This is a genomic window from Streptomyces sp. NPDC019937 (assembly GCF_040631655.1).
Taxonomy (GTDB): domain Bacteria; phylum Actinomycetota; class Actinomycetes; order Streptomycetales; family Streptomycetaceae; genus Streptomyces.
On record NZ_JBEYAL010000010.1, the window covers coordinates 167,018 to 224,145 of the forward strand.

Sequence of the window (57,128 nt, forward strand, 5' to 3'; positions counted from 1 at the left end):
GGGCGGCTCGTGCTCCGCGGTGATCCGTACGAGGTCGGCGGCGACGGAGGCGACGGACGGCCCCGAGGTGACGTTGGCCAGCGCGATCCCGGCCAGCCGGTCGTCCTCGCTGACCCACAGGGCGGCGAGGAAGCCGGGCATGGAGCCGACGTGGCCGTACAGGAACCGGCCCTCGCGGTGTGCCAGCTGCACCCCGAGCCCGTAGCCGCCGTCCCGGTCCCGGCCCTCGGGCGGGGCGGCGGGCATGCGCATCTCGGCGAGCGTCGCGGCGCCGAGCACCCGCTCGTCCCCGTCCAGCAGGAAGGCGGCGAAGCGGGCCAGGTCGGCGGCGGTCGACCACAGCTGCCCGGCGGGCGCCATCCGCCCGGTGTCCTCGGCGGGCTCCGGCAGCAGCACATCGGCCCAGGGATGGACGGCCCAGCCCCCGGCGTGCGGGGCGCGCGGCTCCGGGGACGTCCGCGTCATCCCCAGCGGCTCCAGCACCTCGCGGGCGAGGACATCGCCCCAGGCCGCGCCGCGCAGCCGCTCGACGAGCGCGCCGAGCAGGGCGAAGCCGGTGTTGGAGTAGTGGTGGCGGCGTCCGGCGGGGTGGACGAGGGGGCGCTCGCCGAAGAGATCCGCCGTGGTGGGGCGCAGCGCGCCCGGTGTGCGCTCCCACCACGGGCCGGGCGCCTCGGCGGCCAGTCCCGAGGTGTGGGCGAGGAGCTGGGCGACGGTCGCGCCCTCCGCCTCGGGCGCCTCCAGATGCTTGGTCAGCGGATCCCCGAGGTCCAGCAGCCCCTCGTCGCGCAGCCGCATCACCAGCACCGCGGTGAACGTCTTGGTCAGCGAACCGATCCGGTACTGGGTGCCGGCGTCGGGCTCCCGCCCGTCCGTACCGCCCCGCGCCCCCGTCCACACCAGCCGCCCCTCCCGCACCACGGCCCCCACCAGGGAGGGCGTCCGGCCCTCGGACTGGCCGACGGCGACGCGGTGGAGCAGGGCGCGGCGGGTGGCGGGCAGCAGCTCCGCGCAATCCTCGGATGGGGTCATGCCCGCACCCTACGGGCCGGATTCCGCGCCGTCAGGGGCGACGGCAAAGGCCTGGCCTTGACGTCGGCGGCAAGGTCTACCGTCGAGCCATGCGGATCGGAGAGCTGGCCGAGCGGGCGGGTACCACCACCCGCACCCTGCGCTATTACGAGTCGATCGGACTGCTGCCCGCGCGGCGCTCCGGCAACGGGTACCGGGCGTACGACGAGGACGACCTCCGGCTGGTCCGCCAGATCCGCACCCTGCAGGACTTCGGCTTCGGCCTGGAGGAGACCCGGCCGTTCGTGGAGTGCCTGCGCTCCGGCCACCCGGCCGGTGACTCCTGCCCGGCGTCGCTGGAGGTCTACCGGCGCAAGCTGGCCGAGCTGGACGACTGCATCGCGCGGCTGAGCGCCGTACGGCGTCAGGTCGGGGCCCAGCTCGTCCAGGCGGAGCGGGCCCGCGCGGCGCTGGAGGCGGCGGCGACGGCGCCCGGCGGGGCGCCGGATCCACGCTGCGAGCTGACTCCGTACGACCCGCCCGTGAGCGGCGGGAACCCAAGACGATGAGGGGAATGAGCGAGATGACACGGACTCGCGCCGCGGAAGTGCCCGCGGTCACGGACGCCACCTTCGCCGAGGAGGTGCTGACGGCCGGACTGCCGGTGCTCGTGGACTTCACCGCCTCCTGGTGCCCGCCGTGCCACATGATCGCGCCGGTGCTGGCGGAGATCGCCCGGGAGGAGGGGCACCGGCTGAAGGTGGTGCAGCTGGACGTGGACACCAACCCGGAGACGACGGCGGCGTACGGAGTGCTGTCGATGCCGACCCTGATGCTGTTCCGGGCGGGCGAACCGGTGCGGTCGATGGTCGGCGCCCGGCCGAAGCGGCGGCTGGTGCAGGAGCTGGAGGACCTGCTCTGAGCCTCACCGGGCGGGGCCCGGTCCTACCTCCGCGCGGCTTCCGGCTTACGGGCCAGGAGGAAGGCCTGCGGAACCACCTCCCTGCCCTCGGGCTCGCGCACCTGCCGGGCCCGCACGGTGAACCCGGCCCCGCCGAGCAACCCGGCGATCCCGTCGGGCGGCAGCCTGCGGACATCGAGCGACACGGGATGGCCGAACGGTTCGGCCACGCGCAGCTGTTCGTCGCCGACCTGGAAGGCGACCAGCAGATGGCCACCCGGGGCCAGCAACCGGTGGAATTCGGCCAGCACCGCGGGCAGCCGCTCGGCGGGGGTGTGGATGAGCGAGTAGTAGGCGACGATGCCGCCGAGGGCGCCGTCCGACAGGCCCAGCTCGGTCATCGACCCCTCGTCGAACCGCAGCTCCGGATGCTCCCGCCGGGCCACCGCCAGCATCTTCGAGGACAGGTCGACACCGAAGACGTCCAGGCCGAGGCCGTGCAGATATGCCGTCACCCGGCCAGGACCGCAGCCGAGATCGGCGACCGGCCCAGCCTTCTCGCCCTGCCGCACGAGGTCCGCGAACGCGCCGAGCATGGCCCGGTCCAGCGGCTTGTCGTCCAGCGGGGACTTGAACCGCTCCGCGTAGTCTTCGGCGATGGTGTCGTAGAAGGTCCGGATGGTCAGCAGGTCGCTTGGCTCGGTCATGCACGGGGAGGCTAGCGCCCGCGCGGGACGGCCACTGCCGGATGGCCGGAAGCGGAGCGCCGTAGGCGGCTTACCGACGGCGCCGCGCTCGCAGGACGGTGTCGTGGACGTGGTGGGTGCCGGGCGGGGCGGGGGCGGTGCGCGGGCGGGTCTCGTTGATCTCGACGGTCCAGTCGCCGCCGAGGAGCCCGGTGATGTCGCCCGGCTGGTAGTAGGCGTCGGGGTCGAAGTCCAGTTCCTCGCGCGGGGGCAGGTCGGCGAGGTCGTGACCGACGAAGAGCAGGGTGCCGCCGGGGGCGACGGCACCCAGCAGGCCGCGCAGCGCGGTGTGCTCCGGCTGGCGCGGGAGCGGGAAGTACTGGGCGGAGACCAGGTCGAACGCCGCGGCCGGGGGCGGCGTTACGGTCAGGTCGGTCCGGGTCCACGCCACCCGGTCGGAGAGGTCCCCGGCCGTGGCGGCGGCGCGGTCCAGGGCGGTCCGGGAGATGTCGAGCGCGGTGACCCGCCAGCCGCGCCGGGCCAGCCAGAGGGCGTCGGCGCCTTCCCCGCAGCCGACGTCGAGCGCCTGCCCCGGCGGCAGATCGGTGACCTCGGTGACGAGCACCCCATTGGGGTTGCCGCTGTGGAGCTGGTCGGCGCTGCCATACATGTCGTCCCAGAACTGCGCGTCCATCGGCTCTGCCTTCGGTAGGGGCCCGTGGCGCCGGTCGCCCACGGCCTGTGCGCACACCGTGGCCGCCCCCGCGCCCCCACGCCAAGATTCCTTGCCGGAACGGCAAAGGACGGGGGCGCGCCTCCTCAGTCCTGGTCCGCGTCGTCCGGGGAGTGGGGCAGGAGGGGGAAGAGCCGGGTGATGAGGGCCACCGGCCGAGCGCCCTCGGGCCGGGCCAGGGGGCGCTGCTCGCGGTCCTGGTAGGGCGCGAGCGCCCGCCGGATGGCGTCCGCGACCCGGCTCATCTCCTCGGGCGTCAGATAGGCGACGGCGCTGAAGGCTTCGTCGTGGCGCCATGCCGGCGGCGCCTCGTCCCGCTGGGTCAGCCATCGCCGCCAGCTCTCGTCCTCCAGCCCCCGGGCCAGTTCGCCGAATTGCTCCGCCGCGGTCCCGCGGGCCGCCGCTTCGGGGGTGCGCCGCCTCAGACGCCAGGGGCGTGCCCGGCCCCCGCTGTGGGGTGCCTCTTCGATGTATCCGTGGCGTGCGAGCTGCCGCAGGTGGAACGAGCAGAGCCCGGAGCTGTATCCCAGCCGGGAGGCGGCTTCGGTCGCCGTGACGGCGCCGAATTCGGCGAGCAGGTCGAGCAGGTCGGTGCGGACGTGATGCGCGGGCAGTTCTTCGCCCGCGCCGGCTCTCCGGCGTTGCGCGGCGTGGACGTCGTCTTCAGTCACTTTGCAAAGCCTGCTACTTTGCAAAGTACTTGGCAAGCGGGAGCCCTTGGGGGGACACCATGTCTGTGCGTCATGAGCGGCCCGGCCCCGTCGACCGGCGGGTCCGTGTGCAGGGCCTCCCCGTCGACACCTTCCCGGCTCTGCCGCCGGAGGCGGAGCGGGGCGCGGTCCGCAGGATCACGGTGGTGGGCGAGGAGGTCCTGAGCCGTCCGTGCCGGGAGGTCACCACGTTCGGGACCCCCGAGCTCTCGGCGTTGATCGACGACATGTTCCTGACCATGTACGTGGCCGACGGCGCCGGGCTGGCCGCCAATCAGGTGGGCGTCTCCTTGAGCCTGTTCGTGTACGACTGCCCGGACGAGGGCGGCATCCGGCATGTCGGCCACATCGTGAACCCGGTGCTGGAGCTGCCCGATCCGGGCGACCGCCGCCTCGTCGAGGATGCCGAGGGCTGTCTGTCCGTGCCGGGTGCCGCCATGGAGGTCCCGCGCACCGATCGGGCGGTCGTCCGCGGGTTCGACAAGGACGGCGGCCCGCTCGTCATCGAGGGAACGGGGTATTTCGCCCGGTGTCTGCAGCATGAGGCCGACCACCTCCTCGGCCACACGTACCTCGACCGGCTCTCCAAGCGGGACCGCAAGGACGCCCTGCGGCAGATGGAAGAGCGCCACGAGGACGTCTTCGCGCGCCGCGCGCTCAAGGCCGCCCAGCTGAATCCGTAGGTCCCGGTCGGCCGTCCCCCTGTGAAGGCGGGGCGCGCGGATCAGGTCTGGGCCATGTCCACGAAGCGGGAGTAGTGGCCCTGGAAGGCGACGGTGATGGTGGCCGTCGGACCGTTACGGTGCTTGGCCACGATCAGGTCGGCCTCGCCCGCGCGCGGGGACTCCTTCTCGTACGCGTCCTCGCGGTGCAGCAGGATGACCATGTCGGCGTCCTGCTCGATGGAGCCACTTTCGCGCAGGTCCGAGACCATCGGCTTCTTGTCGGTGCGCTGCTCGGGGCCACGGTTCAGCTGGGACAGCGCGATCACCGGCACCTCCAGCTCCTTGGCCAGCAGCTTCAGGTTTCGCGACATGTCCGAGACCTCCTGCTGACGGCTCTCGGGACGCCGGGCACCGCCGGACTGCATCAGCTGGAGGTAGTCGATGACGACCAGCTGCAGATCGTTGCGCTGCTTGAGCCGACGGCACTTGGCGCGGATCTCCATCATCGACAGGTTCGGCGAGTCGTCGATGTACAGCGGAGCCTGGGACACGTCCGGCATCCGCCGGGCGAGCCGGGTCCAGTCCTCGTCGGTCATGCTGCCGGAGCGCATATGGTGCAGCGCCACCCGGGCCTCGGCGGACAGCAGACGCATCGCGATCTCGTTGCGCCCCATCTCCAGGGAGAAGATGACGCTCGGCATGTTGTTCTTGATCGAGCAGGCGCGGGCGAAGTCGAGGGCGAGGGTGGACTTACCCATGGCGGGCCGGGCCGCGATGACGATCATCTGGCCGGGGTGGAGGCCGTTGGTCAGCGAGTCCAGGTCGGTGAAGCCGGTGGGCACCCCGGACATCTGGCCGCTGCGCGAACCGATCGCCTCGATCTCGTCGAGCGCGCCCTCCATGATGTCGCCGAGCGGCAGATAGTCCTCACTGGTCCGCTGCTCGGTGACGGCGTAGATCTCCGCCTGGGCGTTGTTGACGATCTCATCGACGTCCCCGTCCGCCGCGTATCCCATCTGGGTGATGCGGGTGCCCGCCTCGACCAGGCGGCGCAGCACGGCGCGCTCGTGGACGATCTCGGCGTAGTACTCGGCGTTGGCCGCGGTGGGGACCGACTGGACCAGGGTGTGCAGATACGAGGCGCCGCCGACCCGGGCGATCTCGCCGCGCTTGGTCAGCTCGGCCGCGACCGTGATCGGGTCGGCCGGCTCGCCCTTCGCGTACAGGTCCAGGATGGCCTGGTAGACGGTCTCGTGGGCGGGCCGGTAGAAGTCGTTGCCCTGGAGGACCTCCACCACATCGGCGATGGCGTCCTTGGAGAGCAGCATGCCGCCGAGCACGGACTGCTCGGCGTCGAGGTCCTGCGGGGGGACGCGCTCGAAGCCGGACCCTTCCCACGAGCCGCCGTCACGGCCGCGGTCATGCTGGTCGTCTCGGCCCCGGCCGCCCTCACCGCGGCCGCCGCCCTCGCCGCGGCGGAAGCGGGGGGCAGGGAAATCGGCCGGACCGGAGTCCGCCCATGGGTCGTCCATGGGCTCGGGCACGCTCACCCCGCCACCTCCTCCCGTCCGCGGTACGGATCTCGCCGCGACGCCTCAAGTCTTACGACACGGCTATGACAAACAGGGCGCCCGGCTTCCGCTCACGACGCGTCGAGTTCTGGTGGGTTCGAGGCCGGAACAGATGGCGGGCGCCGGATAACGGTAGGCCCGTCAGGGCCACCGGCCAACTCGGTTATCCACAGGCCATGTGGATGATGCGATCCATCCTGTGGAGAAGTCGCGCGAACCTGTGCACGGGCCGGGGGACAGTGCTGTGGACAAACACACAATCACTCCAGGACTACCGCGCTGACCTGCTGTTTCTCTATCCAGGGGCTGTGCAGAAGAAAAACTTCCACACCCGATGCAAGATCACGACAAACGGCGCAGAGGAGAGCGTCGCGAGCGCCGCCATGTAAGAACTGCATAGGGCTTGTGCCTCTTACCTGTGGAAGATTAGATTGCCTCCATGACTCAGGCCCCCGCGAGCGCGCGGAGCACCGTCCGCCGGCACGACCGCGAGATCATCGCCCTCGCCGTACCCGCCTTCGGCGCACTCGTGGCGGAGCCCCTCTTCGTCATGGTCGACAGCGCCATCGTCGGCCATCTCGGCACCCCGCAGCTCGCCGGTCTGGGCGTCGCCGCCGCCCTGCTGACCACCGCGGTGAACATCTTCGTCTTCCTCGCCTACGCCACCACCGCCGCCGTGGCCCGCCGGGTCGGCGCCGGCGACGTCCCCGGCGCGATCCGGCAGGGCATGGACGGCATCTGGCTGGCCCTGCTGCTCGGCGCCGCCGTCATCACCGCCGCCCTGCCCACCGCACCCGGTCTGGTCGACCTCTTCGGCGCCTCCGGCACCGCCGCCCCGTACGCCATCACCTATCTGCGCGTCAGCACCCTCGGCATCCCCGCGATGCTCGTGGTGCTCGCCGCCACCGGTGTACTCCGAGGCCTCCAGGACACCCGGACCCCGCTCTACGTGGCCATCGGCGGCTTCACGGCCAACGCCGCGCTGAACGCGGGCCTCGTCTACGGCGCCGGGCTCGGCATCGCGGGCTCCGCCTGGGGCACGGTGATCGCCCAGTGGGCCATGGCCGCCGTCTACCTCGCGGTGGTCGTCCGGGGAGCCCGGCGCCACGGCGCCTCGCTGCGTCCCGACATCGCCGGGATCCGGGCCTGTGCCCACGCCGGGGCACCGCTGCTGGTCCGTACGCTCTCGCTGCGCGCCGTGATGCTCATCGCGACGGCGGTGGCGGCCCGACTCGGGGACACCGAGGTCGCGGCCCACCAGATCGTGCTGACCCTGTGGACGCTGCTGGCGTTCGCGCTGGACGCCATCGCCATCGCGGGTCAGGCCATCATCGGGCGCTGCCTGGGAGCGGAGGACGCCGAGGGGGCTCGCGCCGCCTGCCGCCGCATGGTGCAGTGGGGCATCGTCGCGGGCATCGTGCTCGGCCTGCTGGTGATCGCCTCCCGGCCGCTGTTCATCCCCCTGTTCACCACGGACCCCGGCGTGAAGGACGCCCTGCTGCCGGTGCTGCTGGTGACGGCCGTCATCCAGCCGGTCTCGGGTGTGGTCTTCGTCCTCGACGGGGTGCTGATGGGCGCGGGCGACGGTCCGTATCTCGCCGGAGCCATGATCGTCACTCTCGCGGTCTTCGCCCCGGTCGCGCTGCTCGTCCCCACCTGGGGCGGGGGACTGACCGCCCTGTGGTGGACCATGGCGCTGATGATGTCGCTCCGGCTGGCGACCCTCTGGCTGCGCGCCCGCTCCGGGCGATGGATCGTCACCGGCGCGACCCGGGCCTGAGCACCGCACGGCGGAACCACGGCGAGGTGACCGCCACCCGGCGAGGACCCGACGCGAAGGGCCGCACCCCACGCGGGGGTGCGGCCCTCTCACATGCCCGGCTCAGCCGGGCGCTGCGTTACGCGGCGACGACCTCGACGCCGACCTTCGCGGCAACCTCGGAGTGCAGCCGCACCGACACCTGGTGCGCGCCCAGGGTCTTGATCGGCTGCTGCACCTCGATACGGCGCTTGTCGACGTCCGGGCCACCCGCATCCTTGATCGCCGAGGCGATGTCGGCAGGGGTGACGGAGCCGAACAGCCGGCCGGCCTCGCCGGCGCGGGTCTTCAGCTGCACCTTGACGCCCTCGAGCCGGGCCTTGACCTCGTTGGCCTGCTCGATCGTGGCGATCTCGCGGATGCGACGACCGCGGCGGATCTGCTCGACGTCCTTCTCGCCACCCTTGGTCCAGCGGATCGCGAGACCACGCGGAACCAGGTAGTTACGGGCGTAGCCGTCCCGGACGTCCACGACGTCACCAGCGGCGCCGAGGCCGGAGACCTCGTGGGTGAGGATGATCTTCATGACTCGGTCACCCTTCCCTTATCGCGCGGTGGACGTGTAGGGCAGCAGCGCCATCTCACGGCTGTTCTTCACGGCCGTGGCGACATCGCGCTGGTGCTGAGTGCAGTTGCCGGTGACCCGGCGGGCACGGATCTTGCCGCGGTCGGAAATGAACTTCCGCAGCAGGTTCGTGTCCTTGTAGTCGACGTAGGAGATCTTCTCCTTGCAGAACACGCAAACCTTCTTCTTAGGCTTGCGAGCAGGCGGCTTCGCCATTGTCTCTCTCCAGTGTGATCAAGAAGTTTGTGCTGGTCGCCCGGACCAGGCCGCGCGCTGTTTCACGTGAAACCGCGTGAAACAGCGCATCCGGACCTAGAAGGGCGGCTCGTCCGAGTAGCCGCCGCCGCTGCCGGAGCCACCGCCCCAGCCGCCGCCACCGCCGCCCTGGCCGCCACCGGCCGGTGCGCCGGTCGCCCAGGGGTCGTCGGCCGGAGCGCCGCCGCCCTGCTGCTGACCGCCGCCGGGGCCACCGCCCCAGCCGCCGCCACCGCCGCCGCCCTGGCCGCCGCCGCCGTAGCCACCCTGGCCACCGCGTCCGGTGGTCTTGGTGACCTTGGCCGTGGCGTTGCGCAGGCTGGCACCGACCTCGTCGACATCCAGCTCGTAGACCGTGCGCTTGATCCCCTCACGGTCCTCATACGACCGCTGCTTCAGCCGGCCCTGCACGATGACGCGCATACCGCGCTGAAGCGACTCGGCCACGTTCTCCGCGGCCTGCCGCCATACCGAGCACGTGAGGAAGAGGCTCTCGCCGTCCTTCCACTCGTTGGTCTGGCGGTCGAACGTACGAGGAGTGGACGCGACACGGAACTTCGCGACCGCCGCACCGGAGGGGGTGAAGCGCAGCTCGGGGTCGTCGACGAGATTGCCGACGACCGTGATGACGGTCTCGCCTGCCATTGGGGAACCTCTCGGCGGGTACTGCTGGGCTGCTTGCTACTCGTTGCGATACGGCCCGGTGACCGCTGAACGCTTACGCGGTCAGTGGGTCTCGGGACGGAGGACCTTGGTCCGGAGGACCGACTCGTTCAGGTTCAGCTGGCGGTCGAGCTCCTTGACGACCCCCGGCTCGGCCTGCAGGTCGATGACCGAGTAGATGCCCTCGGGCTTCTTGTTGATCTCGTACGAGAGACGACGACGCCCCCAGGTGTCGACCTTCTCGACCTTGCCGTTGCCCTCGCGGATAACGGAAAGGAAGTTCTCGATCAGCGGGGAGACAGCACGCTCCTCGAGATCGGGGTCGAGGATGACCATCACCTCGTAGTGACGCATGTGGAACCCACCTCCTTTGGACTCAGCGGCCACGGTCGTTCCGTGGCAGGAGGGTCGTGATGCGTTGTGCCGCGGCGTCTGTACAGACGCCACCGCAGACCGTACACAGTACCCGCCTCGTGCCTCCCGCTTGAAATCCGGGCGCCTTGGCCCGCAATCTGTACACATCGGGTGTGAGCGGCGTTACAGTTCGCCGCCCTGCCTTTATGTGCCTACCTGGAGGTGCCCCATGGCACAGGCAGCACGACCGCAGCACGGACTGCTCTCCTTCCTGGACACCGATGGCAAGTCTCATCCCGTCGAGAACACCATCGCCGTGGCGACGCTGATGATCGGCTTGATCTCCTTCGTCACGGCTCATTTCCCCGGCCTCCACCTGGTCAGCTCGTGGACCGGACTGATCGGCATGCTCGGCGGGGCATGGGGTCAGCTGATCTCCGCGACCACCGGAGAGCGGTTCCTGCTGATCATCGGACTCGGTGCGTCGGGCGTCGGCTTCTACCTCGGCATGGCGCACGGCGGGCTCTTCGGCGGGCTGCTGGGCTGACTCCCCGAGGGCGGGTTGGCACCAGGCCCAAACGGGGCGGGCCCCGGTCGCAGTAGGCTTCGGCGCGAGAGCCGGAGCCCCGACCCTGGGGACAAACCTGCCGAGGAGCGCCCCGCAATGAGCCTGACCCTGAGGACGATCAGCCGAGAGCAGCATCTGGCGTACATCCAGAGCCTGCCCGCGGCAAGCCACATGCAGGTCCCGGCATGGGCTGACGTCAAGTCGGAGTGGCGCTCGGAGAACCTCGGCTGGTTCGACGCCACCGGCCAGCTGGTCGGCGTCGGCCTCGTCCTCTACCGCCAACTGCCCAAGATCAAGCGGTATCTGGCCTACCTCCCCGAGGGCCCGGTCATCAACTGGTACGCGCCCAACCTGGAGGAGTGGCTGCGCCCGATGCTCGCGCATCTCAAGCAGCAGGGCGCCTTCTCCGTGAAGATGGGCCCGCCGGTCATCATCCGCCGCTGGGACGCCTCCGCGATCAAGTCCGGTATCCAGAACCCGGATGTGAAGCGGCTGCGCGACATCGAGGCCACCCACATCGAGCCGCGGGCCTTCGAGGTCTCCGACCGGCTGCGGCGGATGGGCTGGCAGCAGGGCGAGGACGGCGGCGCGGGCTTCGGTGACGTCCAGCCGCGCTACGTCTTCCAGGTGCCCCTGGAGAACCGCTCCCTGGAGGACGTGCACAAGAGCTTCAACCAGCTGTGGCGCCGCAACATCAAGAAGGCCGACAAGGCCGGCGTCGAGGTCGTCCAGGGTGGCTACGAGCACCTGGGCGAGTGGCAGCGGCTCTACGAGATCACCGCGGAGCGCGACCACTTCCGGCCCCGCCCGCTCAGCTACTTCCAGCGCATGTGGACGGCCCTCAACACCGAGGACCCCAACCGGATGCGGCTGTACTTCGCCATGCACGAGGGCGAGGCGGTGGCCGCCGCCACGATGCTGGTCGTCGGCGGCCACGTCTGGTACTCCTACGGCGCCTCCGCCAACCACAAGCGCGAGGTCCGGCCCTCGAACGCGATGCAGTGGCGGATGCTCCGCGACGCGTACGCGCTCGGCGCGACCGTCTACGACCTGCGCGGCATCTCCGACTCGCTCGACGAGACCGACCATCTCTTCGGCCTGATCCAGTTCAAGGTCGGCACCGGCGGGCAGGCTGCCGAGTACCTCGGCGAGTGGGACTTCCCCCTCAACAAGCTGCTCCACAAGGCACTCGACATCTACATGTCCCGCCGCTGACCCTGATTTCCTGCTCCCCCGAAAACGCTGCATATCTCGAATACACCGCGGCAACGAGAAAGGTTCCGGGACCGGCCAATGGCGCTCACCCTCTACGTCGACACCGCGCGCTGGCGGGCGCACCAGCAGATGGTGATCCAGCAGTTCCCGGGGATAGTCCCGGTCTGCAAAGGCAACGGATACGGCTTCGGCCATGAACGGCTGGCCGAGGAAGCCGCCCGTATCGGCTCCGACGTCCTCGCCGTGGGGACCACGTACGAGGCCGCCCGGATGAAGGACTTCTTCAGCGGCGACCTGCTCGTCCTCACCCCGTTCCGCCGCGGCGAGGAGCCGGTGCCGCTGCCGGACCGGGTGATCCGCTCGGTCTCGTCCGTCGACGGCGTCTACGGCCTGGTGAACGCGCGCGTCGTGATCGAGGTCATGAGCAGCATGAAGCGGCACGGGGTCACCGAGGAGGACCTGCCCAAGCTGCACGCCGCCATAGAGAACGTCCGGCTGGAGGGGTTCGCCATCCACCTCCCGCTCGACCGGACCGACGGCATCGACGCGGTCGAGGAGGTCATCGGGTGGATGGACCGGCTGCGCGCGGCGCGGCTGCCGCTGCACACCATGTTCGTCAGCCACCTCAAGGCGGACGAACTGGCGCGGCTGCAGCAGCAGTTCCCGCAGACCCGGTTCCGCGCCCGCATCGGCACCCGGCTGTGGCTGGGCGACCACGAGTCGACGGAGTACCGGGGCTCGGTGCTCGACGTCACCCGGGTCGCCAAGGGCGAACGCTTCGGCTACCGCCAGCAGAAGGCCGCCTCCGACGGCTTTCTGGTGGTCGTCGCGGGCGGCACGTCCCACGGCGTCGGCCTGGAGGCCCCCAAGGCGCTGCACGGGGTGATGCCCCGGGCCAAGGGGGTCGCCCGCGCCGGTCTCGCCACCGTCAACCGCAACCTCTCGCCCTTCGTCTGGGCGGGCAAGCAGCGGTGGTTCGCCGAACCGCCGCACATGCAGGTGTCCATCCTGTTCGTGCCGGGCGATGTCACGGCGCCGCAGGTGGGGGACGAGCTGGTGGCGCATCTGCGCCACACCACGACGCAGTTCGACCGCCTGCTCGACCGCTGAGCCCCGTCGCCGGGGTGGGCGCCCGCAGGGCGGCTCACCCCCGGCCGGTGCCCCAGTCCGCCAGCGCCGCGCCCTCGTACTGCGCCGTGCGCCGCGCCCCTCCCAGCACGAACGCGTCCGGCGCCCGGTCGAGCACGCCGCCGGACGGGTCGTCCGAGCCGTCCCGGCGCACCGGATCCCGGTCCGGCACCAGTGCGTCCCGCACGACCATCGCGCACAGGAAGAGCGTCCCCGCGAAGTGCAGCGCGGTCGCGAGCTGGTAGCCCTCGGGCGGCAGGCCCCGGTGCTGATCGCCGCTGTTGGTGTACGCGAGGTACATCCAGATCCCGAGGAAATACATCACCTCGCACGCCTGCCACACCAGGAAGTCCCGCCACCGCGGCCGCGCCAGCGCCGCGAGCGGGATCAGCCACAGCACGTACTGCGGTGAGTAGACCTTGTTGGTGAGCACGAAGGCCGCGATGACCAGGAAGGCGAGCTGGGCGAAACGCGGCCGGCGCGGGGCGCGCAGGGCGAGGGCCGCCACTCCGGCGCAGGCCAGCGCCATGAGGATCATGGCGTAGGTGTTGACGTCGTCCATGGGGTCGCCGGTGCGCTGCGAGATGATCAGCCAGAGCGATCCGAAGTCGACCGGGCGTTCCTGGCTGAACGTGTAGAACTGCTTCCAGCCCTCGCGGATGTGCAGCCCGCCCTGCGTAGTGATCATCACGGGGACGTTCACCACCAGCCAGGCGGCCGCCGTGCCGCCCGTCGCCGCCCAGAAGGCACGCCACCGGCCCGCGCGCAGGCACAGCACCAGCAGCGGCCCGAGCAGCAGCACCGGGTAGAGCTTCGCGGCCGTCGCCAGGCCGAGCAGCACACCGGCGGCCAGCGGGCGGCTGCGGGACCACATGAGCATGGCGGCGGCGGTGAGGGCGACCGCGAGCAGGTCCCAGTTGATCGTGGCGGTGAGCGCGAAGGCGGGGGCCAGGGCGAGGAGCAGCGCGTCCCAGGGGCGGCGGCGGTGCGTACGGGACACGCAGACCGCGATGACCGCGGTGCACGCCATGAGCATGGCCGCGTTGGCCAGCCAGTAGACCTGTTCGCGGGTCTGCAGGTCGCCGCCGTGCGGGGTGAGCCAGGAGGCGACCTCCATCAGGAGGCCGGTGAGGACCGGGTACTCCAGGTACTGCATCCCGCCGGAGACGCTGTCCGGTATGCGGTCGAAGTACGGGACGAGGTCGTCGGCGAAGCCGCGGCCGTTGTAGAGGTGCGGTATGTCGGAGTAGCAGGCGTGGGTGTACTGGGTGGTGGCGCCGTAGAACCAGCCGCCGTCGTAGCAGGGCAGCTTCTGCACCATGCCCAGGGCGAACATCCCGATGGCGACGAGCGCGATGATCCGCACCGGGGTCCACCAGCTCGTGCCCAGCAGCGCCCGGTGCCCGACCGGGCCGCCGATCAGCTCGCTGCCCGCCGCGGCCACCGCGTCCTCCGTGGTCGGCCGTACGGGCTGGGCCTGTGGGTCCTCGCGCACGCTCATGGGGCCCATCCTGCCGTACGAGCCGGACGCGAGGGGTGAGGACCGCCTCAGCGGCCCGCTGAGCGCCTCGTGACGTCCTGGCCGCCCCCGGGGCGCTCGCGGGCCCGGGAGGCGCCCAGAGAGCCGCAGAGGCCCCTGAACGGCGGCGGCCGCGCCGGAGCGGGATGCTCCGGCGCGGCCGCCGATCGTGGTGCGGGGGTTCGGTCCTATTGATCCTTGCGGGAGCCGGACGGGCCCCCGAAGAGCCCGCCGCCCGGTGGCTCCGTGGTCGGCGAGGGCGAGGGTCCGCCCGGGTCACCGCTGGGGCCGGCGTTCTCGTTGCCCTGGTTGTCGCCGCCGGCGTTCTGGTTGCACTTGAAGTCCAGCGGATCACACGACTCCGTGGGGCTCGGACTGCCGGAGGACGTCTCCGACGGCGTCGGCGACGGCTTCTCCGACGCCGTCTCGGACGGCGTCGGCGTCGGCTTCTGGGTCGTCGGCGTCGGGCTCGCGCTCTCGCCGTAGACCTTGTCACCGATCGGCGTGGCCGCCGGGAAGTCCTTCGCCGGCTGGCCCGCCATGGCCTGGCGCATGTAGTCGGCCCAGATCTCGGCGGGGTACGACGCACCGTGGATGGTCTTCTGACCGCCCACACCGCGCATGGAACGGAAGACCTGCCGCTTGGCCTGATCGTCGACCCGCCACATTCCGATCGACGTGGACAGCTGCGGGGTGTAACCGGCGAACCAGGCCGACTTGTTCTGGTCGGTGGTTCCCGTCTTGCCCGCCGCCGGGCGGCCGATCTTCGCGGAGGTGCCGGTGCCGCGCTCGACGACGTTCTTCAGCACGTCCGTGACGTTGTTCGCCACGTTCGCGTCGAAGGCCCGCTTGAGCTTGGCGTCCTCCTTGTGGTTGTAGACCTCGCCGTCCTTGTCCTCGACCCGCTCGACCGAGTACGGATCGGCCTGCTGGCCGCTGGCCGCGAAGGTCGCGTACGCCCCGGCGAGCCGGATCGCGCTGGGCGCGGAGGTGCCGAGGGAGAACGTCGGGGTGATCGAGGCCAGCTGCTCCTTGCTGAGGCCCGCGTCCAGGGCCGCGTCCCGCACCTTGTCGGTGCCGACGTCCATGCCCAACTGGATGAAGGGCGTGTTCACCGAGTACTGCATCGCGGTGCGCAGGCTGATCTTGCCCTTGTCCTCCTCACCGTCGTTGCTCTGGTGCCACTCCTTGTTGTTCTTGTCCTTCCAGACCGAACCGTCGTAGTCGCGCAGGGTCAGCTTGTTGTCACCGTTGTAGACACTCGACGGAGAGACCTTGGTGCGCTCGGAATCCGGTTGGTCACGCGGCCCGTTGCGGTCCCGGACACCGTCCCTCATCGCCGCAGCCAGTACGAAGGGCTTGAAGGTCGAGCCCACCTGGACACCGGTGTAGTCCGCGTTGTTGCGATAGTGCTGCAGCGCGTCGCTGCCGCCGTAGATGGCCTTGATCTTGCCCGTCTTGGGCTCCACCGAGGCACCGCCGAACTGCACATACTTATCCTGTTCGCGCAGTTTCGGTTTGATGTTCTCCTTGGTCACCTTCTCGACCGCGTTCTTCAGTTCACTGATCTTCTTGCGGTCGAAGGTGGTGTGGATCTGATAGCCGCCCTTGTCCAGCTGCGCCTTGGAGATATTGGTGTTGGCGACGACGTAGTTGTCGGCGAGGTCGGTCAGGTAACCGATCTGGCCCTGCTTGTTCGTCGCCACCTTCGGGCTCTTCGTCCGCGGGAAACCCTTGGCGAGATAGTGCTGGGCAGCCGACTTGGACAGCCGGCCCACCTGGACCTCCCGCTTGAGGATCCACGACCAGCGCGCCGTGGCCCGCTTGGTGTTCGCCTCCGCGCTCGCGGTCGGTCCGTAGCCGCCGTTCGGGTCGTACAGGTTGGGCCCGTTGAGCGTCGCGGCGAGGAAGGCGCTCTGGCTCGGGTCGAGTTTCTCGCAGTCCTTGTCGAAGTACGCGCGGGCCGCCGCCTGACAGCCGTAGGCGCCACGGCCGTAATACGCCGTGTTGAGGTACCCCGCGAGGATGTAGTCCTTGCTCTCGACCGTGCCGACCTTGACGGAGATGAACAGCTCCTTGAGCTTTCGCGTCACCGTCTGCGACTGGTCGAGGTACGTGTTCTTCACGAACTGCTGGGTGATCGTCGACCCACTCTGGGTCGCGCCGCCCCGCGCCATGTTGACGACGGCGCGCGCGATACCCATCGGGTCGACGCCCGAGTCCTGGTAGAAGCTGGCGTTCTCGGCCGAGATCACCGCGTTCTGCATGGACTCGGGGATCTTGTTGAGCGGCACGATCTGCCGGTTGAGATCACCGCCGCCCGAGACCACCATCTGCTTGCCGTCGCCCCAGTAGTAGACGTTCTTCTGGGCCTGCGAAGCGGCCTGCGCGGTGGGAACGTCGACGATCATCCACCCGATGCCCACGGCACTGATGAGCGCCGCGAAGAAGAAGAGGAAGGTTCCGGTGACGAGCCTCCAGGACGGCACCCAGCGGCGGAAGCCCGACTTGCCCGCGCGCGGGTAGTCGATGAACCGCTTCTTGGCGGGCGGACCGTCGCCGCCCGCGCCCCGTCCGCGGCCACCACCGGTGGCCCGCCGGCCGCCGCCGCGCCCTCCGCGGCCCGCGCCACCGGCGGCCGGATCGGGTCCTCGTCTCCGGCCGCCGCGTTGCGCGGCGCGGCGGGCCTCGGCCCTGCCGCCGTGGGAGCTCTCCTCCCCGTACGAGGCCGAGCCCGACTCGGCGGCGGCGTTGTGCGATGGTGCTGCGCGACGGCCGGACGACTGCTGTCCGGCACGCCGGGCCGCTGCTCGGCCGCCGCCTTGGGGCTGCGGCGGCTTGCGACGGTGCTCGCTCATGGAACGACTACTCCTCGGGCAGGCGCTATCGCCTGAAAGCGGCAGGTGGCTTCCGGTCCCCCCGATGTGCGATCCGGCCACACCTGGCAACCGGACGCACTGCCTCCAGGACGAGGACGCAGGACAGCGTCACACGGTTCCCTTTGGTCTGCATGGCGAACAGAGTACGCACGGCCAAATCTTGTCCCCTCGGCGCCTTCACTCCATAACGGTCCGGTTGAGTCCCACGAACCGGTGATGTGACGCCGTTCACCGTGGCCGCTCTTGTCCCACCGGGATCACGGTTCTATCGTCTGGATGTATCGAGTCGATACATCAGGTCGGCATAGTGGGTCCAGGAGAGGGGAGAGGCGGGCGATGAGCAGACGCTCCGGCATCCTCGAGTTCGCCGTCCTCGGCCTGCTCCGCGAGTCCCCGATGCACGGATATGAGCTGCGAAAGCGTCTCAATACCTCGCTCGGGGTCTTTCGTGCTTTCAGCTACGGCAGCCTCTACCCCTGCCTCAAGACGCTGGTCGCCCAAGGCTGGTTGATCGAGGAGCCCGGGAACGCCTCCGAGGAAGCCGTCGCGGCAACCCTCGCCGGCCGCCGGGCGAAGATCGTCTACCGGCTGACGGCGGAGGGAAAGGAGCGCTTCGAGGAGCTGCTCTCCCACACCGGCCCGGACGCCTGGGAGGACGAGCACTTCGGCGTCCGCTTCGCCTTCTTCGGACAGACGTCACGAGACGTACGGATGCGCGTGCTCGAAGGGCGGCGCAGCCGCCTGGAGGAGCGCCTGGCGAAGATGCGGGCCTCCCTGGCCCGCACCCGCGAGCGGCTGGACGACTACACCCTCGAACTCCAGCGGCACGGCATGGAGTCGGTGGAACGCGAGGTCCGCTGGCTGAACGAGCTGATCGAGAGCGAGCGGGCCGGGCGCGACCAGCGCGACGAGCCCGCCGGGCAGGACCGGACGCCTGAGCAGGGGCCGGGCCGGTCGCCGGAGCAGGACCGGTCAGGAGAGGCGGACGGCCTGCCCCGGCACCGGGGTGGTTCCCGGCCGGACCCGTCCGATGACACCGCCAAGTGAGGCCCCGCACCCCGCGGGGCTTCGTCGAGTACACACAGGGAGCAACCGGAATGGGTTCGGTTCGTGTAGCCATCGTCGGTGTGGGCAACTGCGCCGCGTCGCTGGTGCAGGGCGTCGAGTATTACAAGGACGCCGACCCGGACACCCGCGTGCCGGGTCTGATGCATGTGCAGTTCGGCGACTACCACGTCCGTGACGTGGAGTTCGTCGCCGCCTTCGACGTGGACGCGAAGAAAGTCGGGCTCGACCTCTCGGACGCCATCGGCGCCAGCGAGAACAACACCATCAAGATCTGCGACGTGCCGTCGACCGGTGTCACGGTCCAGCGCGGCCACACGCACGACGGTCTCGGCAAGTACTACCGGCAGACCATCGACGAGTCCGACGAGACCCCGGTCGACGTGGTCCAGGTCCTCAAGGACAAGCAGGTCGACGTTCTGGTCTGCTACCTGCCCGTGGGCTCGGAGGACGCCGCCAAGTTCTACGCCCAGTGCGCCCTCGACGCCAAGGTCGCCTTCGTCAACGCGCTCCCGGTCTTCATCGCCGGCACCAAGGAGTGGGCGGACAAGTTCACCGAGGCGGGCGTGCCGATCGTCGGTGACGACATCAAGTCTCAGGTCGGCGCCACGATCACGCACCGGGTGCTGGCGAAGCTGTTCGAGGACCGGGGCGTCATCCTGGACCGCACCATGCAGCTGAACGTCGGCGGCAACATGGACTTCAAGAACATGCTCGAGCGTGAGCGCCTGGAGTCCAAGAAGATCTCCAAGACGCAGGCCGTCACCTCGCAGATCCCGGACCGCGACCTGGGCGCCGACAACGTCCACATCGGCCCGTCGGACTACGTGGCCTGGCTGGACGACCGCAAGTGGGCATACGTCCGCCTCGAGGGCCGGGCGTTCGGCGACGTCCCGCTGAACCTGGAGTACAAGCTCGAGGTGTGGGACTCCCCGAACTCCGCGGGCGTCATCATCGACGCGCTGCGCGCCGCGAAGATCGCCAAGGACCGCGGCATCGGCGGCCCGATCCTCTCCGCCTCCTCGTACTTCATGAAGTCGCCGCCGGTGCAGTACTTCGACAACGAGGCCCGGGAGAACGTCGAGAAGTTCATCAGGGGTGAGGTCGAGCGCTGAGCCATCACGATGCGCCGTGAGGCGCTGATCTCCGCCGCTTGATCACGGGCCTCCGGGAATCCCCCCGGAGGCCCGTGCGGTGTGTGAAGGTGGCGTCATGCCCGTTGTGCGTGATCTCCGCGTGCTGCTGCAACTGCGCGACTTCCGCCATCTTCTGGCCGTCCGGCTGCTGTCCCAGTCGGCCGACGGTGTCTACCAGGTCGCGCTGGCCACCTACGTGGTCTTCTCACCGGAGAAGGAGACGTCCGCCACGGCCATCGCCTCCGCCATGGCCGTCCTGCTGCTCCCCTACTCCCTCCTCGGCCCCTTCGCCGGTGTACTGCTGGACCGCTGGCGCCGCCGCCAGGTCCTGCTCCACGGCAATCTGCTGCGCTCCGGGCTGGCTGCCGGAACCGCCGTACTGGTCCTGGCCCAGGTGCCGGAGTGGCTCTTCTACCTCTCCGCCCTGTCGGTGACGGCGGTCAACCGCTTCGTCCTGGCAGGCCTGTCGGCCTCGCTGCCGCGGGTGGTGGACAGCCAGGAGCGTCTGATCATGGCCAACTCCCTCTCACCGACCGCGGGTACCCTCGCCGCGACCGCGGGCGGGGGTGTGGCGTTCGTGGTCCGGCTCTCCGGCCCGGGCGGCTCCTCCTCGGACGCGTTGGTCGTGCTGCTGGGGGCCGTGCTCTACCTCCTCGCCGGGCTCTCGGCGCTCCGCATGCCCTCCGGCCTCCTGGGGCCCGATCCGGCGGCCCTGCAACCGCACCTGGGAGCGGCCCTGTCGAGCACCGTCCGCGGACTGGTGGCCGGGTTACGTCATCTCCTGCACCGCAGGGATCCCACCCTGGCCCTGGCCGCGATGACGCTGATGCGCTTCTGCTACGGCGCCCTCACCGTCACGGTGCTGATGCTCTGCCGGTACGCGTGGGCCGACACCGAGTCGGGCGGGCTGGCGCTCCTCGGTATCGCGGTCGGCGTCTCGGGCGCGGGCTTCTTCGCCGCGGCGCTGATCACCCCATGGGCGGTGGGCCGGCTTTCCTCGCTCGACGCATCCCGGCCGGACGGCCAGCTCCACTGGGTGATGGTGTGCGCGGCGATCGCCGCCGTTCTGGAACCGGGCCTGGGACTCCCCTTCGAGCCCGCCCCGATGCTGATTGCCGCCTTCGTGCTCGGCGTCATCACCCAGGGCGCGAAGATCGCCACCGACACGGTCATCCAGTCCGCGATCGAGGACGACTTCCGCGGGCGGATCTTCTCCCTCTATGACGTGCTCTTCAACGTCGCCTTCGTGGGAGCCGCGGGGGTGGCCGCCCTGATGCTGCCGCCGGACGGGGCATCGGCCCTTCTGGTGAGCGGGGTGGCACTGCTCTACGCGGCGACCGCTGCCCTGCTGATGTTTCACGTGAAACACCGCCCCGGGAAACCCACAGGGGTCGATGTTTCACGTGAAACGTGATGCGTCGCGGGCGCGGCCTCAGCTCTGGGACTGGGCCGCCCACCACTCCTTGAGCGCCTCGACGGCGGCGTCCCGGCCCATGGGGCCGTGCTCGAGCCTCAGCTCCAGCAGATGCTTGTACGCCTTGCCGACCTCGGGCCCCGGAGCGATGCCGAGCACCTTCATGATCTCGTTGCCGTCGAGGTCCGGGCGGATCGCGTCCAGCTGTTCCTGCTCCTGGAGCCTGGCGATCCGCTCCTCCAGCCCGTCGTACGCCCGCGAAAGCGCCATGGCCTTCCGCTTGTTGCGCGTCGTGCAGTCCGAGCGGGTGAGCTTGTGCAGCCGGTCCAGCAGCGGCCCCGCGTCGCGCACATAGCGCCGCACGGCCGAATCGGTCCATTCGCCGGTGCCGTAGCCGTGGAAGCGCAGATGCAGCTCGACCAGCCGGGAGACCTCCTTGACCAGCTCATTGGAGTACTTGAGCTTCGTCATCCGGGACTTGGTCATCTTGGCGCCGACCACCTCGTGGTGGTGGAAGGAGACGCGGCCGTCCTTCTCGAAGCGGCGCGTCTTCGGCTTCCCGATGTCATGCAGCAGCGCGGCCAGCCGCAGCACCAGATCGGGCCCGTTCTCCTCCAGGTCGATGGCCTGATCCAGCACGGTCAGCGAGTGCTCGTACACGTCCTTGTGCCGGTGATGCTCATCACGCTCCAGCCGCAGCGCGGGGATCTCCGGCAGTACGCAGTCGGCGAGCCCGCTCTCGACCAGCAGCCGCAGCCCCTTCCGGGGGTGGGCGCCCAGGACCAGCTTGTTCAGCTCGTCACGCACCCGCTCCGCCGAGACGATGTCGATCCGTCCGGCCATCGCCTTCATCGCGGCTACCACCTCGGGCGCCACCTCGAAGTCCAGCTGAGAGGCGAACCGCGCCGCGCGCATCATCCGCAGGGGATCGTCGGAGAAGGACTCCTGCGGAGTGCCCGGGGTCCGCAGCACCCGCGCGGCGAGATCTTCGAGCCCGTTGTGCGGGTCGATGAACTCCTTCTGCGGGAGCGCCACCGCCATCGCGTTGACCGTGAAGTCCCGGCGGACCAGATCTTCCTCGATGGATTCGCCGTAGGACACCTCAGGCTTCCGGGATGTCCGGTCATAGGCTTCCGAGCGATATGTGGTGATTTCGATCTGGAAGTTCTGATGCGACCCGTTGTCGCCCGGCCCTTCCTTCTGGCAGCCGACCGTGCCGAAGGCGATGCCCACTTCCCACACGGCGTCCGCCCAAGGCCGGACGATCTTCAGCACCTCGTCGGGGCGGGCATCCGTCGTGAAGTCCAAATCGTTACCGAGGCGGCCGAGCAGCGCGTCCCGTACCGAGCCGCCGACCAGGGCCAGGCTGAACCCGGCCCGCTGAAAGCGTCGGGCAAGATCGTCGGCGACGGGAGAGACCCGCAGGAGTTCGGCCACGGCGCGGCGCTGCACCTGGTTGAGCTCATTGGTGGACTGCGGGGATCGGCTGTCATTGTTGGCGTTCGGCACAACAGAACAGGGTACGTGGCCGCGCGCCCCGGGGCCTCCACGTTGATCGTCGGTTCCATCACGGTGACGATCTTGTGGAGCCGTCCACAGCACTTCGTCACAGCGGGCATCGTTACCATTTCGTGGACGCACATTGCGACGACCACTGACGATCACTGACGACAAGGGACGGGCGAGCGCGTGGCCGATGCGGCAGACCTCCGGGAGACGACGTCCTCTCGCGCCCGTCGATGGCTACGGCGGACCGGGGCGCTGCTCGCAGCGGCACCGGTGCTCGCGGGCGTGCTGCAGGCCCCGGGGGCTCCCGCCGCCCATGCGGCGGGCAAACCCACCGGCTCGCGCTCCGTGGACGTCGACATCACCTCGTTGACGCCCACCGCACCGGCCAAGAGCGACACGCTCACCGTCAGCGGCACCGTCACCAACGACAGCGGTTCGGCGGTCTCAGGCGCCCATGTCGGCCTCCGGGTCGGCCCCACCATGGAGGGCCGCAACGCGATCGACAGCGCCTCCCGGCGGACCGGCTACCAGCAGGGCGCCGACGGCACCGAGATCGGCGGCAAGTACGCCGAGAAGATCGGCAAGCTGGGCGCGGGGGCCAGCCGGGACTTCACGCTCTCCATACCGGTGAACGAGCTGCACCTCGGGGAGAACGGCGTCTATCAGCTCGGCGTCTCCCTCAGTGGTCAGACCCGGAGCCGCCCCTGGCAGCAGGTGCTGGGAATCAAGCGCACCTTCCTGCCCTGGCAGTCGAGTGCGCCGGCGAAGAAGTCCCAGCTCACCTATCTGTGGCCGCTGATCTCCACGCCCCATATGACCTCGCGCACCGACGCGGACGAGGACCGGACACCGATCTTCCGGGACGACCGTCTCAAGGCGGAGCTGGCCCCCGGCGGCCGGCTCCAGCAGATGGTCAGCCTGGGGAAGAACCTCCCCATCACCTGGGTGATCGACCCCGATCTGCTCGCCACGGTCGACGCGATGACGCGGGAGTACGAGGTCCAGAACCGGCACGGCGACGGGACGACCGCGGGTAGCGGCCAGGCCGTCGCCAAGCGGTGGCTCAACGACCTGCAGAAGGCCGTGCAGGGCCATCAGGTGGTCGCCCTGCCGTTCTCCGACCCCGACCTCGCGTCGCTCGCCCACCACGGCAAGAACGTCCCCGGCGCCCTCAGCCACCTCCGGGACGCCACCGAGCTGGCTTCGACGACCGTGGAGACGGTCCTCGGAGTGAAGCCGCGCACCGACTTCGCCTGGCCCGCCGACGGCGCGGTCGACTCCTCGATCGTCGATGTCGCCACCTCCGCGGGCGCCCACAACGTCATCGCCCGCAGCGACAGCCTCCGGGAGACCGGCAACCTCTCGTACACCCCCACCGCGGCCCGGCAGATCGGCGGCGGCAACACGGCGGTGGTCGCGGACGCCCGGCTGTCCACGGCCTTCACCGGCGACATGTCCAAGGCGGACAACTCCACGCTCGCCATCCAGCGGTTCCTCGCCCAGAGCCAGATGATCAACCTGCAGTCGCCGGACCGGCAGCGCAGCATCGTCGTGGCTCCGCAGCGCATCCCCACCACCAGCCAGGCGCAGGCCATGGCGGCGGCCCTGGACGGCCTGTCCGGGCAGTGGACCCAGCCGATGACCCTGGGGCAGGCGGCGAAGGCCAAGCCCGACCCGAACGCCACCCAGCGCGTGCCCGGCACTCACGCGTATCCCGCCTCGCTCCGCCGCCAGGAGCTGCCGACCCAGGCGTTCGTGGACGTCCGGAAGACCCAGGGCACGCTCGACCGGTTCGTGACCATCCTCACCGCCAAGTACCACGTGGTCTCTCCCTTCGGAAACGCGATCCGGCGGGAGATGTCCACCTCATGGCGGGGCGATGCCCGGGGCGCCACCCACTTCCGCGAGGGCGTGCAGGGGTATCTGGAGGGGCTGACCAAGAAGGTGCGCCTGATCCCGAAGACGGACATGACCCTGTCCGGGCGGAGCGCGACCATCCCGGTGACCGTGCAGAACAACCTGGTGCAGGGCGTTCAGCTGCGGCTGGTCCTCCGCTCCCAGCAGGGCAACCGCCTGGCGGTCAGCGAACCTCAGGTCGTCAACGTCGAGGGCGGGCACAGCCAGTCCGTGAAGTTCGGGACGACGGCCAATGCGAACGGACCGGTATGGGTGTCGGCCCGGTTGGTCACGCCGGACGGGCAGCCGTACAGCGGCGAGATGGCGTTCGAGGTGAATGTCACCGAAATCACATCGACCGTCATCCTCGTCATCGCGGGCGGTGTACTGCTGCTGGTCCTCGCCGGAATCCGCATCTACCTCCAGCGCAAGCGGACCGCCACCGCGAACGGCGGCGATCAGGACGCGCAGGAGAACGAGGTGAAGGACGCGGAGACCGACGGAGACGACCCCGCCTCCGCCCTCGTGCCCGAGCAGCCGAGTGACCCGGCGCCGGACACCGGTTCGCAAAGCGCCGGGGCATCCGGCGCGGGTGAGAAAGTGGACCATTGAGCAATTCCGGGGCCGGTCGGCCGCAGCGGACGATGAGGTGGGGTAGCGATGAACGCGCCGTATGACGGTGAGAGGCGGATGCCACCGCCTTCTCCCCACGCGCCCCAGGAACCGTATGGGCAGGAGCCGCACCAGAACGATCCGTACCTGGGCGACGGCCACCAGGCACCCGCGGGCGATCCGCGCCAGGACTACGGGCAGTACTACGTGCAGGACCCGTACGCGGACGACCCGTACGCCACCGGCAGCTTCACGCCCTACCCCTATCCGGCCCAGGACGCGTACGGCCATGACCCGCTGACAGATCCGCTGTACGACCGGTCCGCCCCCCAGCAGGGCGGCTACCAGCAGCAGACGCCGCACCAGCAGCAGTCCGCCGCACCGCAGGGCGCCGATCCGCGGGCCTGGCCGGTGGCACCCGGCTCCCAGGAGCCGGCGCGGCAGAATTACGCGGCCGAGCCCACCACCACGGACTACGGCGACCAGGGCGGCTACGGGGCGGGGGAGCAGCCGCAGCAGGACGCCTTCGCGCACCTCTACCGCGACCAGCAGCAGCCCTACGACCCGCGGCGCGCCCAGGGGCAACCGCAGGGCGCCGCCCAGGGCTACCCGCCCGTGCCCCCACCGGGCCAGCCGCCGGTGCCCGGCCCCGCGGGCCACGAGTCCGCGCCCCCGTCGGCCGCCGCTCCCACGGTGACCGCTCCGGTGGTGAGCCCCCCCGAGACCGACGAGCAGGCCGAGGCCGCCCCGAAGCGCTCCGGCGGCCGTGCGGCCAGCCTGCTCCAGTCCAGCGCCCTCATGGCCGCCGGCACCCTGGTTTCCCGGCTGACCGGCTTCGTCCGCCAGATGGTGCTCGTCGCGGCCCTCGGCGCGACCTCCCTGGGCCAGGCGTACGCGGTCGCCTACCAGCTGCCCGCGATGATCTACTTCCTCACCGTCGGCGGCGGTCTGAACTCCGTCTTCGTCCCGCAGCTCGTGCGCGCGATGAAGGAGGACAAGGACGGCGGTATCGCCTACGCCAACCGTCTGCTCACCCTCGCGATGGTCACCCTCGGCGGCCTGGTCGCCCTGTCCATGTTCGCGGCCCCGGCACTGATCCGGATGCTCTCGGCGGACATCGCGGGCGACCCGGCGGCCAACGAGGTCGCGGTCGCCTTCGCCCGCTACTGCCTGCCCACCATCTTCTTCATGGGTGTGCACGTCGTGGTCGGCCAGATCCTCAACGCCCGCGGCAGGTTCGGCGCGATGATGTGGACCCCGGTCCTCAACAACATCGTCGTCATCGCCACCTTCGGCCTGTTCATCTGGGTGTTCGGCACCTCCAGCACCTCCCACATGGGCGTCACCACCATCACGGACGAGGGCGTCCGGCTGCTCGGCATCGGCACCCTGCTCGGCCTCACCGTCCAGGCCCTGGCGATGTTCCCCTACCTCCGGGCCGCCGGCTTCCGCTTCCGTCCCCGCTTCGACTGGCGGGGCCACGGCCTCGGCAAGGCCGCCAAGCTCGCCAAGTGGACCGTGCTGTTCGTGCTCGCCAACCAGGCCGGCAACATCGTGGTGACCCAGCTCGGCACCGCGGCCGGTTCCGACGCCGAGAACATGAACGCTCCCGGGGCCAGCTACGTCGGCTACACCAGCGCGCAGCTCATCTGGAACATGCCGCAGGCCATCATCACCGTCTCGGTGATGGCGGCCCTGCTGCCCCGGCTCTCCCGGTCGGCCCACGACGGCGACCCCGGAGCGGTCCGCGACGACATCTCCCAGGGCCTGCGCACCTCCGCCGTCGCCATCGTCCCGCTCGCCTTCGGCTTCGTGGCGCTCGGCATCCCCCTGTGCACCCTGCTCTTCGGCACCTCCGGCACCGCGACGGCCCAGAACATGGGCTACATCCTGATGGCCTTCGGCCTCGGACTCATCCCGTTCTCGGTGCAGTACGTCGTCCTGCGCGGCTTCTACGCCTACGAGGACACCCGAACCCCCTTCTACAACACGGTCATCGTCGCCGCCGTCAACGCGGCCGCCTCCGCCCTTTGCTACTTCGTTCTTCCGACCCGGTGGATCGTGGCCGGTATGGCCGCCTCCTACGGCCTGGCGTACGCCGCCGGCGTGGGCGTGGCCTGGAAGCGACTGCGCAACCGACTGGGCGGCGACCTCGACGGCCGCCGTGTCGTGCGCACCTACACCCGCCTGGTGGGCGCCAGCGTCCCCGCCGCTCTGCTGAGCGGCGCTGCGGCTTATGCCATCACTCAGGCGCTGGGTTCCGGCATGTCCGGGTCCGTAGCCTCCTTGGCGGGCGGAGGTCTCGTTCTTATCGCGGTCTTCTACATTGCTGCGAAACGGATGCGCATTGAAGAGCTGACGGCCATGGTCGGTATGGTGCGCGGACGACTCGGACGCTGATCGTTGAGCACAACCATCGTCCGTCATCGTGTGTCGTGCATAGCGGCGGACTGTGGGCACAATTGTCTTGGCTCGGAGTAGGCGCAACGGATGGGGAGGCAGGAACGACGGTGGCGGAACGGAGCACGGCTGCCGTCGACGTGGCCGACAGCGACGGCGAGGAGTCGCTGACCGCCGAGGCGGGAAAGGCCACGGCCGACGGGGCGGGGACGCAACAGAAGGCCGGTACGGAAACAGAGGCCGCGGGCAACCAGGACAGGGGTGCCGCGGCCGACGTAAATCCCCCCGAGCTGCACAGCGGCCACAAGCTGGCCAGACGCTACCGTTTGGAGGAGTGCGTCACCCGACTGGACGGATTCAGCAGTTGGCGTGCGGTGGACGAGAAACTGCGCCGGGCCGTCGGGGTACACGTCCTGCCCGCCGACCATCCGCGGGCCCGCCCGGTGCTGGCCGCCGCCCGCTCGGCGGCGCTGCTGGGTGACCCCCGCTTCGTCCAGGTACTCGACGCCGTCGAGGAGAACGACCTCGTCTACGTCGTCCATGAATGGCTTCCCGACGCCACCGAGCTCACCGCCGTGCTCGCCTCAGGGCCGCTCGAGCCGCATGACGCCTATCAACTGGTCAGCCAGGTCTCCCAGGCCATGGCCGCCGCCCACCGCGAGGGCCTGGCCCACCTGCGGCTGAACCCCGGCTCCGTCCTACGCACGGAATCGGGCCAGTACCGCATCCGCGGCCTCGCCGTCATGGCCGCGCTGCGCGGCATCAGCTCCGAACACCCCCAGCGCACCGACACCGAGTCGATCGGCGCACTGCTCTACGCCGCGCTCACCCAGCGCTGGCCCTACGACAAGGACGCCCACGGCCTCTCCGGGCTGCCCAAGGGCGTCGGCCTGATCGCCCCCGACCAGGTCCGCGCGGGAGTCCACCGGGGACTGTCCGAGCTGGCGATGCGCGCGCTGGTCAACGACGGCGCCACCGCCTCCCGTCAGGACCAGCCCTGCACCACCCCGGAGGAGCTGTCCAAGGCGGTCGCGGCCATGCCGCGCATCCGGCCGCCCGAGCCCGTCTTCACGCCCTCCCCGGCGTACCAGCACACGACCTACCAGCAGGGCTACGGCCAGCCGCCCGCCCACGGCGGCCCGTCGCGCACGGCCCGCCCGGTCGCGGCCCCCCTGCCTCCGCCGCCCCCGCTGCAGAGCCGTACCGGCAAGGCCCTCAAGTGGACCGTCTCGGCCCTGCTGATCGCGGCCCTGGGCCTCGGCAGCTGGCAACTCGCGGACACCCTTCTGAAGGAGGAAAACAAGCCGGACCCCGGTAAGTCCACCAGTCAGAAGGACGACGACAAGCCCGGTCAGGTTGCCAGCAAGCCGATCCAGATCCAGGACGCCGCCGAGTTCGCCCCGGACGGCAAACCGCAGAACGCCGACCAGGCGAAGCTCACCCATGACGGAGACACCTCCACCCTCTGGCGCACCTACGGCTACAACGACGGTCCGCAGCTCGCCCCGTACAAGAAGGGCGTCGGGATCGTCTATGACCTCGGTTCCGAGCAGAGTCTGAAGGGCGCCTCCATCGGGCTGCACTACGGCGGCTCCTACACCGAGGTCTCGCTGTACGCCACGGACTCCCTGACCCCGTCGGGCTCGGGCTCCGATCCCGTCGGCTCGTTCAAGAAGCTGGCGACGAAGAAGACGTCGAGCAAGAGCGCCGACCTGAAGGTCAAGAGCGAGGCCAAGGCCCGTTACGTCCTCGTCTGGCTCACCGCTCTGCCGTACTCTCCCCCGGAGCAGTACTTCACGCGCCCCTACAAGCAGGCCATCACTGAAGTGAAGTTCACCGGCTGACCCAGGGCAGCCGGCCGACCGGGGAGGGGGCTCAACGTTGGACGACGCCACCATCGGCGGAGCAAGCGACGGCGAGCTCCTTGCTCAGCACGTGGCCGGTGATCCGCATGCGTTCGGTGAGATCGTGCGACGCCACCGCGACAGACTGTGGGCGGTGGCGCTGCGCACCCTCGGCGACCGGGAGGAGGCCGCCGACGCGGTCCAGGACGCGCTCGTCTCCGCCTACCGCGCCGCGCACACCTTCCGGGGCCAGTCCGCCGTGACGACCTGGCTCCACCGCATCACGGTCAACGCGTGTCTGGACCGGGCCCGCAAGGCCGCCTCCCGTCGCACCTCCCCCGTCGATGACACCGAGCGGCTCGAGCAGCTTCTGGAGCCCCATGAGTCGGCCGCCGCGCCCGCCGAGCGCGGCGATCTCCATCGCGAGCTGCTGGGAGCGCTGCGCACCCTCCCGCCCGAGCAGCGCGCGGCCCTGGTGCTGGTCGACATGCAGGGCTACCCCGTGGCGGAGGCCGCCAAGGTCCTGGACGTCCCCACCGGCACCGTGAAGAGCCGCTGCGCGCGGGGACGCGCCCGGCTGCTGCCGCTCCTCTCGCATCTCCATCCCAACGGGAGGGGTAGCGTCCCGTCCGGCGGGGGAAGGAACCGGTCGCAGGGGACATCCGTCCCACCAGCGGCAGGACCGACTGACACAGATGCCGTGAAGGGCGGAGGTGGGCGAGCGTGACATCCTCGACGGACACGGACGAGCACCCGGAAGTCGCGGAGATCTCCGCACTCACCGAAGGTCTGCTCTCTCCGTCCCGCACCGTCGATGTGCGCACGCACCTCGCCACCTGCGGGCTGTGTGCCGATGTGCAGACCTCCCTGGACGACATCCGCTCCACGCTGGGCACCCTTCCCGGGCCGGTGCGCATGCCCGACGACATCGCGGGCCGGATCGACGCCGCGCTCGCCGCCGAAGCCCTTCTCGACGCCACAGCCCCCGGTGATGACGCCTCGGTTTCACGTGAAACCGAGACCGCTGACTCCGCAGGGCATGTTTCACGTGAAACCGAGCCCACGACCGACCTCTCAGCTCCCGCGGGCCCCTCAGGCCCCGCGGCTGACGGAAAGCCCTCCCCGGCCCTGGACCGGCCCGCAGGGCGACCGCGCGCCGCCACCGGGCCGGGACGCAAGGCCGCCCCTCGCACCGGCGCCGGAGTCCGTGGAGGGCGTGCTCGGCGCTGGCCCAAGGTGGCGCTCGGCACCGCGTGCGCCGCGGCCGTGATCGGTATCGGCAGCCTCTTCTTCCCGAGCGGCTCCGAACACGACAAGGGCGGCCCCGGCACCACGGCCCACGCGGACCCCAGCTCGACGGCGAAGGCCACTCTCTCCACCGGGACCCTCGAGAACCGGGTGCGGGAGATGCTCGCCGACCAGAAGGCCACCCCGTCGCACGGAGTCACCACCCAGAACACTCCGGATATGCCGCTGCGTGCGGAAGACCCGGTGGTTCCATCCTGTGTCCAGCGTGGGACCAGCCGCTCCGAGCCGGTCCTCGCCGCGCAGCAGGACACCTACGGCGGCAAGACGGCCTACATCGTCGTGCTGCCGCATCCCTCCGACAGCTCGCTCGTCGACGCCTTCGTGATCGACGCGTCCTGCGTCTCCGCCTCTCACTCCAGCCCCGGGAAGCTTCTGGTGACCCGTACGTATCCGCGAAGCTGAGGCACACCCCACACCCGCGGCCCGCCTGGCCGCACGCGGGAATGCGGGACCCGTAGGATCCGTTGGGTGGGATGGCAGCGGTTCCCCGGAAACCCGGGGGGTGCGCCGTTCAGTCAGCAGTCGGCAGTCGGCAGAGACAAGGAAGACATCCGTGAGCGACGTCCGCAACGTGATCATCATCGGTTCCGGGCCCGCGGGCTATACGGCCGCGCTCTACACCGCCCGCGCTTCCTTGAAGCCGCTGGTCTTCGAAGGATCCGTGACCGCCGGTGGTGCCCTGATGAACACCACCGAGGTGGAGAACTTCCCCGGCTTCCGCGAGGGCATCATGGGCCCCGACCTGATGGACAACATGCGGGGGCAGGCCGAGCGCTTCGGCGCCGAGCTGATCCCGGACGATGTGGTCGCGGTCGACCTCAGCGAGGACATCAAGACCGTCACCGACTCCGCCGGTACGGTGCACCGCGCGAAGACCATCATCGTCAGCACCGGCTCCCAGCACCGCAAGCTGGGGCTGGCCCGCGAGGACGAGCTTTCGGGCCGTGGCGTCTCCTGGTGTGCCACCTGTGACGGGTTCTTCTTCAAGGACCAGGACATCGCCGTCATCGGCGGCGGTGACACCGCGATGGAGGAAGCGACCTTCCTGTCGCGGTTCGCCAAGTCGGTCACCGTGGTCCACCGTCGGGACACGCTGCGGGCCAGCAAGGCGATGCAGGAGCGCGCCTTCGCCGACCCGAAGATCTCGTTCGTCTGGGACAGCGAGGTCACGGAGATCCACGGCGACGGCAAGCTGTCCGGCCTGACCCTGCGCGACGTCAAGAAGGACGAGACCTCCGAGCTGCCGGTCACCGGTCTGTTCATCGCGATCGGCCATGACCCGCGGACCGAGCTGTTCAAGGGTCAGCTGCACCTGGACGACGAGGGCTACCTGAAGGTCGAGTCGCCCTCCACCCGCACGAACGTGCCGGGAGTCTTCGCCGCGGGTGATGTCGTGGACCACACCTACCGTCAGGCGATCACCGCCGCCGGCACCGGCTGTGCGGCCGCCCTGGACGCCGAGCGCTTCCTGGCCTCCCAGGGCGACAGCGAAGACGCCACCGTCTGACTCCGCTTCCATCCCTGCACCAACGATTAAGGAGAGTAGCCATGGCCGGTGCCACGGTCACCGTGACGGACGCCGACTTCGAGGAGACCGTCCTCAAGAGCGACAAGCCGGTACTCGTCGACTTCTGGGCCGCGTGGTGCGGTCCGTGCCGGCAGATCGCCCCCTCCCTGGAGGCCATCGCCGCCGAGCACGCCGACAAGATCGTCATCGCCAAGCTCAACATTGACGAGAACCCGGCCACGGCCGCCAAGTACGGCGTGATGTCCATTCCCACGCTCAATGTCTACCAGGGCGGCGAGGTCGCCAAGACCATCGTCGGCGCCAAGCCGAAGGCCGCGATCGAGCGCGATCTGGCCGACTTCATCGGCTGAGCCATCACCCGCACACACGAAGGGGCTGCCCGAGAGGGCAGCCCCTTCGTGTTTCACGTGGAACGCTCAGAGCGGACGGAGAGCGGGCTCCTTCTGGACCGCCCCGAGCAGGCGGTCCAGCGCCAGCTCGACGTCCTCTTTCCAGGAGATCGTCGTCCTCAGCTCAAGCCTCAGCCGGGGATACCGCGGATGCGGCCGCACGGTTTTGAAGCCCACCGCGAGAAGGTGGTCGGCGGGCAGCACACACGCCGGTTCCTTCCAGGTGGCGTCTCCGAACGCCTCGATCGCCTTGAAGCCCCGGCGGATCAGATCCTTCGCGACGGTCTGCACCATCACCCGGCCCAGCCCCTGCCCCTGGTAGCCCGGCATGAGCCAGGCGGTCATCAGCTGCACGGCATCCGCCGCGACCGGGCTCGTCGGAAAGGCCGTGGACCGCGGCACGTACGCGGGCGGCGCGTAGAGCACGAAGCCCACCGGCACATCATCGACGTAGACCACTCGGCCGCAGGATCCCCACTCCAGCAGAACGGCCGAGATCCAGGCTTCCTTCTCCAGCTCCGGACGTCCGGCCCTTACCGCAGCCTCGCCGCTGACCGGGTCGAGCTCCCAGAAGACACACGCGCGACAGCGCTTGGGGATGTCCGGGAGGTTGTCCAGCGTGAGCGGTACAAGCCGACGCCCCATGAAGCCAGTCCCTCACTTCCGTGACCAGCCGCGGCACGCGCGGCTGACAGCGCACTACGCTCCCTGATCAGACTACCGACAAAACCGCCGACAGCGCCCAGGCCCAAGCCTGTGGCCACCAGTCCGGTGCGGCTCACCGATCGCATGGCCCTGCCCTCCACATGAGGTGTCTCCCCACGGAACCGCCCTGTCTGATCGCATCGTATCCGTGCGGACATTGCACCGATACCGCCCTTGGGAAAAGAGCGGGTCGTGTCCCGATGTCATCGGAACACGACCCGCCCCACGCGCCTTCCCACGGCCGAGCCGCATGGTCAGCGCCTCATTCGTCCTCGTCCGCCGCCTCGTCCTCGGCGGACAGCGGCTGCTCCAGCACCGGGCCCTCGCCCGGGGCCAGGGTGCCGAGAATCCGCTCCAGATCGTCTATCGAGGCGAACTCGACGACGATCTTCCCCTTCTTCTGACCGAGGTCGACCTTCACCCGGGTCTCGAACCGGTCCGACAGCCGGGACGCCAGATCCGTCAGCGCGGGGGACACCCGGGTACCGGCCCGCGGCCCCTTCGCCTTCGGAGCACCACCCGACCGCGAACCCATCAGGGTGACGATCTCCTCGATCGCACGCACCGACAGCCCTTCGGCAACGATGCGATGCGCCAGCCGGTCCTGTTCGTCCGCGTCCTCCACGGAGAGCAGGGCCCGGGCATGGCCCGCGGAGAGCACACCCGCCGCGACCCTGCGCTGGACGGAGGGGGAGAGCTTCAACAGCCGCAGCGTATTGGAGACCTGCGGACGCGAACGCCCGATCCGGTCCGCCAGCTCGTCATGCGTGCAGTTGAAGTCCTTCAGCAACTGGTCGTACGCGGCGGCCTCTTCGAGCGGATTGAGCTGAGCCCGGTGCAGGTTCTCCAGCAGCGCGTCGAGCAGAAGCTTCTCGTCGTCGGTGGCCCGGACGATCGCGGGGATCTTCTCCAGCCCCGCCTCACGGCAGGCCCGCCAGCGCCGCTCGCCCATGATGAGCTCATAGCGCTCCGGTGCCAACTGCCGCACCACGACCGGCTGGAGGAGGCCGACCTCCTGGATCGAGGTGACCAGCTCGGCCAGGGCGTCCTCGTCGAACACCTCGCGCGGCTGACGGGGGTTGGGCGTGATGAAGTCGAGCGGCAGCTCGGCGAAGTGCGCCCCGGCCACCTCGTCCACCGGGGGCGCCGACGCGGCCTCGGGTTCCTTTTCCGGCGGGGCGGGCGGCTCGGTTTCACGTGGAACGCTCTGCGAGGACAGACCCGCCACCTTGGCCGCCGCCACCCCGCGCTCCTGGGTGAGCACCGGGACCGAGGTCGGCGAGGTCGTAGCCCCTGAGGTGGTCGTCGTTCCCCCGCGCGTCGCGGGTCCGGCGTTATCGGCCCCCTTCGGCGCGGGAGGGATCAAAGCACCGAGCCCACGGCCCAGTCCTCTGCGTCGCTCACTCACTGAATCCCCTCCTGCATGCTGTGCTGGTCGTGCTGGCTGATCTCGGGCATGGGCAAGGCATGAGCGTGCTGAGCGTCGTACCGCACGCTGACCCCGCGAAGCGCGATCTCCCGGGCCGCCTCGAGATAGGAGAGCGCTCCACTCGATCCCGGGTCGTAGGTGAGAACCGTCTGCCCATAGCTGGGGGCCTCGGAGATGCGCACCGATCTCGGGATGCTCGTCCGGAGCACCTCGCCGCCGAAGTGGCTGCGGACTTCGTCCGCCACCTGGGAGGCCAGCCGGGTCCGGCCGTCGTACATCGTAAGCAGGATCGTCGAGACATGGAGCTTGGGGTTGAGATGTCCCCGCACCAGATCGACATTGCGCAGGAGCTGCCCGAGCCCCTCCAGCGCGTAGTACTCGCACTGGATCGGGATCAGCACTTCCGCCCCGGCGACCAGCGCATTGACCGTCAACAGCCCGAGCGAGGGCGGACAGTCGATGAGGATGTAGTCCAGTGGCTGCTCGTAGGCCTGGATCGCCCGGTCCAGCCGGCTCTCCCTCGCCACCAGGGAGACCAGCTCGATCTCGGCTCCGGCGAGGTCGATCGTGGCCGGAGCACAGAACAGCCCCTCCACGTCCGGCACCGGCTGCACCACATCGGACAGCGGCCTGCTGTCGACCAGCACGTCGTAGATCGAGGGGACTTCGGCGTGGTGATCGATGCCCAGCGCCGTCGAGGCATTGCCCTGCGGGTCGAGGTCGATCACAAGGACCCGTGCGCCGTGCAGGGCGAGAGACGCCGCCAGATTGACCGTGGTCGTGGTCTTCCCGACCCCGCCCTTCTGGTTGGCGACCACCATCACCCGGGTCTGCTCCGGCCTGGGCAGTCCCTCACCAGCCCGGCCAAGCGCTTCCACCGCCAGTTGAGCGGCACGGCCAATAGGGGTGTCGTCCATCGGGGGCGGAGTTTCACGTGAAACGTCCTCCCCCGCCGATTCGGTACGGGGGCCGGGGACCGGGTCGGTCATCGGCCCCGCGATGTTGGCGTCGGACCGCAAGGATTCACTCTCCTCGACATCAGGCTCGCGATGCACAGAGCCTGCCATGCTTTGGGGGTTGTGAACCAGCGAGGCCCATTCTCCTGTGGATGAATCCACGTCTTTACGGGGGCGGCGGTCGCGGGGCAGAGCCGCCGCACGACCGCGACTGATGATTCCATGCAGCAGGGAGCGACGTTTCACGTGAAACACGATGCACGGGCAGGCCCGTTGATCCGTCGCGACACTCCGGTATGCGTAGTTTAGGCAGCTTGTATGGAGCACCCCGTCAAGCCGCCCGGCCTACGTCAGAGCGCTCAGGGCCGGCGCCGTGGCGCCTTGCGCGCCGCCTTGGCGCGCTTCGCGGCGAAGCGCACACCCCCGGGGCTCTCCCCGACCTCGACCCGCACCACGGTGGACAGCGGATCGACGACGCCCTCGCCGACATGCAGCACCGACGTCCCCACCACGCCGAGCTTACTCAGCGCCGCCCGGGCCTGCTTCAGCTCCTCCTCGGCCGTGTCACCCTTCAGCAGCAGCATCTCCCCGTACGGCCGCAGCAGCGGAACCCCCCAGCCGGCCAGCCGGTCCAGCGGGGCCACCGCCCGGGCCGTGACCACGTGCATCGGGGGCAGCTTCCCGAGGACCTCCTCGGCCCGGCCACGCACGACCGTGACATGGTCCAGGCCCAGCAGCTCCACCACCTCCCGCAGGAAGTTCGTACGGCGCAGCAGCGGTTCCAGCAGAGTGATCTGCAGATCCGGGCGGGTCAGGGCGAGCGGAATACCGGGGAGACCGGCGCCGGAGCCCACATCGCAGACGGTGACCTCCTCGGGCACCACCTCGGAGAGCACGGCACAGTTCAGCAGATGCCGCTCCCACAGCCGCGGCACCTCGCGCGGGCCGATCAGCCCGCGGGTCACGCCCACATCGGCCAACAGCTCGCCGTACCGGACGGCCTCCGGGAAGCGGTCACCGAATACATCCCGAGCCTCCTCGGGCGCCGGGGGGAGCTCCGCTGCTTCCGTCACGGGGACCGTCCTTCCGTACCGAGCACTGTGGTGAACGCTGATGTAAGGCTGACAAGATTCGGCCCCGCCTGCGCGCAGACGGGGCCGGGTAGACCATGGGACCGGGCCTGGTCAGGCCGGGAGTACGACCACGCAGCGCTGGGGCTCCTCGCCCTCGGACTCGCTGTGCAGTCCGGCGGCGGCCACCGCGTCGTGCACCACCTTGCGCTCGAAGGGCGTCATCGCCTTGAGCTTCACCGGCTCGCCGGTGCCCTTCGCCTCTTCCGCGGCCTTGGCGCCCAGCTCGGTCAGCTCGGCACGCTTACGGGCCCGGTATCCGGCGATGTCGAGCATCAGCCGGCTCCGGTCGCCGGTCTCCCGGTGCACCGCGAGCCGGGTCAGCTCCTGAAGGGCCTCCAGCACCTCGCCGTCCCGGCCGACCAGCTTCTGCAGGTCGCGGCTGGTCGAGTCGCTGATGATCGACACCGCTGCGCGGTCGGCCTCGACGTCCATGTCGATGTCACCGTCGAGGTCCGCGATGTCCAGCAGACCTTCGAGGTAGTCGGCCGCGATCTCCCCTTCCTGTTCGAGGCGGGTCAGGGTGTCGACACCCTCGGCGGCGGGGGTGGTGCCTTCCGTCACGGATGGACTCCTTCGTTACTTCTTGGACGGGTGCTTGGGACGCTGCTGGCCCTTGCGCTGCCCGGACTTCGTGTTCCGGGAGCCGGAGGCCGAGCCGCCGGCAGGCTTGCCGCCCTGCGAGCCCTTCTTCTCCGCCGCGCTCTGCTGCGTCGGCTCCTGGTCGGACTTGTCCAGCTTCGCCGCGGACGCCGACTGTGCGGTCGCCCTGCTGTGGCCGTGGCCGCCGGCGGTGGTGCGCTGCGACTTGGTCTGCCGCTTGGGCTGCTGGCGGTTGGCGCGGGCGGTCTCGACGGCCTTCTTGGCGGCGACCTCGGCCGGCTCTTCCTTCAGCTTGCCCTTGGCCCGCAGCCGCTCCTGGCGCGCCTTGAAGGCGACGCTGCCCGGGGTCGGGTTGCGGCGGATGACGAACATCTGCTGCCCGAGGGTCCAGACGTTGGTGGTCAGCCAGTAGACGAGGACACCGACGGGGAAGTTGATGCCGAAGACGGCGAACATGATCGGGAAGACGTACATCAGCATCTTCTGCTGCTGCATGAACGGCGTCTTCACCGTGAGGTCGACGTTCTTGGTCATCAGCTGGCGCTGGGTGAAGAACTGCGACGCCGACATCAGCACGATCATGGTGATCGTCACGATGCGGACGTCGGTCAGCGAGGCTCCGAGGGACTCGACCTTCGAGGCGGAGTCCATGAACTTCACGGACAGGGGAGCGCCGAAGATGTGCGCGTTACGGGCGCTGTCCAACAGCGACTGGTCGATGACGCCGACCGTCCTGTTGTTCGCGATGTGGTTGAGGACCTGGTACAGCGAGATGAAGAACGGCGACTGCGCGAGGATGGGCAAGCAGCTGGAGAGCGGGTTGGTGCCCGTCTCCTTGTACAGCTTCATCATCTCTTCGGACTGACGCTGCTTATCGCTCTTGTAGCGCTCCTGGATCGCCTTCATCTTCGGCTGGAGCGCCTGCATGTTCCGCGTCGACTTGATCTGCTTCACGAAGAGCGGGATCAGGCAGATACGGATCAGCACCACCAGCGAAACGATGGACAGACCCCACGCCCAGCCACTGTTCCGGTCGAAAATGAGGCTGTAGAACGAGTGGAACTGGACGATGATCCAGGAAACTACGTCATAAAGAGGACCGAGGATCGTGTCCACGAATCAGGCTCCTTGGGCGTTGGGCTGGGTCTCGGGCTGTGCGGCAGGTTCCACAGCGGAGTGCCCGCCGAAGCGGTTCCGCAGCCGCTGGTGCCACACCGGATGCTTCCGGGGCGGCACGTGGTCGACGCCACCGAGCGACCACGGGTTGCAGCGCAGGATGCGCCACGCCGTCAGCGCCGTTCCTTTCACCGCGCCGTGCCGGTCGATGGCCGTATAGCCATAGTGCGAGCACGACGGGTAGTACTTGCAGACCGGTCCCAACATCGGGCTGATGGTCCACTGGTACAGCTTGATCAACCACAGCAGCGGGTACTTCATCGCGGCACCCCTCCCAGTAGCCGCTGCACTGCGGTGTCGAGGTCGCGGGCCAGCTGGTCGTGACCCGCCTCACCCGCACCGGGCAGCGCCCGTACGACCACAAGGCTACCTGCGGGAAAATGATCGAGTCGGTCCCGCATGAGGTGGCGCAGTCTGCGCTTCACCAGATTGCGGACGACGGCACCGCCGACCGCCTTGCTGACGACGAAACCCGCACGCGCCGGGGGAGCACTCTCCCCAGGTGCGTGCGGGTCCGTGTTTTTGCTGGTGAGGCCGCTGCGAAAGTGCACGACAAGAAGCGGGCGACCAGCCCTGCGTCCTCGGCGTACCGCGGCCGCGAAGTCCTCGCGCCGCCTCAGCCGATGCTCGGTAGGCAGCACGTCATGGACCTTGGGTCAGGCTGCTCAGGCCGACAGGCGGGCGCGACCCTTGCTACGGCGGGACGCGAGGATCGCGCGGCCGGCACGGGTGCGCATACGCAGCCGGAAGCCGTGGGTCTTCGCGCGGCGGCGGTTGTTCGGCTGGAAGGTGCGCTTGCTCACTCGGGGGCTCCAGAAATGAATCGGGTAGTGGCGGTACATCGCCTGGCTGTCACCGTGCGCCCACGAGTAGCTCGCAATACGCCCGAGTGCACCGCTTCACGATCACGGATCATGAAGTCCGTGACCCTTGCCCATCGGAGGCAGGCGGCAGCAGCCATCGACAACTCGACCTGGTTACGGTACGCGCGGTTACGCCATCCGGTCAAACCGACAGGCAGCCCGGAGGACGCCCCGCCCGGCCCGCCCGCGGGGGCAAGGGAACGACCGGCGACATCACATGGCACATTTGTACACACCCTGTGGACAACGACTTGAACCCTGAACCCCGGCCTGACTACCGTGGCCGGGCTCCGATTCCTTCCCACCCGTCCCGAGAACCACCTTTCGTGGGACATGTCGGCGTCCCCCACCCAGCGAGTGAGAGAGCGTGCCCTGTGGCTGACGTACCTGCCGATCTTGCCGCAGTGTGGCCACGCGTGCTCGAGAGGCTTCTGGGAGAAGGCACGGGTCAGGGAGGGCAGGGCGTCGAGGCCAAGGACGAGCACTGGATCAAACGGTGCCAGCCCCTCGCGCTCGTCGCCGACACCGCGCTGCTCGCCGTCCCCAATGAATTCGCCAAGGGCGTGCTGGAGGGCAGGCTGGCCCCGATCGTCAGCGAGACGCTGAGCCGGGAGTGCGGCCGCCCGATCCGCATCGCGATCACCGTCGACGAGTCGGCGGGCGAGCCGATCGTCCCGCAGCAGCCGCAGCGCGACAGCCGGGACGGCTATGAGAACCGCCGCGATGGCTACGACAGCCGCGACGGTCGCGACGGCTATGAGGGACGCGACGGCTACGAGGGATACGAGAGCCGCGACGGCTACGGCCGCCAGACGCCCGACGAGCTGCCGACCGCCCGCCCCGCGTACCCCGGCTACCAGCGGCAGCGCCCCGAGCCCGCCGCCTGGCAGCGGCCCCATGACGACTACGGCTGGCAGCAGCCCCGGCTCGGCGGTTTCCCCGAGGCCGATCCGTACGCGTCACAGCGCTCCTCGTCCGGCTACGAGCAGCAGCCGTACGACCAGCAGCAGCGCGGCGACTACCGGGGCCCCGGCACGGAGCGCCCCGGCACGGGCGGACCCGGGGGAGGCCCGGGGGCCGGCGGACCAGGCGGACCAGGAGGTCCAGGAGGCCCGGGGAACCACGGCGGCCCCGGTGGCCACGGCGGCGTACCCGAGCGGCCGCCGTACGAGCAGCAGCGCCACGATCTCCCCGACCCGCTGGAGCGCGCCCGCGGCGGACCGCCCGTCCTGCCCTCGCAGACCGGCGCCCCCGGCCCGCTCGCCGCGCAGCCCGCGCCCGCGTCCGGCCCCGGTGAGCCGACCGCCCGGCTGAATCCCAAGTACCTCTTCGACACCTTCGTCATCGGCGCCTCCAACCGCTTCGCGCACGCCGCGGCGGTCGCGGTCGCCGAGGCGCCGGCCAAGGCGTACAACCCGCTCTTCATCTACGGGGAGTCCGGGCTCGGCAAAACGCATCTGCTGCACGCCATCGGGCACTACGCCCGCAGCCTCTATCCCGGCACCCGGGTGCGCTACGTGAGCTCCGAGGAGTTCACCAACGAGTTCATCAACTCCATCCGCGACGGCAAGGCGGACGCGTTCCGCAAGCGCTACCGCGACATGGACATCCTGCTGGTCGACGACATCCAGTTCCTGGCGAGCAAGGAGTCGACGCAGGAGGAGTTCTTCCACACCTTCAATACGCTCCACAACGCCAACAAGCAGATCGTGCTCTCCTCCGACCGGCCGCCCAAGCAGCTGGTGACCCTGGAGGACCGGCTCCGCAACCGCTTCGAGTGGGGTCTGATCACCGATGTGCAGCCGCCGGAGCTGGAGACGCGTATCGCGATCCTCCGCAAGAAGGCGGTGCAGGAGCAGCTGAACGCGCCGCCGGAGGTCCTGGAGTTCATCGCCTCCCGGATCTCCCGCAACATCCGGGAGCTGGAGGGCGCGCTGATCCGGGTCACGGCCTTCGCGAGCCTGAACCGGCAGCCGGTGGATCTCGGCCTCACCGAGATCGTCCTCAAGGACCTGATCCCCGGCGGCGAGGACGCGGCCCCGGAGATCACCGCCACCGCGATCATGGCCGCGACCGCCGACTACTTCGGGCACACGGTGGACGACCTGTGCGGCGCCTCCCGCAGCCGGGTCCTGGTCACGGCGCGGCAGATCGCGATGTACCTGTGCCGTGAGCTGACCGACCTCTCCCTGCCCAAGATCGGCGCGCAGTTCGGCGGCCGGGACCATACGACGGTGATGCACGCGGACCGCAAGATCCGGGCGCTGATGGCCGAGCGACGCTCCATCTACAACCAGGTCACCGAGCTGACCAACCGCATCAAGAACGGCTGAGCGGGCCGGACAGCCGCCGCACGACGGCACCAGAGGCACGCCGCGGTGCTCCGTACGACAGCCGCTGAGGCACCGCGGAGGGTCACAGAGGCACCACAGAGACGGACAAGGGCGCCCCGGGACGGACAACTCCCGGGGCGCCCTTCGTCGTTCGTCCTCCCCGGCTGTTCGATTCCCTGCCCTGACAGGCCGGTTCTCCACAGATCCACAGCGAATGTGCCGTCCACACCTTGGGGACTTCTCCGTTGTCCAGAATCCGTCCACAGGCTTGGGGTGCAGGATGGGATCTGTCGAGGTCAGCCGGATGTGGAATTGTGGCAAACCGTGGTCCACAGACTGTGGACGACGGGATGGCCCACAGGCCGTGCTTCGAGTTGTCCACCGGCCGCCCACAGCCACAGGCCGGTTGCCCACAGCTTCTCCACACGCCTGTCCACTGTTCGGCAACGAAATGGTCTCCCTCACCGGACCGAGTGAAAGGCGTCACACCAAGGAGCCGGGTTGGGCTGTGGGGAAGGTGGGTAAAACTGGGGACGCCGCTGGGGAGAACCGGGTGTCTCCTGTGCATCGCGTGTGCAGAACTTTCCGGCGTCCACAGAGCGCGTGAGTTGTCCACGGGTGCCGCCCACAGGGCCGGTGGACAAAAAAGCGGCCCTGACCTGCGCAAAGTCAGTTATCCACGGTTTCCACAAGCCCTACTACTACGACCACAGAGTTAGAGCAGGGAAATCGCTTCGAAGTGGGGCCTGTGCACAACTTCGGGCCGGGCCGCCCGACACGTCGCGCACCGACTTGACCCCGAGCCGCGCCGACTGTCAGCGGCGTGCGTCAGACTGGTCTCCGGCACATCAGCCGACGACGAAGGCCAGCAGGGCGAGCCAGCAACAGCAGGAGGCGGTTTCCGGTGAAGATCCGGGTGGAGCGCGATGTACTCGCGGAGGCAGTGGCCTGGACGGCCCGCAGCCTTCCGGCCCGTCCGCCGGTGCCCGTCCTCGCGGGCATCCTGCTGAAGGCGGAGGAAGGCGCTCTCAGCCTCTCCGGCTTCGACTACGAGGTCTCGGCCCGCGTCTCCGTCGAGGCCGACGTGGAGGACGACGGCACGGTCCTGGTCTCCGGCCGCCTCCTCGCCGACATCTGCCGCGCTCTCCCCAATCGCCCTGTGGAGATCTCCAGCGACGGTGTGCGCGTGACCGTCGTCTGCGGCTCGTCGCGCTTCACCCTTCACACACTGCCTGTGGAGGAGTACCCGGCGCTGCCTCAGATGCCGACCGCCACCGGCACCGTCCCCGGTGAGGTCTTCGCCGCCGCCGCCGCCCAGGTCGCCATCGCGGCCGGCCGGGACGACACCCTGCCGGTGCTCACCGGTGTGCGCATCGAGATCGAGGGCGACACCGTCACGCTGGCCTCCACCGACCGCTACCGCTTCGCGGTCCGCGAGTTCCTGTGGAAGCCGGAGACGCCGGACGTCTCGGCCGTCGCGCTGGTCCCCGCCAAGACGCTGCTCGACACCGCCAAGTCCCTGACCAGCGGCGACACGGTCGCCCTGGCGCTGTCCGGCTCGGGTGCGGGCGAGGGGCTGATCGGCTTCGAGGGCGCCGGGCGCCGTACGACCACCCGGCTGCTCGAAGGTGACCTGCCGAAGTACCGCACGCTCTTCCCGACCGAGTTCAACTCCGTCGCCGTGATCGAGACCGCCCCCTTCGTGGAGGCCGTCAAGCGTGTGGCGCTGGTCGCCGAGCGGAACACCCCGGTGCGGCTCAGCTTCGAGCAGGGCGTGCTGATCCTGGAGGCCGGTTCCAGCGACGACGCACAGGCTGTGGAGCGCGTCGACGCGCAGCTCGACGGGGACGACATCTCCATCGCCTTCAACCCGACGTTCCTGCTCGACGGGCTCAGCGCGATCGACTCCCCGGTCGCCCAGCTGTCGTTCACCACGTCGACGAAGCCCGCTCTGCTCAGCGGCAAGCCCGCGATGGACGCCGAGGCGGACGACGCGTACAAGTACCTGATCATGCCGGTCCGGCTGAGCGGCTGAGCGGCCGAAGACCGAGCGGATGAGCAGGTGTAGCCAACATCTGTGCGGACACTCGCGGGCGTAGGCTCGGTCCCAGGTACGAAAACCGCACTGACTACGGCATAAGGATCACTGATGGAGCTCGGTCTCGTCGGCCTCGGCAAGATGGGCGGCAATATGCGCGAGCGCATTCGCCGCGCAGGCCACACCGTCATCGGATACGACCGCAACCCGGACGTCGCCGATGTTCACAGCCTCGGCGAACTGGTGAGCAAGCTCAAGGGTCCGCGAGTGGTATGGATCATGGTTCCGGCCGGTGCCGCCACCCAGACCACCATCGACGAGCTGGCCGAACTCCTGTCGCCCGGCGATGTCGTCGTGGACGGCGGCAACTCCCGCTGGACGGACGACGAGAAGCACGCCGAGGAGCTGAAGGCCAAGGGCATCGGCTTCGTCGACTGCGGTGTCTCCGGCGGCGTCTGGGGCCTGGAGAACGGCTACGCGCTGATGTACGGCGGCACCGCCGAGCACGTCGCCCAGGTCCAGCCGATCTTCGACGCGCTCAAGCCCGAGGGGACCGCCGGCGCCGTCCACGCGGGCAAGGTCGGCGCGGGCCACTTCGCCAAGATGGTCCACAACGGCATCGAGTACGCGATGATGCAGGCGTACGCCGAGGGCTGGGAGCTGCTGCAGGCCGTGGACTCGGTGACCGACGTCCGCGAGGTGTTCCGCTCCTGGCAGGAGGGCACCGTCATCCGCTCCTGGCTGCTGGACCTGGCGGTCCGCGCCCTGGACGACGACGAGCAGCTGTCCCGCTTGCGCGGATACGCCGAGGACTCGGGCGAGGGCCGCTGGACCGTGGAGGCCGCGATCGACAACGCGGTGCCGCTGCCCGCCATCACGGCGTCCCTGTTCGCCCGCTTCGCCTCGCGTCAGGACGACTCCCCGCAGATGAAGATGATCGCCGCGCTGCGTAATCAGTTCGGCGGTCACGCGGTCGAGAACACCAAGTAAGCGGCCCCACAGGGGTGTAGTACTGCCGGGGGAGGTCGGCGCAGCCCACCATGCACGTCACGCATCTGTCGCTCGCCGACTTCCGCTCGTACGCCCGGGCCGAGGTCGCCCTGGGCCCGGGCGTCACCGCCTTCGTCGGGCCCAACGGCCAGGGCAAGACCAATCTGGTCGAGGCCGTCGGCTATCTCGCCACCCTCGGCAGTCACCGCGTCTCCTCGGACGCCCCGATGGTGCGCATGGGGGCCGAGCGGGCGGTCGTCCGGGCCGCGGTGGTCCAGGGGGACCGGCAGCAGCTGGTCGAGCTGGAGCTCAACCCCGGCAAGGCCAACCGCGCCCGGATCAACCGGTCCTCGCAGGTCAGACCGCGCGATGTGCTCGGCATCCTGCGCACGGTGCTGTTCGCGCCCGAGGATCTGGCCCTGGTCAAGGGCGACCCGGGTGAGCGCCGCCGCTTCCTCGACGAGCTGATCACCGCCCGCGCGCCGCGCATGGCCGGGGTCCGCTCGGACTACGACCGGGTGCTCAAGCAGCGCAACAGCCTGCTGAAGACGGCCGCGTTGGCCCGGCGGCACGGCTCGCGCGGCGGAAGCGGCGGCGACGCGGCGCTGTCCACCCTCGACGTCTGGGACCAGCACCTGGCCCGGACCGGCGCCGAACTGCTCGCCCAGCGCTTCGACCTGATCTCCGTGCTGCAGCCGCTCGCCGACAAGGCGTACGAGCAGCTGGCCCCGGGCGGCGGCCCGGTCCTGCTGGAGTACCGCGGTTCGGCCGGTGAGGACCTGACCGCGGCCGGCAGCCGCGACGAGCTGTACGAGCGGCTGATGGCCGCCCTGGCCGACGCGCGCAAGCAGGAGATCGAGCGCGGCGTCACGCTGGTGGGGCCGCATCGGGACGATCTCGTCCTCAAGCTCGGGCGGCTTCCGGCCAAGGGCTACGCGAGCCATGGCGAGTCCTGGTCGTACGCCCTCGCGCTGCGTCTCGCCTCGTACGACCTGCTGCGCGCGGAGGGCGCCGAACCGGTGCTGGTGCTGGACGACGTCTTCGCCGAGCTGGACGCCCGGCGCCGGGAGCGGCTGGCCGAGCTGGTCGTCCCCGGTGAGCAGGTGCTGGTCACGGCGGCCGTGGAGGAGGACGTCCCGGAGGTGCTGGCGGGCGTGCGCTACGCGGTGGCCGAGGGCGAGGTGCGGCGGGTATGACGGACCCCAAGGCCCCCGAGCCCTCGGGCGTCGATCTGGCGCGCGTCGCGCTGCGCGCCGCCAAGGAGCAGGCGCGGGCCCGCGGAGCGGCCGCCCAGCAGAAGAAGCAGGCGCGTCGAGGGGGCTTGCGCTCCGGCGCGCGCGCCGATGGGCGCGATCCGCTTCCGCTGGGGACGGCGATCAACCGGCTGATCACCGAGCGGGGCTGGGAGGCACCGGCGGCGGTCGGCGGGGTGATGGGCCGCTGGCCCCAGATGGTCGGCCCGGAAGTCGCCCAGCACTGTGAGCCGCAGCGGTACGACGAGGACGCCCGGGTGCTGACCGTGCGCTGCGACTCCACGGCGTGGGCGACCCAGCTTCGGCTGCTCGCACCGCAGCTGGTGGCCCGGCTCAACGCCGACCTGGGGCAGGGCACGGTGCGGTTGATCAAGGTGCTGGGCCCGGGCGGACCGCCCCGGCGCTACGGTCCGCTGCGCTCCCCCGGCAGCACGGGACCGGGCGACACCTACGGCTGACCGGGCGCCCCGGGAGCCCGTGAGGAGCCGCCCCGGGGCCCGTATGGACGCCTGAGCACAGGGTGACGGCTGAGACCCCGGTCACGGTCGCCGGTGGTTGACAGCCCGAAGCGCTGAGTGGCGGTGTGAGCCTCCTGGAGCCCGTCCCCGCATATGGGGAGTCGCTGGCGACCGGTTCAGGGCGGCACATGCGGACTCAGGCGCCAGCAAGCCCCCATTCTTGTCGGCGCTACCGGTAGACTGGGCGAGTACACCGTCGCCGCTGGCGCACCGAGCGCTTGCGGACACATGTTGAACGACGCAGCCGCTCCTGCCTGCCCGGAGACGGCATGTGCTGTGCCAGAAAGGGCGCTTCGTGGCCGATTCCGGCAACCCCATCGAAAACATCACGTCCACCCCCGACGGCGAGGCTCTGGCTCCGCCGTCGTACGACGCCAGTGCGATCACCGTCCTGGAGGGGCTGGACGCGGTCCGCAAGCGACCCGGTATGTACATCGGTTCCACCGGTGAGCGCGGCCTGCACCACCTGGTCCAGGAAGTCGTCGACAACTCCGTCGACGAGGCCATGGCCGGTCACGCGGACACCATCGACGTGACGATCCTTCCCGACGGCGGCGTCCGCGTCGTCGACAACGGCCGCGGGATCCCGGTGGGCATCGTCCCCTCGGAGGGGAAGCCGGCCGTGGAGGTCGTGCTGACCGTCCTGCACGCGGGCGGCAAGTTCGGCGGCGGCGGCTATGCCGTCTCCGGTGGTCTGCACGGCGTCGGCGTCTCCGTCGTCAACGCTCTGTCGTCGAAGGTCTCGGTCGAGGTCAAGACGGACGGATACCGCTGGACCCAGGACTACAAGACCGGGGTGCCCACCGCGCCGCTGGCCCGGAACGAGGCCACGGACGAGACCGGCACGACGGTCACCTTCTGGGCCGACGGGGACATCTTCGAGACCACCGAGTACTCGTTCGAGACGCTGTCCCGGCGCTTCCAGGAGATGGCGTTCCTGAACAAGGGACTGTCGATCTCGCTGAAGGACGAGCGCGAGGCCCATGTGGACGAGGAGGGCAACCCGCTCTCCGTGAAGTACCACTACGAGGGCGGCATCGTCGACTTCGTCACGTACCTCAACTCCCGCAAGGGCGAGCTGGTCCACCCCACGGTGATCGGCTTCGAGGCCGAGGACAAGGAGCGGCTGCTCTCCCTCGAGATCGCGATGCAGTGGAACACCCAGTACTCCGAGGGTGTCTACAGCTTCGCGAACACCATCCACACCCATGAGGGCGGTACGCACGAGGAGGGCTTCCGGGCCGCGCTGACGTACCTGATCAACAAGTACGCGCGCGACAGGAAGCTGCTCCGCGAGAAGGACGACAACCTCACCGGTGAGGACATCCGCGAGGGCCTGACCGCGATCATCTCGGTCAAGCTGGGCGAGCCGCAGTTCGAGGGCCAGACGAAGACGAAGCTGGGCAACACCGAGGCGAAGACCTTCGTCCAGAAGATCGTCAACGAGTATCTGGCCGACTGGCTGGACCGGAACCCCAACGAGGCCGCGGACATCATCCGCAAGGGGATCCAGGCGGCGACGGCCCGGGTGGCGGCCCGCAAGGCGCGCGACCTGACCCGCCGCAAGGGGCTGCTGGAGACCGCGTCGCTGCCGGGCAAGCTGAGCGACTGCCAGTCCAACGACCCGGCGAAGTGCGAGATCTTCATCGTCGAGGGTGACTCCGCCGGTGGTTCGGCCAAGTCCGGCCGTGACCCGCAGTACCAGGCGATCCTTCCGATCCGGGGCAAGATCCTCAACGTCGAGAAGGCCCGGGTCGACAAGATCCTCCAGAACAACGAGGTCCAGGCGCTGATCTCGGCCTTCGGCACCGGTGTGCACGAGGACTTCGACATCGCCAAGCTCCGCTATCACAAGATCATCCTGATGGCGGACGCCGATGTCGACGGCCAGCACATCAACACCCTGCTGCTGACGTTCCTCTTCCGCTTCATGCGTCCGCTGGTCGAGGCCGGGCACGTCTTCCTCTCCCGCCCCCCGCTCTACAAGATCAAGTGGGGCCGGGACGACTTCGAGTACGCGTACTCGGACCGGGAGCGGGACGCCCTGATCCAGGTGGGCCGCGAGCAGGGCAAGCGCATCAAGGACGACTCGGTGCAGCGCTTCAAGGGTCTGGGCGAGATGAACGCCGAGGAGCTGCGCGTGACCACCATGGATCTCGACTCCCGGGTCCTCGGCCAGGTCACGCTGGACGACGCGGCGCAGGCCGACGACCTGTTCTCGGTCCTGATGGGCGAGGACGTCGAGGCACGGCGCTCGTTCATCCAGCGCAACGCCAAGGATGTCCGCTTCCTCGACATCTGAGTCGGCCACCCGCAGCCGCAGACGACAGAAGGACTTGACCAGCAATGGCCGACGAGAACAACCCGACCACGCCCGACGAACTCGCCTCGGGCGCCGCCATGCGCATCGAGGCGGTCGGCCTCGAGACCGAGATGCAGCGCTCGTACCTCGACTACGCGATGAGCGTCATCGTGAGCCGTGCGCTGCCCGACGTCCGGGACGGCCTCAAGCCGGTGCACCGGCGCGTGCTGTACGCGATGTACGACGGCGGATACCGCCCCGAGAAGGGCTTCTACAAGTGCGCCCGCGTCGTCGGCGACGTGATGGGGACGTACCACCCGCACGGTGACTCGTCCATCTACGACGCCCTCGTGCGGCTGGCCCAGTCGTGGTCCATGCGCATGCCGCTGGTCGACTCCAACGGCAACTTCGGCTCCCCGGGCAACGACCCCGCGGCGGCCATGCGGTACACCGAGTGCAAGATGGCCCCGCTGGCCATGGAGATGCTCCGGGACATCGACGAGGAGACCGTCGATTTCCAGGACAACTACGACGGCCGTAACCAGGAGCCGACGGTCCTCCCGGCCCGGTTCCCGAACCTGCTGGTCAACGGCTCGGCGGGGATCGCGGTGGGTATGGCCACCAACATCCCGCCGCACAATCTGCGCGAGGTCGCCGAGGGCGCCCAGTGGTTCCTGGCGAACCCGGAGGCGACCCCGGAGGAGCTGCTCGACGCCCTGATCGACCGGATCAAGGGCCCGGACTTCCCGACCGGCGCGCTGGTCGTGGGCCGCAAGGGCATCGAGGAGGCGTACCGCACCGGCCGTGGCTCGATCACGATGCGCGCGGTCGTCGAGGTCGAGGAGATCCAGGGCCGGCAGTGCCTGGTGGTCACGGAGCTGCCGTACCAGGTCAACCCGGACAACCTGGCGCAGAAGATCGCCGACCTGGTGAAGGACGGCAGGATCGGCGGCATCGCGGACGTCCGCGACGAGACCTCGTCGCGCACCGGCCAGCGCCTGGTCATCGTCCTCAAGCGGGACGCGGTCGCCAAGGTCGTCCTCAACAACCTCTACAAGCACACCGATCTGCAGACGAACTTCGGCGCCAACATGCTGGCGCTGGTCGACGGCGTGCCGCGGACCCTGTCGCTGGACGCGTTCATCCGGCACTGGGTCACCCACCAGATCGAGGTCATCGTCCGCCGGACCCGCTTCCGGCTGCGCAAGGCCGAGGAGCGGGCGCACATCCTGCGCGGCCTGCTCAAGGCGCTGGACGCGATCGACGAGGTCATCGCGCTGATCCGGCGCAGCGACACGGTCGACACCGCGCGCGGCGGCCTGATGGACCTGCTGGAGATCGACGAGATCCAGGCGAACGCGATCCTGGAGATGCAGCTGCGGCGGCTGGCCGCCCTGGAGCGTCAGAAGATCATCCAGGAGCACGACGAGCTGCAGGCGAAGATCGACCAGTACAACGCGATCCTCGCCTCGCCCGAGCGGCAGCGGCAGATCATCAGCGAGGAACTGACCGCGCTCGTCGAGAAGTTCGGCGACGACCGGCGCTCCAAGCTGGTCCCCTTCGACGGCGACATGTCCATCGAGGACCTGATCGCCGAGGAGGACATCGTCGTCACGATCACCCGTGGCGGCTATCTGAAGCGCACCAAGACCGAGGACTACCGCTCGCAGAAGCGCGGCGGCAAGGGCGTGCGCGGGACGAAGCTGAAGCAGGACGACATCGTCGACCACTTCTTCGTCTCGACCACCCACCACTGGCTGCTGTTCTTCACCAACAAGGGCCGGGTCTACCGGGCGAAGGCGTACGAACTCCCGGACGCGGGCCGGGAGGCGCGCGGCCAGCACGTCGCGAACCTGCTGGCGTTCCAGCCCGACGAGCAGATCGCCCGGATCCTGGCGATCCGGGACTACGAGGCGGTGCCGTATCTGGTGCTGGCCACCAAGTCGGGTCTGGTGAAGAAGACGCCGCTGAAGGATTACGATTCGCCGCGCTCCGGCGGTGTGATCGCCATCAATCTCCGTGAGATGGCAGACGGCCGCGAGGACGAGCTGATCGGCGCCGAGCTGGTCTCCGCCGAGGACGATCTGCTGCTGATCAGCAAGAAGGCGCAGTCGATCCGGTTCACGGCGACCGACGAGTCGCTGCGGCCGATGGGGCGCGCGACCTCGGGCGTGAAGGGCATGAGCTTCCGCGAGGACGACGAGCTGCTCTCGATGAATGTCGTCCGGCCCGGTACGTTCGTGTTCACCGCCACCGACGGTGGGTACGCGAAGCGTTCGAACGTCGACGAGTACCGCGTCCAGGGTCGCGGCGGCCTCGGAATCAAGGCCGCCAAGATCGTGGAGGACCGGGGTTCGCTGGTCGGGGCGCTGGTGGTCGAGGAGAGCGACGAGATCCTCGCCATCACGCTCGGCGGCGGTGTGATCCGTACACGGGTCAGCGAGGTCAGGGAGACGGGCCGTGACACCATGGGCGTCCAACTGATCAACCTGGGCAAGCGCGATGCCGTCGTCGGCATCGCCCGGAACGCCGAGGCCGGTCGTGAGGCTGAAGAGGTCGAGGACGTCATCGAGACCGCGATCGAGGCAGCCGAGGAGGCCGCGTCCGAGGCGGCCGGGGGCAGGACGTCCCCGGCCGATGAGACGACCGAGGAGTAAGTCGTGAGTGGAGCCACGGGCGGAGCGGGTGGCGGCACGGGAGCCGAAGGGCGTCCGGGATCGAAGACCCCGCCCTCCGCGGGCGGTGCGTCCGCCGCGCAAGACGCCCGTGGCCCCGCCGCCGACTCCCGGGACGGAGCGGACTCCGGGAGCACGGTGACGGACACCCGGAAGCTGCGTCCCGTGCCCGCGTCGGATCCCCAGCCCGAGCGGCACACGTCGAGCCCGCTGCCCAGTGAGCGGGCCGCCCAGCCGCAGCCCGAGCGGCCGTACCACCCGCCGCAGGCCTACGCCCCGCCGCCCGGCGGCGGCGCGGCCACGGCCGGGCGCGGCACCTCCGCGCAGCCCGCCGTGCCCGGGCAGCAGCCCCACGGGGCGGCGGCGCGCCGTCCGGGCACGGGCGCCGGCGGCGCGCCCGCCGCGCGTCCGGCGCCGCGTACGCGCAAGGCGCGGCTGCGGGTCGCGAAGGTCGACCCGTGGTCGGTCATGAAGGTCAGCTTCCTGCTCGCGATCGCGCTCGGGATCTGCACGGTGGTCGCGGCGTCGGTGCTGTGGATGGTCATGGACGCCATGGGCGTCTTCAGCGCGGTGGGCGGGACCATCAGCGAGGCGACGGAGGGACAGCAGGGCGGTGGCTTCGACCTGCAGTCGTTCCTGTCGCTTCCCCGCGTCATGACGTTCACCTCGGTGATAGCCGTGATCAACGTGGTGCTGGCCACCGCGCTGGCCACGCTGGGCGCGTTCATCTACAACCTGTCGTCGGGCTTCGTGGGCGGCGTGGAGCTGACGCTCGCGGAGGACGAGTAGCCGAGCGGGGCGGCCGCGGTTACCGATTTTGGTACTGGGCTGGTGGTGCGCTAATCTTTCGGTGCAGCGCGGGGCTATAGCTCAGACGGTTAGAGCGCTTCCCTGATAAGGAAGAGGCCACAGGTTCAAGTCCTGTTAGCCCCACCGGCACGATCAGCCTGGACGGAGATTCTCCGTCCAGGCTGATTCATTTGGGGCTGATTCATCTGGGTGCCCGGGAGTTGATGACCGGATACCGCCCGCCCGATGCCGGGCATAGGTCACCGAACGGTATCGGTCGGTGTGTATCATCGGGCGCCAGAGGTCCCCTACGTCAAGAAAGAGACGAGGTAGCGCGGTGAAGAAGCTTCTCCTGGTCGCACTGGCCGCCATCGGCGGGCTCCTCGTGTACCGCCAGATCCAGGCGGATCGCGCCGAGCAGGATCTGTGGACGGAGGCGACCGACTCCGTGCCCGCAGGTTCGGGTGTGTGACCCCCACAGTCCCGTTACGAGGGCCCCGATCGCTGCAGCGGTCGGGGCCCTCGTCTTTACTCTCGCAAATGAATCGCTTGCATAAGTAAATGTGACGTGCTGGTCGACCGGTGTGACGACCGGTATGACGAGGGGGGACGCGATGAAGCACCGCAGCAGGGACAGGGCCGGTCTCACCGCGGTGACGGCGCTGTGCGCCGTGGCGACGATGGCGGCGCAGATCCCGGTCGCGGCCGCCGACAGCCCCGCGGGGGCCCGGGAGTACCGGGTCCAGGGCACCCCGGTGCAGGGCTCCGGGAGCGGCGCGGACGCCCCGTCGCTGAGACCCGGCCGGACGTACGCGGACAGCCTCGGGCCCGGCGAGAAGCGGTTCTACGGCGTCGACCTCGACGCGAAGTCCACCGCCTACGTTTCGGCGGTCGCCGCGCCCCGGCCGGGCGCGGGCGTCGTCTCCTACCGCGACGGCGTCACGGTGACGCTGAAGAACCCCGCGGGCGGTGTCTGCGGCACGGTCCCCCGACGGATCGAGATGAAGGGGGTCGCCTATCCCCTCGCCGACTACGTCACCCGGCAGACCGGCTCGGGCTCGGTGGCGTCCTGCCGCACGGCGGGCCGGTATCTGGTCACCGTGGAGCGCCAGGCGGGCTCCGCGGACCCCGACAGCTGGCCGCTGGAGTTGCGGCTGATGGTGGAGCCGCCGGTGAAGGGCGGCTCCACGGGCCCGGCTCCGGAGGGCACTTGGCACGCCAAGCCGCCCCAGCCGCCGTCCGGCGGTCCCAGGCCGCGCCAGGGCGGGCGGGGGTTCTCCGACGCGCCGCTGATGTCCACAGGGGTGTGGCGGGACGACTTCGAGCCGGGGGAGACGCACTTCTACCGGGTGCCGGTCGACTGGGGACAGCAGATATCCGCCATCGCCGAACTCCCCGCCGACGCGGCGGACAAGAGCACCGGTGCGCTCGGCCAGGCGGTGGCCATGCGCGCCTACAACCCGGCGCGGGGGCTGGCCAAGCGGGGCACCGCCCTGGCCCAGGAGGGGGAGCGGCCGCGGACCGAGGTCAGCACCGCCCCGGCGGCGTACGGGAACCGGTACGCGAAGTCCGACTACTCGGTGCGCGCCATGAGCCTCACCGGCGGGTACTACCTGGCGGTCACGCTCAATCCCCCGAATGTGGAACCCCACTTGGACGGTACGGTCCCGGTGACGTTGCGGGTACGGGTCGCGGGGCAGGCCCGTGGTGGCCCGGCCTACGACGGGAACGCGGTCAAGGCGGGCTTCGGGCTCACGGACGCCGAGAGGCGGGAGGCCCGCAAGGCGGGGTCGCCGCTCCAGCCCGAGTCCATGGGCCGCCGCCCGGGCTCCGAGGACCGCGACACGCTCCAGGCGGTGGCCTACACGAGCTTCGGGACGGGTTCGCTCCTGCTGATCGGGCTGGGCGTGTGGATCCTGACCGCCCGGCGCCGCACGGCGGCAGAGGGCCTGCGGGGAGGTCCGGGGGGAGATCCGGACGTGGCGGACCCGACGACCGGACAGCACCGGTACGGGCCGCCGCCCGCCTGGTAGTTCGGCCTGCTGCCTTCGGTTTCGGCCTGCTGTCTCAGCCCGCGGCGACCAGGGCCCACGCCCCCACGGCGAAGCACAGCACCGCGACGATCAGGATCGAGAGCGTCGTTTTCCGGGACGGTCCCCGCCGCCGTGCGGCGGCGGGTGGAACCCGGGGGCTCTGAGCGGTGTATGCACGGGTGAGGGGGTAATCACGCGGCGTCGGCAGGGGCGCGGCGGCCGGCACGGGCGTGGGAGTGGGGGTAGACGTATGCAGGTGCGCGGGCTGGGGCGATGGGCTCCGCCGGCCGGGCTGTGGGCCCTGTGGCTGGTGTACGGGCGGATGGGGCGGCTGCCGGAGCGGGGCCGCGGTCGACGGGGTCGGCGGCTGTTGCGGGGGCTGCGGGTGCGGTGTCTGCGGGTGCGGTGTCCGCGGCTGCTGGGGCGGTGGTGTGTGCGGGGGTGGCGTCCGGGGAGGCGCCGGGGGAGGCGATATCTGCGGAGGTGGCGTTCGCGGTTGCGGCGTCGGGGGCTGTGCGGTGTGGGGATGCGGCGTCCGTGGCTGCGGCGGCGGGAGCGTGAAGCTGCCGGTATCCGACATCGAGGTCTGGGCGGGCGGCTTGGCGGCGGGCTCGTTGGCCGGCCCGGCAGCGGGGCCGGTGGCGGGTCCGGCGGATTGGCCGGAATCGCTGGACCGGCCGGGCTCGGCGGGTCCGGCAGGTCCGGCGGCGGGCGGCGCGGGGCGCGTCGCCGCACCGATGTCCTCGGGAGGGTCGGCCTTCGCATGGCGGCGCCCCGGCCGGGCCGGGCCGTTCGGGCCGAATCCGGTCGGCAGCGGTCCGAGATGGTCGAAGACCTCGATCACCTCGTCGTCGAGATCGCCCTCGGGCAGCATCTCGACGGCCGACAGGAGCGCCTTGCGCGCCCCCGTGGCGGAACGGAACCGGTCCTCCGGGTCCGGCTGCAGCAGCCCGGCGATCACCTGCCACAGCGGCTCGGGTACGCCTTCGGGAGCGTGCGGCACACCGTGCTCGCCGAACAGCTTCACGATCGCTTCCCCGTCGGGCTTGTGCCCGCGGAGCAGATACAGCGCCACCAGGCCGACCGCGAACAGGTCGGCCGGGAAGTCCGGCTCCTCGCCCATCATCTGCTCGGGTGCGAAGTAACCGGGGGTGCCCATCACGTAGTTGGCCTCGGTGAGGCGGGGCTCGCCCTTGGTGAGCGCGATGCCGAAGTCTCCCAGCCGGACATGGGGCCGGCCCGTTCCGGTGGACTCCAGCAGGATGTTCGCGGGCTTGATGTCCCGGTGGACCACGCCCTCCTCGTGGACGGCGGCCAGCCCGGAGAGCAACTGGTCCAGCAGGGTGCACACATAGCGGGGTGGCAGGGGACCGTAGTCGCCGATGAGGTGTGCGAACGAGCCGCCGGCCACCAGGTCCATGGTGAACAGCACCTTGTCGTCGTCCGCCGCCCAGCTCGCCGGTGCCAGTACGTGGGGGTGGTCGATCCGCAGGGCCTGCTCCCGTACGAAGCGCAGCAGCGTATGCGCGTCCCGCTGCTGAAGCACCTTCGCCGCGACGTAACGGCGCCGGCGATGGTCCCAGACCCGCCATACGGCGCCCACGCCCCCGCGTCCGATCGGGTCCACCAGTTCGTACCGGCCCGCGAAGATCTCACCCATCGCGCCGTGCCCGCCCCGTCATCGACTCGTCAGCAGTCCATCAGCCCGTCAGCTCTGGTGCGCCTCGTAGTGCGCGACCGCCTCGGCGGTCCGCCCGGCGCCGTACACACGGAGGAACTCTGCCAGTTCGGGGTGGGTGTGGGTGAGGGAATCCGCCGCATCGATGATGTCCCCGGCGGCGGCCACGGACCGCAGCAGCGACTGGATTTCGCGGACCACGCGCCGTACGGTCGGGGCCCCTGTGCTGGCGGCGGTCTGGGTGGAGTTGAGGACCGACCCACCGGCGGTCTTCTTGATCTCCTCCATGCGCTCCGCGGCCTCGGCGGCGCTGACCCGGCCGTCCGCCGCCTGACTGGAGAGTTCCTGGAGCGCCTGCACCCGCTGGACCACCGCCGGATTGCCGATCTTGGCGCGCTGGCCGCTCATGAGCTGCGACAGCATCGGCGCGGAGAGTCCGAGGATGGCGGCCAGGCGTGCCTGGTTGAGACCGAGGTCGTCGATGAGACGGCGAAACAGCGCCCCCAGCGGCTCCCCGTACCAACTACGCTGCAGCTCTCGTGCGCGCGCGGTGGCATCCTGCTGTGTTGCGTCCATCTCGCTCTCCCCTTCGCTTCGCTGCCGCGAATCTTGCGTGGCATCCTACGGAGAGCGGTACCCGCGAGCGATACCCGGTCGGGAAAGGCCCCCGGTACCGGGTATCCTGATCGGCGAAGGGGCCTTAGCTCAGTTGGTAGAGCGCCGTCTTTGCATGGCGGATGTCAGGAGTTCGACTCTCCTAGGCTCCACTTTATGAGAGGTCTCCTGACCTGCAAAAACGCAGGCCAGGAGACCTCTTTTCGTGTGGCTGGGACCTCGCGCGGGGGCGGAAGCGGGCGGCGCGTACCCCCGCGGGAACCATCGGGGTCGTCCGCTCGCGGGTGATGCGCGGACGTGGCCGATTTCTCGTGTGGCCCGTGGCGCGCCGCCGATGCGGCCGATGTCCGTGTCGGAGATCACCCGGCACGGGGCGGGGGTGAGGCGCCCGCGGCCGCCGTCGCGGCGGGCGGGGCGGTCAGGGAGCAGCCGCTGTTCCGCGATCTGGCGCCGCGCGATGTGGTGCCCCATCAGGTGACAGTCCCGGGCGCCGGGATCGATGCGCCGGGACATGCGCTTCGAGGGTGTCGCACCACGGCGGCGATCGCCGGCTGGGCCACCAGTACGAAACGCGAGGAGAGTTCGCGTTCGTGTACGGAGGCGTTGCGATAGGGGACGAGAAGGGGGTGGAGGGCGTCGAGGAAGGCGTCAGGCGCTTCTGCAACCGATTCGGTGTTGCCGCTCCTGGTGTTGGCCCGC

At 69.9% G+C, this 57,128-nt stretch carries 50 protein-coding genes and 2 tRNA genes (1 of these 52 cut by a window edge); 29 read left to right on the forward strand and 23 right to left on the reverse strand.

The window, feature by feature from the left end; genetic code table 11:
* Nucleotides 1-1,032 carry the 5' portion of a serine hydrolase domain-containing protein gene (locus ABZ562_RS12830; protein WP_361477300.1) on the reverse strand. 354 nt of this gene lie to the left of the window's left edge, so the window shows 1,032 of its 1,386 coding nt (coding positions 1-1,032); its start codon is at nucleotides 1,030-1,032; the stop codon falls past the left edge of the window.
* 89 nt (nucleotides 1,033-1,121) lie between these two features.
* Here ABZ562_RS12830 and ABZ562_RS12835 point away from each other — a divergent pair, with 89 nt between their 5' ends.
* Both ABZ562_RS12835 and trxA (ABZ562_RS12840) read left to right on the forward strand, forming a co-directional pair.
* Nucleotides 1,122-1,580, forward strand: a complete 459-nt coding sequence (locus ABZ562_RS12835; protein ID WP_361477303.1) for a MerR family transcriptional regulator — start codon at nucleotides 1,122-1,124, stop codon at nucleotides 1,578-1,580.
* A 14-nt stretch (nucleotides 1,581-1,594) separates the two neighbouring features.
* On the forward strand, nucleotides 1,595-1,933 hold the full coding sequence (trxA, locus tag ABZ562_RS12840; protein WP_361477442.1) for a thioredoxin: 339 nt from the start codon (nucleotides 1,595-1,597) through the stop codon (nucleotides 1,931-1,933).
* Between the two features lie 23 nt (nucleotides 1,934-1,956).
* Here the strand turns inward: trxA (ABZ562_RS12840) and ABZ562_RS12845 are convergent, their stop codons facing one another.
* From ABZ562_RS12845 to ABZ562_RS12855, 3 genes are all read right to left on the reverse strand, one after another.
* The gene (locus ABZ562_RS12845; RefSeq protein ID WP_361477306.1) at nucleotides 1,957-2,619 is read right to left on the reverse strand and encodes a class I SAM-dependent methyltransferase; all 663 of its coding nucleotides are present in this window, start codon (nucleotides 2,617-2,619) and stop codon (nucleotides 1,957-1,959) included.
* 70 nt (nucleotides 2,620-2,689) lie between these two features.
* Nucleotides 2,690-3,292, reverse strand: coding sequence for a class I SAM-dependent methyltransferase (locus tag ABZ562_RS12850; protein ID WP_361477309.1), 603 nt, complete (start codon nucleotides 3,290-3,292; stop codon nucleotides 2,690-2,692).
* A gap of 125 nt (nucleotides 3,293-3,417) precedes the next feature.
* Nucleotides 3,418-4,002, reverse strand: a complete 585-nt coding sequence (locus tag ABZ562_RS12855) for a winged helix-turn-helix domain-containing protein (protein WP_361477312.1) — start codon at nucleotides 4,000-4,002, stop codon at nucleotides 3,418-3,420.
* A gap of 59 nt (nucleotides 4,003-4,061) precedes the next feature.
* Between ABZ562_RS12855 and def the strand changes: the two genes are divergently transcribed.
* Nucleotides 4,062-4,724 carry a peptide deformylase gene (gene def / locus ABZ562_RS12860; protein ID WP_361477315.1) on the forward strand — a complete coding sequence of 221 codons (663 nt, stop codon included), beginning with the start codon at nucleotides 4,062-4,064 and terminating at the stop codon, nucleotides 4,722-4,724.
* Nucleotides 4,725-4,765: 41 nt separating this feature from the next.
* Here def and dnaB read toward each other — a convergent pair whose 3' ends face one another.
* Complete coding sequence (dnaB, locus tag ABZ562_RS12865) at nucleotides 4,766-6,256, reverse strand: replicative DNA helicase (protein WP_361477318.1); 1,491 nt, start codon at nucleotides 6,254-6,256, stop codon at nucleotides 4,766-4,768.
* 460 nt (nucleotides 6,257-6,716) lie between these two features.
* On the opposite strand from dnaB, the gene ABZ562_RS12870 reads away from it, so the two are divergent.
* A complete protein-coding gene (locus tag ABZ562_RS12870; RefSeq protein ID WP_361477321.1) occupies nucleotides 6,717-8,057 on the forward strand; it encodes an MATE family efflux transporter in 1,341 nt (446 codons plus the stop codon).
* Nucleotides 8,058-8,175: 118 nt separating this feature from the next.
* Here the strand turns inward: ABZ562_RS12870 and rplI are convergent, their stop codons facing one another.
* The 4 genes from rplI to rpsF all read right to left on the reverse strand — a co-directional run bounded on the left by rplI (nucleotide 8,176) and on the right by rpsF (nucleotide 9,933).
* A complete protein-coding gene (gene rplI, locus ABZ562_RS12875) occupies nucleotides 8,176-8,622 on the reverse strand; it encodes a 50S ribosomal protein L9 (RefSeq protein ID WP_055545981.1) in 447 nt (148 codons plus the stop codon).
* Nucleotides 8,623-8,640: 18 nt separating this feature from the next.
* A complete protein-coding gene (gene rpsR / locus ABZ562_RS12880; protein ID WP_003978893.1) occupies nucleotides 8,641-8,877 on the reverse strand; it encodes a 30S ribosomal protein S18 in 237 nt (78 codons plus the stop codon).
* A gap of 96 nt (nucleotides 8,878-8,973) precedes the next feature.
* Nucleotides 8,974-9,561, reverse strand: coding sequence for a single-stranded DNA-binding protein (locus ABZ562_RS12885; protein WP_361477326.1), 588 nt, complete (start codon nucleotides 9,559-9,561; stop codon nucleotides 8,974-8,976).
* 81 nt (nucleotides 9,562-9,642) lie between these two features.
* The gene (gene rpsF, locus ABZ562_RS12890) at nucleotides 9,643-9,933 is read right to left on the reverse strand and encodes a 30S ribosomal protein S6 (protein WP_055545977.1); all 291 of its coding nucleotides are present in this window, start codon (nucleotides 9,931-9,933) and stop codon (nucleotides 9,643-9,645) included.
* 229 nt (nucleotides 9,934-10,162) lie between these two features.
* On the opposite strand from rpsF, the gene ABZ562_RS12895 reads away from it, so the two are divergent.
* The 3 genes from ABZ562_RS12895 (at nucleotide 10,163) to ABZ562_RS12905 (ending at nucleotide 12,826) form a co-directional block, all read left to right on the forward strand.
* Nucleotides 10,163-10,480, forward strand: a complete 318-nt coding sequence (locus tag ABZ562_RS12895) for a hypothetical protein (RefSeq protein ID WP_361477329.1) — start codon at nucleotides 10,163-10,165, stop codon at nucleotides 10,478-10,480.
* 117 nt (nucleotides 10,481-10,597) lie between these two features.
* On the forward strand, nucleotides 10,598-11,716 hold the full coding sequence (locus ABZ562_RS12900) for a peptidoglycan bridge formation glycyltransferase FemA/FemB family protein (RefSeq protein ID WP_055545973.1): 1,119 nt from the start codon (nucleotides 10,598-10,600) through the stop codon (nucleotides 11,714-11,716).
* Nucleotides 11,717-11,794: 78 nt separating this feature from the next.
* Nucleotides 11,795-12,826 (forward strand): alanine racemase, encoded by a 1,032-nt coding sequence (locus ABZ562_RS12905; protein ID WP_361477334.1) that lies wholly within the window; start codon nucleotides 11,795-11,797, stop codon nucleotides 12,824-12,826.
* 34 nt (nucleotides 12,827-12,860) lie between these two features.
* Here ABZ562_RS12905 and ABZ562_RS12910 read toward each other — a convergent pair whose 3' ends face one another.
* A complete protein-coding gene (locus ABZ562_RS12910) occupies nucleotides 12,861-14,345 on the reverse strand; it encodes a glycosyltransferase 87 family protein (protein ID WP_361477337.1) in 1,485 nt (494 codons plus the stop codon).
* A 206-nt stretch (nucleotides 14,346-14,551) separates the two neighbouring features.
* The gene (locus ABZ562_RS12915; protein ID WP_361477340.1) at nucleotides 14,552-17,221 is read right to left on the reverse strand and encodes a transglycosylase domain-containing protein; all 2,670 of its coding nucleotides are present in this window, start codon (nucleotides 17,219-17,221) and stop codon (nucleotides 14,552-14,554) included.
* Between the two features lie 357 nt (nucleotides 17,222-17,578).
* Between ABZ562_RS12915 and ABZ562_RS12920 the strand changes: the two genes are divergently transcribed.
* The 3 genes from ABZ562_RS12920 (at nucleotide 17,579) to ABZ562_RS12930 (ending at nucleotide 20,857) form a co-directional block, all read left to right on the forward strand.
* A complete protein-coding gene (locus ABZ562_RS12920; RefSeq protein ID WP_055545965.1) occupies nucleotides 17,579-18,289 on the forward strand; it encodes a PadR family transcriptional regulator in 711 nt (236 codons plus the stop codon).
* A gap of 50 nt (nucleotides 18,290-18,339) precedes the next feature.
* Nucleotides 18,340-19,422, forward strand: a complete 1,083-nt coding sequence (locus ABZ562_RS12925; protein WP_361477343.1) for an inositol-3-phosphate synthase — start codon at nucleotides 18,340-18,342, stop codon at nucleotides 19,420-19,422.
* 97 nt (nucleotides 19,423-19,519) lie between these two features.
* Nucleotides 19,520-20,857, forward strand: coding sequence for an MFS transporter (locus ABZ562_RS12930; protein ID WP_361477345.1), 1,338 nt, complete (start codon nucleotides 19,520-19,522; stop codon nucleotides 20,855-20,857).
* An 18-nt stretch (nucleotides 20,858-20,875) separates the two neighbouring features.
* Here the strand turns inward: ABZ562_RS12930 and ABZ562_RS12935 are convergent, their stop codons facing one another.
* Nucleotides 20,876-22,366 carry a CCA tRNA nucleotidyltransferase gene (locus ABZ562_RS12935; RefSeq protein ID WP_361477348.1) on the reverse strand — a complete coding sequence of 497 codons (1,491 nt, stop codon included), beginning with the start codon at nucleotides 22,364-22,366 and terminating at the stop codon, nucleotides 20,876-20,878.
* A gap of 180 nt (nucleotides 22,367-22,546) precedes the next feature.
* Here ABZ562_RS12935 and ABZ562_RS12940 point away from each other — a divergent pair, with 180 nt between their 5' ends.
* The 7 genes from ABZ562_RS12940 (at nucleotide 22,547) to trxA (ABZ562_RS12970) (ending at nucleotide 32,304) form a co-directional block, all read left to right on the forward strand.
* Entirely contained in the window at nucleotides 22,547-24,874 is a 2,328-nt protein-coding gene (locus ABZ562_RS12940; RefSeq protein ID WP_361477351.1) for a DUF6049 family protein, read from the forward strand.
* A gap of 48 nt (nucleotides 24,875-24,922) precedes the next feature.
* The gene (gene murJ / locus ABZ562_RS12945) at nucleotides 24,923-27,274 is read left to right on the forward strand and encodes a murein biosynthesis integral membrane protein MurJ (RefSeq protein WP_361477354.1); all 2,352 of its coding nucleotides are present in this window, start codon (nucleotides 24,923-24,925) and stop codon (nucleotides 27,272-27,274) included.
* 110 nt (nucleotides 27,275-27,384) lie between these two features.
* Nucleotides 27,385-29,118 (forward strand): protein kinase family protein, encoded by a 1,734-nt coding sequence (locus ABZ562_RS12950; protein ID WP_361477357.1) that lies wholly within the window; start codon nucleotides 27,385-27,387, stop codon nucleotides 29,116-29,118.
* A gap of 37 nt (nucleotides 29,119-29,155) precedes the next feature.
* Entirely contained in the window at nucleotides 29,156-29,845 is a 690-nt protein-coding gene (gene sigM / locus ABZ562_RS12955; RefSeq protein ID WP_009716495.1) for an RNA polymerase sigma factor SigM, read from the forward strand.
* Entirely contained in the window at nucleotides 29,842-30,828 is a 987-nt protein-coding gene (locus ABZ562_RS12960) for a hypothetical protein (RefSeq protein WP_361477361.1), read from the forward strand. The genes sigM and ABZ562_RS12960 overlap by 4 nt, the downstream gene beginning before the upstream one ends.
* A gap of 151 nt (nucleotides 30,829-30,979) precedes the next feature.
* Complete coding sequence (gene trxB / locus ABZ562_RS12965; protein ID WP_361477364.1) at nucleotides 30,980-31,933, forward strand: thioredoxin-disulfide reductase; 954 nt, start codon at nucleotides 30,980-30,982, stop codon at nucleotides 31,931-31,933.
* Nucleotides 31,934-31,974: 41 nt separating this feature from the next.
* Entirely contained in the window at nucleotides 31,975-32,304 is a 330-nt protein-coding gene (gene trxA / locus ABZ562_RS12970) for a thioredoxin (protein ID WP_009716492.1), read from the forward strand.
* A gap of 66 nt (nucleotides 32,305-32,370) precedes the next feature.
* On the opposite strand, the gene ABZ562_RS12975 is transcribed toward trxA (ABZ562_RS12970), so the two are convergent.
* From ABZ562_RS12975 to rpmH, 9 genes are all read right to left on the reverse strand, one after another.
* Nucleotides 32,371-32,988 carry a GNAT family N-acetyltransferase gene (locus ABZ562_RS12975; protein WP_055545947.1) on the reverse strand — a complete coding sequence of 206 codons (618 nt, stop codon included), beginning with the start codon at nucleotides 32,986-32,988 and terminating at the stop codon, nucleotides 32,371-32,373.
* 322 nt (nucleotides 32,989-33,310) lie between these two features.
* Entirely contained in the window at nucleotides 33,311-34,456 is a 1,146-nt protein-coding gene (locus ABZ562_RS12980) for a ParB/RepB/Spo0J family partition protein (RefSeq protein ID WP_361477367.1), read from the reverse strand.
* Nucleotides 34,453-35,544, reverse strand: coding sequence for a ParA family protein (locus tag ABZ562_RS12985; RefSeq protein ID WP_361477370.1), 1,092 nt, complete (start codon nucleotides 35,542-35,544; stop codon nucleotides 34,453-34,455). Before ABZ562_RS12985 ends, ABZ562_RS12980 begins: the two co-directional genes overlap by 4 nt.
* 248 nt (nucleotides 35,545-35,792) lie before the next feature.
* The gene (gene rsmG, locus ABZ562_RS12990) at nucleotides 35,793-36,506 is read right to left on the reverse strand and encodes a 16S rRNA (guanine(527)-N(7))-methyltransferase RsmG (protein WP_361477373.1); all 714 of its coding nucleotides are present in this window, start codon (nucleotides 36,504-36,506) and stop codon (nucleotides 35,793-35,795) included.
* A gap of 111 nt (nucleotides 36,507-36,617) precedes the next feature.
* A complete protein-coding gene (locus tag ABZ562_RS12995) occupies nucleotides 36,618-37,127 on the reverse strand; it encodes a R3H domain-containing nucleic acid-binding protein (protein WP_361477376.1) in 510 nt (169 codons plus the stop codon).
* A gap of 15 nt (nucleotides 37,128-37,142) precedes the next feature.
* Entirely contained in the window at nucleotides 37,143-38,282 is a 1,140-nt protein-coding gene (gene yidC / locus ABZ562_RS13000; protein ID WP_361477379.1) for a membrane protein insertase YidC, read from the reverse strand.
* Between the two features lie 3 nt (nucleotides 38,283-38,285).
* Nucleotides 38,286-38,603 carry a membrane protein insertion efficiency factor YidD gene (yidD, locus tag ABZ562_RS13005; RefSeq protein ID WP_009716485.1) on the reverse strand — a complete coding sequence of 106 codons (318 nt, stop codon included), beginning with the start codon at nucleotides 38,601-38,603 and terminating at the stop codon, nucleotides 38,286-38,288.
* Nucleotides 38,600-38,983, reverse strand: a complete 384-nt coding sequence (rnpA, locus tag ABZ562_RS13010; protein WP_361477382.1) for a ribonuclease P protein component — start codon at nucleotides 38,981-38,983, stop codon at nucleotides 38,600-38,602. The genes yidD and rnpA overlap by 4 nt, the downstream gene beginning before the upstream one ends.
* Before the next feature lie 24 nt (nucleotides 38,984-39,007).
* Entirely contained in the window at nucleotides 39,008-39,145 is a 138-nt protein-coding gene (rpmH, locus tag ABZ562_RS13015; RefSeq protein ID WP_003956500.1) for a 50S ribosomal protein L34, read from the reverse strand.
* Nucleotides 39,146-39,579: 434 nt separating this feature from the next.
* Here rpmH and dnaA point away from each other — a divergent pair, with 434 nt between their 5' ends.
* From dnaA to ABZ562_RS13070, 11 genes are all read left to right on the forward strand, one after another.
* The gene (gene dnaA / locus ABZ562_RS13020; RefSeq protein ID WP_361477385.1) at nucleotides 39,580-41,538 is read left to right on the forward strand and encodes a chromosomal replication initiator protein DnaA; all 1,959 of its coding nucleotides are present in this window, start codon (nucleotides 39,580-39,582) and stop codon (nucleotides 41,536-41,538) included.
* Between the two features lie 904 nt (nucleotides 41,539-42,442).
* The gene (gene dnaN / locus ABZ562_RS13025) at nucleotides 42,443-43,573 is read left to right on the forward strand and encodes a DNA polymerase III subunit beta (RefSeq protein WP_361477388.1); all 1,131 of its coding nucleotides are present in this window, start codon (nucleotides 42,443-42,445) and stop codon (nucleotides 43,571-43,573) included.
* A gap of 114 nt (nucleotides 43,574-43,687) precedes the next feature.
* Nucleotides 43,688-44,566: a phosphogluconate dehydrogenase (NAD(+)-dependent, decarboxylating) gene (gnd, locus tag ABZ562_RS13030; RefSeq protein ID WP_361477391.1), complete on the forward strand. Its 879-nt coding sequence runs from the start codon at nucleotides 43,688-43,690 to the stop codon at nucleotides 44,564-44,566.
* Nucleotides 44,567-44,616: 50 nt separating this feature from the next.
* Nucleotides 44,617-45,762, forward strand: coding sequence for a DNA replication/repair protein RecF (recF, locus tag ABZ562_RS13035; RefSeq protein ID WP_361477394.1), 1,146 nt, complete (start codon nucleotides 44,617-44,619; stop codon nucleotides 45,760-45,762).
* Nucleotides 45,759-46,277, forward strand: coding sequence for a DciA family protein (locus ABZ562_RS13040; protein WP_361477397.1), 519 nt, complete (start codon nucleotides 45,759-45,761; stop codon nucleotides 46,275-46,277). The genes recF and ABZ562_RS13040 overlap by 4 nt, the downstream gene beginning before the upstream one ends.
* Nucleotides 46,278-46,608: 331 nt before the next feature.
* Nucleotides 46,609-48,639, forward strand: coding sequence for a DNA topoisomerase (ATP-hydrolyzing) subunit B (gyrB, locus tag ABZ562_RS13045; RefSeq protein ID WP_361477400.1), 2,031 nt, complete (start codon nucleotides 46,609-46,611; stop codon nucleotides 48,637-48,639).
* Between the two features lie 44 nt (nucleotides 48,640-48,683).
* Nucleotides 48,684-51,296 (forward strand): DNA gyrase subunit A, encoded by a 2,613-nt coding sequence (gene gyrA, locus ABZ562_RS13050; protein WP_361477403.1) that lies wholly within the window; start codon nucleotides 48,684-48,686, stop codon nucleotides 51,294-51,296.
* 183 nt (nucleotides 51,297-51,479) lie between these two features.
* On the forward strand, nucleotides 51,480-52,103 hold the full coding sequence (locus tag ABZ562_RS13055) for a DUF3566 domain-containing protein (RefSeq protein WP_361477445.1): 624 nt from the start codon (nucleotides 51,480-51,482) through the stop codon (nucleotides 52,101-52,103).
* 70 nt (nucleotides 52,104-52,173) lie between these two features.
* Nucleotides 52,174-52,247: transfer RNA gene (locus ABZ562_RS13060), tRNA-Ile, on the forward strand.
* A gap of 193 nt (nucleotides 52,248-52,440) precedes the next feature.
* On the forward strand, nucleotides 52,441-52,575 hold the full coding sequence (locus ABZ562_RS13065) for a DLW-39 family protein (RefSeq protein ID WP_003958712.1): 135 nt from the start codon (nucleotides 52,441-52,443) through the stop codon (nucleotides 52,573-52,575).
* Nucleotides 52,576-52,717: 142 nt separating this feature from the next.
* Nucleotides 52,718-54,136: a hypothetical protein gene (locus ABZ562_RS13070; RefSeq protein ID WP_361477406.1), complete on the forward strand. Its 1,419-nt coding sequence runs from the start codon at nucleotides 52,718-52,720 to the stop codon at nucleotides 54,134-54,136.
* 34 nt (nucleotides 54,137-54,170) lie between these two features.
* Here ABZ562_RS13070 and ABZ562_RS13075 read toward each other — a convergent pair whose 3' ends face one another.
* Nucleotides 54,171-55,796 (reverse strand): serine/threonine-protein kinase, encoded by a 1,626-nt coding sequence (locus tag ABZ562_RS13075; protein WP_361477409.1) that lies wholly within the window; start codon nucleotides 55,794-55,796, stop codon nucleotides 54,171-54,173.
* Nucleotides 55,797-55,844: 48 nt separating this feature from the next.
* Nucleotides 55,845-56,390: a DNA-binding protein gene (locus tag ABZ562_RS13080; RefSeq protein WP_055545925.1), complete on the reverse strand. Its 546-nt coding sequence runs from the start codon at nucleotides 56,388-56,390 to the stop codon at nucleotides 55,845-55,847.
* Between the two features lie 118 nt (nucleotides 56,391-56,508).
* Between ABZ562_RS13080 and ABZ562_RS13085 the strand changes: the two genes are divergently transcribed.
* Nucleotides 56,509-56,581, forward strand: a tRNA-Ala gene (locus ABZ562_RS13085).
* Nucleotides 56,582-57,128 lie beyond the last annotated feature (547 nt).

What these genes read in the sequence shown, in the direction of transcription:
- ABZ562_RS12905 (WP_361477334.1), top strand. Translation starts at nt 11,795, where the DNA reads ATGGCGCTCACCCTCTACGTCGACACCGCGCGCTGGCGGGCGCACCAG.
- trxA (WP_361477442.1), top strand. Translation starts at nt 1,595, where the DNA reads ATGACACGGACTCGCGCCGCGGAAGTGCCCGCGGTCACGGACGCCACC.
- rplI (WP_055545981.1), bottom strand. Translation starts at nt 8,622, where the DNA reads ATGAAGATCATCCTCACCCACGAGGTCTCCGGCCTCGGCGCCGCTGGT.
- ABZ562_RS13040 (WP_361477397.1), top strand. Translation starts at nt 45,759, where the DNA reads ATGACGGACCCCAAGGCCCCCGAGCCCTCGGGCGTCGATCTGGCGCGC.
- ABZ562_RS12975 (WP_055545947.1), bottom strand. Translation starts at nt 32,988, where the DNA reads ATGGGGCGTCGGCTTGTACCGCTCACGCTGGACAACCTCCCGGACATC.
- ABZ562_RS12845 (WP_361477306.1), bottom strand. Translation starts at nt 2,619, where the DNA reads ATGACCGAGCCAAGCGACCTGCTGACCATCCGGACCTTCTACGACACC.
- trxA (WP_009716492.1), top strand. Translation starts at nt 31,975, where the DNA reads ATGGCCGGTGCCACGGTCACCGTGACGGACGCCGACTTCGAGGAGACC.
- murJ (WP_361477354.1), top strand. Translation starts at nt 24,923, where the DNA reads ATGAACGCGCCGTATGACGGTGAGAGGCGGATGCCACCGCCTTCTCCC.
- gnd (WP_361477391.1), top strand. Translation starts at nt 43,688, where the DNA reads ATGGAGCTCGGTCTCGTCGGCCTCGGCAAGATGGGCGGCAATATGCGC.
- ABZ562_RS13080 (WP_055545925.1), bottom strand. Translation starts at nt 56,390, where the DNA reads ATGGACGCAACACAGCAGGATGCCACCGCGCGCGCACGAGAGCTGCAG.
- ABZ562_RS12895 (WP_361477329.1), top strand. Translation starts at nt 10,163, where the DNA reads ATGGCACAGGCAGCACGACCGCAGCACGGACTGCTCTCCTTCCTGGAC.
- recF (WP_361477394.1), top strand. Translation starts at nt 44,617, where the DNA reads ATGCACGTCACGCATCTGTCGCTCGCCGACTTCCGCTCGTACGCCCGG.
- ABZ562_RS12885 (WP_361477326.1), bottom strand. Translation starts at nt 9,561, where the DNA reads ATGGCAGGCGAGACCGTCATCACGGTCGTCGGCAATCTCGTCGACGAC.
- ABZ562_RS12910 (WP_361477337.1), bottom strand. Translation starts at nt 14,345, where the DNA reads ATGAGCGTGCGCGAGGACCCACAGGCCCAGCCCGTACGGCCGACCACG.
- rpsF (WP_055545977.1), bottom strand. Translation starts at nt 9,933, where the DNA reads ATGCGTCACTACGAGGTGATGGTCATCCTCGACCCCGATCTCGAGGAG.
- ABZ562_RS12930 (WP_361477345.1), top strand. Translation starts at nt 19,520, where the DNA reads ATGCCCGTTGTGCGTGATCTCCGCGTGCTGCTGCAACTGCGCGACTTC.
- yidD (WP_009716485.1), bottom strand. Translation starts at nt 38,603, where the DNA reads ATGAAGTACCCGCTGCTGTGGTTGATCAAGCTGTACCAGTGGACCATC.
- ABZ562_RS12985 (WP_361477370.1), bottom strand. Translation starts at nt 35,544, where the DNA reads ATGGCAGGCTCTGTGCATCGCGAGCCTGATGTCGAGGAGAGTGAATCC.
- ABZ562_RS13075 (WP_361477409.1), bottom strand. Translation starts at nt 55,796, where the DNA reads ATGGGTGAGATCTTCGCGGGCCGGTACGAACTGGTGGACCCGATCGGA.
- ABZ562_RS12835 (WP_361477303.1), top strand. Translation starts at nt 1,122, where the DNA reads ATGCGGATCGGAGAGCTGGCCGAGCGGGCGGGTACCACCACCCGCACC.
- ABZ562_RS12925 (WP_361477343.1), top strand. Translation starts at nt 18,340, where the DNA reads ATGGGTTCGGTTCGTGTAGCCATCGTCGGTGTGGGCAACTGCGCCGCG.
- ABZ562_RS12915 (WP_361477340.1), bottom strand. Translation starts at nt 17,221, where the DNA reads ATGAGCGAGCACCGTCGCAAGCCGCCGCAGCCCCAAGGCGGCGGCCGA.
- gyrA (WP_361477403.1), top strand. Translation starts at nt 48,684, where the DNA reads ATGGCCGACGAGAACAACCCGACCACGCCCGACGAACTCGCCTCGGGC.
- ABZ562_RS12920 (WP_055545965.1), top strand. Translation starts at nt 17,579, where the DNA reads ATGAGCAGACGCTCCGGCATCCTCGAGTTCGCCGTCCTCGGCCTGCTC.
- rpsR (WP_003978893.1), bottom strand. Translation starts at nt 8,877, where the DNA reads ATGGCGAAGCCGCCTGCTCGCAAGCCTAAGAAGAAGGTTTGCGTGTTC.
- def (WP_361477315.1), top strand. Translation starts at nt 4,062, where the DNA reads ATGTCTGTGCGTCATGAGCGGCCCGGCCCCGTCGACCGGCGGGTCCGT.
- ABZ562_RS12850 (WP_361477309.1), bottom strand. Translation starts at nt 3,292, where the DNA reads ATGGACGCGCAGTTCTGGGACGACATGTATGGCAGCGCCGACCAGCTC.
- ABZ562_RS13070 (WP_361477406.1), top strand. Translation starts at nt 52,718, where the DNA reads ATGAAGCACCGCAGCAGGGACAGGGCCGGTCTCACCGCGGTGACGGCG.
- ABZ562_RS12900 (WP_055545973.1), top strand. Translation starts at nt 10,598, where the DNA reads ATGAGCCTGACCCTGAGGACGATCAGCCGAGAGCAGCATCTGGCGTAC.
- ABZ562_RS12870 (WP_361477321.1), top strand. Translation starts at nt 6,717, where the DNA reads ATGACTCAGGCCCCCGCGAGCGCGCGGAGCACCGTCCGCCGGCACGAC.